Source organism: Halomonas sp. PR-M31 (assembly GCF_001039575.1).
Classification (GTDB): domain Bacteria; phylum Pseudomonadota; class Gammaproteobacteria; order Pseudomonadales; family Halomonadaceae; genus Modicisalibacter.
Window position 1 is genome coordinate 1 of record NZ_JIBT01000023.1, and the last position, 41,686, is coordinate 41,686.

The 41,686-nt window shown below is 58.2% G+C and carries 38 protein-coding genes and 4 pseudogenes; 27 read left to right on the plus strand and 15 right to left on the minus strand.

The genetic code is table 11. The features are described from left to right. Positions 1 to 54 precede the first annotated feature (54 nt). Positions 55 to 951 carry a polyprenyl synthetase family protein gene (locus tag CH74_RS06900; RefSeq protein ID WP_048306735.1) on the minus strand — a complete coding sequence of 299 codons (897 nt, stop codon included), beginning with the start codon at positions 949 to 951 and terminating at the stop codon, positions 55 to 57. Between the two features lie 92 nt (positions 952 to 1,043). On the opposite strand from CH74_RS06900, the gene fni reads away from it, so the two are divergent. Genes fni through crtB form a run of 6 tightly spaced genes read left to right on the plus strand, consistent with a single transcriptional unit; the run spans position 1,044 to position 5,778 of the window. Then, positions 1,044 to 2,129, plus strand: a complete 1,086-nt coding sequence (gene fni, locus CH74_RS06905; RefSeq protein ID WP_253272982.1) for a type 2 isopentenyl-diphosphate Delta-isomerase — start codon at positions 1,044 to 1,046, stop codon at positions 2,127 to 2,129. A 39-nt stretch (positions 2,130 to 2,168) separates the two neighbouring features. Then, entirely contained in the window at positions 2,169 to 2,534 is a 366-nt protein-coding gene (locus tag CH74_RS19445; protein WP_253272983.1) for a lycopene cyclase family protein, read from the plus strand. Continuing rightward, positions 2,492 to 3,367 (plus strand): lycopene beta-cyclase CrtY, encoded by an 876-nt coding sequence (crtY, locus tag CH74_RS06910; protein WP_253272984.1) that lies wholly within the window; start codon positions 2,492 to 2,494, stop codon positions 3,365 to 3,367. Before CH74_RS19445 ends, crtY begins: the two co-directional genes overlap by 43 nt. Positions 3,368 to 3,369: 2 nt before the next feature. Further along, the gene (locus tag CH74_RS06915; protein WP_253272985.1) at positions 3,370 to 4,617 is read left to right on the plus strand and encodes a phytoene desaturase; all 1,248 of its coding nucleotides are present in this window, start codon (positions 3,370 to 3,372) and stop codon (positions 4,615 to 4,617) included. After that, positions 4,614 to 4,856: an FAD-dependent oxidoreductase gene (locus CH74_RS19450; RefSeq protein ID WP_253272986.1), complete on the plus strand. Its 243-nt coding sequence runs from the start codon at positions 4,614 to 4,616 to the stop codon at positions 4,854 to 4,856. The genes CH74_RS06915 and CH74_RS19450 overlap by 4 nt, the downstream gene beginning before the upstream one ends. Continuing rightward, positions 4,849 to 5,778: a 15-cis-phytoene synthase CrtB gene (gene crtB, locus CH74_RS06920; protein ID WP_048306738.1), complete on the plus strand. Its 930-nt coding sequence runs from the start codon at positions 4,849 to 4,851 to the stop codon at positions 5,776 to 5,778. Before CH74_RS19450 ends, crtB begins: the two co-directional genes overlap by 8 nt. Here the strand turns inward: crtB and CH74_RS06925 are convergent. Beyond that, positions 5,744 to 6,277 (minus strand): sterol desaturase family protein, encoded by a 534-nt coding sequence (locus CH74_RS06925; RefSeq protein ID WP_048306739.1) that lies wholly within the window; start codon positions 6,275 to 6,277, stop codon positions 5,744 to 5,746. The two genes, crtB and CH74_RS06925, sit on opposite strands and share 35 nt — an antisense overlap. A 175-nt stretch (positions 6,278 to 6,452) precedes the next feature. Between CH74_RS06925 and CH74_RS06930 the strand changes: the two genes are divergently transcribed. Further along, positions 6,453 to 7,130 (plus strand): hypothetical protein, encoded by a 678-nt coding sequence (locus tag CH74_RS06930; RefSeq protein WP_048306740.1) that lies wholly within the window; start codon positions 6,453 to 6,455, stop codon positions 7,128 to 7,130. Here the strand turns inward: CH74_RS06930 and CH74_RS06935 are convergent. The 3 genes and pseudogenes from CH74_RS06935 to CH74_RS06945 all read right to left on the minus strand — a co-directional run bounded on the left by CH74_RS06935 (position 7,115) and on the right by CH74_RS06945 (position 10,095). Next, a complete protein-coding gene (locus tag CH74_RS06935) occupies positions 7,115 to 7,711 on the minus strand; it encodes a peroxidase-related enzyme (protein WP_048306741.1) in 597 nt (198 codons plus the stop codon). The genes CH74_RS06930 and CH74_RS06935 overlap by 16 nt on opposite strands. An 87-nt stretch (positions 7,712 to 7,798) precedes the next feature. Then, positions 7,799 to 9,290: pseudogene (locus CH74_RS06940) on the minus strand (CoA-acylating methylmalonate-semialdehyde dehydrogenase). Positions 9,291 to 9,378: 88 nt separating this feature from the next. Beyond that, positions 9,379 to 10,095, minus strand: a complete 717-nt coding sequence (locus CH74_RS06945) for a GntR family transcriptional regulator (RefSeq protein ID WP_048306742.1) — start codon at positions 10,093 to 10,095, stop codon at positions 9,379 to 9,381. A 174-nt stretch (positions 10,096 to 10,269) separates the two neighbouring features. Between CH74_RS06945 and dctP the strand changes: the two genes are divergently transcribed. Genes dctP through CH74_RS06975 form a run of 6 tightly spaced genes read left to right on the plus strand, consistent with a single transcriptional unit; the run spans position 10,270 to position 16,846 of the window. Next, positions 10,270 to 11,268: a TRAP transporter substrate-binding protein DctP gene (dctP, locus tag CH74_RS06950; protein ID WP_048306743.1), complete on the plus strand. Its 999-nt coding sequence runs from the start codon at positions 10,270 to 10,272 to the stop codon at positions 11,266 to 11,268. Positions 11,269 to 11,290: 22 nt separating this feature from the next. After that, entirely contained in the window at positions 11,291 to 11,812 is a 522-nt protein-coding gene (locus CH74_RS06955; protein WP_048306744.1) for a TRAP transporter small permease subunit, read from the plus strand. Positions 11,813 to 11,814: 2 nt separating this feature from the next. Then, positions 11,815 to 13,140: a TRAP transporter large permease gene (locus CH74_RS06960; protein WP_048306745.1), complete on the plus strand. Its 1,326-nt coding sequence runs from the start codon at positions 11,815 to 11,817 to the stop codon at positions 13,138 to 13,140. A gap of 37 nt (positions 13,141 to 13,177) precedes the next feature. Further along, entirely contained in the window at positions 13,178 to 14,539 is a 1,362-nt protein-coding gene (locus CH74_RS06965; RefSeq protein WP_048306746.1) for a malonyl-CoA decarboxylase, read from the plus strand. After that, a complete protein-coding gene (locus CH74_RS06970) occupies positions 14,536 to 16,059 on the plus strand; it encodes a malonyl-CoA synthase (protein WP_048306747.1) in 1,524 nt (507 codons plus the stop codon). Before CH74_RS06965 ends, CH74_RS06970 begins: the two co-directional genes overlap by 4 nt. 25 nt (positions 16,060 to 16,084) lie before the next feature. After that, positions 16,085 to 16,846 (plus strand): aspartate/glutamate racemase family protein, encoded by a 762-nt coding sequence (locus CH74_RS06975; RefSeq protein ID WP_048306748.1) that lies wholly within the window; start codon positions 16,085 to 16,087, stop codon positions 16,844 to 16,846. Between the two features lie 6 nt (positions 16,847 to 16,852). Here CH74_RS06975 and CH74_RS06980 read toward each other — a convergent pair whose 3' ends face one another. Beyond that, a complete protein-coding gene (locus CH74_RS06980; RefSeq protein WP_048306749.1) occupies positions 16,853 to 18,001 on the minus strand; it encodes an ADP-ribosylglycohydrolase family protein in 1,149 nt (382 codons plus the stop codon). Between the two features lie 379 nt (positions 18,002 to 18,380). On the opposite strand from CH74_RS06980, the gene recC reads away from it, so the two are divergent. From recC to CH74_RS07015, 8 genes are all read left to right on the plus strand, one after another. Beyond that, positions 18,381 to 22,010, plus strand: coding sequence for an exodeoxyribonuclease V subunit gamma (gene recC / locus CH74_RS06985; protein ID WP_048306750.1), 3,630 nt, complete (start codon positions 18,381 to 18,383; stop codon positions 22,008 to 22,010). Then, entirely contained in the window at positions 22,007 to 25,885 is a 3,879-nt protein-coding gene (gene recB / locus CH74_RS06990) for an exodeoxyribonuclease V subunit beta (protein WP_048306751.1), read from the plus strand. Before recC ends, recB begins: the two co-directional genes overlap by 4 nt. Then, entirely contained in the window at positions 25,882 to 27,627 is a 1,746-nt protein-coding gene (gene recD, locus CH74_RS06995) for an exodeoxyribonuclease V subunit alpha (RefSeq protein WP_367379102.1), read from the plus strand. The genes recB and recD overlap by 4 nt, the downstream gene beginning before the upstream one ends. Beyond that, complete coding sequence (locus tag CH74_RS19990) at positions 27,624 to 28,106, plus strand: ATP-binding domain-containing protein (protein WP_367379103.1); 483 nt, start codon at positions 27,624 to 27,626, stop codon at positions 28,104 to 28,106. Before recD ends, CH74_RS19990 begins: the two co-directional genes overlap by 4 nt. 275 nt (positions 28,107 to 28,381) lie before the next feature. Further along, positions 28,382 to 29,224, plus strand: a complete 843-nt coding sequence (locus CH74_RS07000) for an O-methyltransferase (RefSeq protein WP_048306752.1) — start codon at positions 28,382 to 28,384, stop codon at positions 29,222 to 29,224. Between the two features lie 54 nt (positions 29,225 to 29,278). Then, on the plus strand, positions 29,279 to 30,622 hold the full coding sequence (locus tag CH74_RS07005) for an ATP-grasp enzyme (RefSeq protein WP_048306753.1): 1,344 nt from the start codon (positions 29,279 to 29,281) through the stop codon (positions 30,620 to 30,622). 208 nt (positions 30,623 to 30,830) lie between these two features. Beyond that, a complete protein-coding gene (locus CH74_RS07010) occupies positions 30,831 to 32,540 on the plus strand; it encodes a sedoheptulose 7-phosphate cyclase (RefSeq protein ID WP_216594725.1) in 1,710 nt (569 codons plus the stop codon). Between the two features lie 118 nt (positions 32,541 to 32,658). Further along, on the plus strand, positions 32,659 to 33,105 hold the full coding sequence (locus CH74_RS07015; protein WP_053070661.1) for a GNAT family N-acetyltransferase: 447 nt from the start codon (positions 32,659 to 32,661) through the stop codon (positions 33,103 to 33,105). Between the two features lie 78 nt (positions 33,106 to 33,183). Here CH74_RS07015 and CH74_RS19995 read toward each other — a convergent pair whose 3' ends face one another. Further along, the gene (locus CH74_RS19995; RefSeq protein WP_156181418.1) at positions 33,184 to 33,537 is read right to left on the minus strand and encodes a transposase; all 354 of its coding nucleotides are present in this window, start codon (positions 33,535 to 33,537) and stop codon (positions 33,184 to 33,186) included. Between the two features lie 4 nt (positions 33,538 to 33,541). Beyond that, a pseudogene (locus tag CH74_RS07025) lies at positions 33,542 to 33,961 on the minus strand (winged helix-turn-helix domain-containing protein); the annotation flags it as partial. Between the two features lie 88 nt (positions 33,962 to 34,049). Here CH74_RS07025 and CH74_RS18625 point away from each other — a divergent pair. Further along, positions 34,050 to 34,469, plus strand: coding sequence for a hypothetical protein (locus tag CH74_RS18625; protein ID WP_156181414.1), 420 nt, complete (start codon positions 34,050 to 34,052; stop codon positions 34,467 to 34,469). A 194-nt stretch (positions 34,470 to 34,663) separates the two neighbouring features. Next, positions 34,664 to 35,059 carry a hypothetical protein gene (locus CH74_RS18190; RefSeq protein WP_082140326.1) on the plus strand — a complete coding sequence of 132 codons (396 nt, stop codon included), beginning with the start codon at positions 34,664 to 34,666 and terminating at the stop codon, positions 35,057 to 35,059. A 72-nt stretch (positions 35,060 to 35,131) separates the two neighbouring features. Here the strand turns inward: CH74_RS18190 and CH74_RS18195 are convergent. Further along, positions 35,132 to 35,937 (minus strand): annotated as a pseudogene (locus tag CH74_RS18195) (IS5 family transposase). Between the two features lie 98 nt (positions 35,938 to 36,035). Between CH74_RS18195 and CH74_RS07035 the strand changes: the two are divergent. After that, complete coding sequence (locus CH74_RS07035; RefSeq protein ID WP_156181416.1) at positions 36,036 to 36,797, plus strand: phospholipase D-like domain-containing protein; 762 nt, start codon at positions 36,036 to 36,038, stop codon at positions 36,795 to 36,797. Between the two features lie 164 nt (positions 36,798 to 36,961). On the opposite strand, the gene CH74_RS07040 is transcribed toward CH74_RS07035, so the two are convergent. The 3 genes from CH74_RS07040 to CH74_RS07050 are packed head-to-tail and all read right to left on the minus strand — an operon-like array spanning position 36,962 to position 38,827. Further along, entirely contained in the window at positions 36,962 to 37,315 is a 354-nt protein-coding gene (locus CH74_RS07040) for a hypothetical protein (protein ID WP_048306757.1), read from the minus strand. 50 nt (positions 37,316 to 37,365) lie between these two features. Then, entirely contained in the window at positions 37,366 to 37,980 is a 615-nt protein-coding gene (locus CH74_RS07045; protein WP_048306758.1) for a LysE family translocator, read from the minus strand. Positions 37,981 to 37,993: 13 nt separating this feature from the next. Beyond that, a complete protein-coding gene (locus CH74_RS07050; RefSeq protein ID WP_048306759.1) occupies positions 37,994 to 38,827 on the minus strand; it encodes an AraC family transcriptional regulator in 834 nt (277 codons plus the stop codon). A gap of 164 nt (positions 38,828 to 38,991) precedes the next feature. On the opposite strand from CH74_RS07050, the gene CH74_RS07055 reads away from it, so the two are divergent. Together CH74_RS07055 and CH74_RS07060 are read left to right on the plus strand one after the other, a co-directional pair. After that, the gene (locus CH74_RS07055) at positions 38,992 to 39,417 is read left to right on the plus strand and encodes an antitoxin Xre/MbcA/ParS toxin-binding domain-containing protein (RefSeq protein WP_048306760.1); all 426 of its coding nucleotides are present in this window, start codon (positions 38,992 to 38,994) and stop codon (positions 39,415 to 39,417) included. Beyond that, entirely contained in the window at positions 39,417 to 39,899 is a 483-nt protein-coding gene (locus CH74_RS07060; RefSeq protein WP_048306761.1) for an RES family NAD+ phosphorylase, read from the plus strand. The genes CH74_RS07055 and CH74_RS07060 overlap by 1 nt, the downstream gene beginning before the upstream one ends. Before the next feature lie 78 nt (positions 39,900 to 39,977). On the opposite strand, the gene CH74_RS07065 is transcribed toward CH74_RS07060, so the two are convergent. Next, positions 39,978 to 40,253: a type II toxin-antitoxin system RelE/ParE family toxin gene (locus tag CH74_RS07065; RefSeq protein WP_048306762.1), complete on the minus strand. Its 276-nt coding sequence runs from the start codon at positions 40,251 to 40,253 to the stop codon at positions 39,978 to 39,980. A gap of 3 nt (positions 40,254 to 40,256) precedes the next feature. Beyond that, entirely contained in the window at positions 40,257 to 40,478 is a 222-nt protein-coding gene (locus CH74_RS07070) for a hypothetical protein (RefSeq protein ID WP_048306763.1), read from the minus strand. Between the two features lie 219 nt (positions 40,479 to 40,697). On the opposite strand from CH74_RS07070, the gene CH74_RS07075 reads away from it, so the two are divergent. Continuing rightward, positions 40,698 to 41,465 (plus strand): DUF1499 domain-containing protein, encoded by a 768-nt coding sequence (locus CH74_RS07075; RefSeq protein ID WP_048306764.1) that lies wholly within the window; start codon positions 40,698 to 40,700, stop codon positions 41,463 to 41,465. Between the two features lie 8 nt (positions 41,466 to 41,473). On the opposite strand, the pseudogene CH74_RS07080 reads toward CH74_RS07075, so the two are convergent. After that, positions 41,474 to 41,686: pseudogene (locus tag CH74_RS07080) on the minus strand (DUF4172 domain-containing protein); the annotation flags it as partial.

Genomic DNA, 41,686 nt, shown 5'->3' on the forward strand with positions numbered 1-41,686 from the left:
TGACTGACACTTTTTGATGCAGCAACGCGGTTCGCGATGAAACGTCAACAGGCCCTAGGAAAGAGGAAAAAGCTTTTTCAGAAAACCGCTGAGAGCGGAGCGTTCGCCGTAGACGGCGCTTAGATGCCGGTCCGCTTCTTCCAACTGCTCGTTCAGCAGTCGGCGCACTTCTTGAGCGCCCAGCAGGTTGACCAGCGTGGCCTTGTCTTGGTCCTGATCGATATCCTTGCCTTGGGTCGCATCGCCATCACCCAGGTCGTCACACAGCTGATAGGCTTGGCCGAGCGCCAGGGCGAAACGCTCGAGTGACTCCGTTGCAGCCCGATCAATTCCGGTAACAACCGCCACCAACTGCATGCTGACCTGAAAGAGCACGCCAGTCTTGTGCCGGTTGGTAACCATCACATCCGCCACGGAGCGAGGCTTTTGCGCCTCATGCAGATCCTCATACTGCCCTTTGACCAGCCCTTGAGTCCCTACCGCCCGACTCAACTGACTGATCATCACCGCACGCTGCCCGGCGGGCAGCGCAGACAGGTCGGATACCACTCCGAGGGCACGGCTAAGCAAGGCCACCACCGCCAGCATGGCCACATCCTCTCCGTACTGGCGATGTATCGTCGGGCGCCCACGCCGCATACTGGCATTATCCATGCAGGGCAGATCGTCCAGGATCAGCGACGCAGTGTGTATCATTTCCACCGCGCTGCCCAGATCGAACAGCGCCGGCACCCGGCAACCCAACTCCCGGGCAGCAAGCACCAGCAACAGCGGGCGTATGCGCTTGCCCGGCACTAGCACGCTGCTACAGATAGCCTGACTCACCGGATCGTGGCTTTCCTGCGTATCGGAAAGCAGCTTCCCCAGACGCCTCTCGACAGCCTGACGAATTGCGTCAGGGCTATCGAATTCACCACTTTCAGGCGCAAGGCTGGTGAAGGATAAACCCATTGGGGAAAGCTCCCTTGATTCGTTCTAGATGATCGCTTCGTACAATTCTTGCACAACTTCCGACGCTGGCCTATACAATGGAGCTTCGGACCATGCTCTCTGACAAGGAAACCCACATGAAAGGCGAAGGCCTGGTCGAGCGCAAGAACGATCATCTGTCCATCGTACTGGACGCACAGGGTATCCCTGCGTCGACCCCATCGGGTCTTGCGGACTACCGATTCATGCATTGCGCCTTGCCGCAACTCAACCTCGACGATATCGATCTACGCGCGCAGTTTCTAGATAAATGGTTGAACGCGCCATTTTTGATCAGTTCCATGACCGGCGGTGCGGCAAGGGCTCGCTTGATCAACCAGCATCTGGCCCAGGCCGCCCAGGCCTTGGGTATCGCCTTGGCTGTCGGCTCTCAGCGGGTCGCCTTGCAGACCGACAACGATCATGGCCTGACCCGGGAGCTGCGCCGATTTGCACCGGACATTCCTCTGCTTGGCAATATCGGTGCCGGTCAGCTTCGAGAAGCCCAGGGCATCGATTGGGCACGTCGCGCGGTGGATATGATCGACGCGGACGCCCTCATCGTTCATCTCAATCCGCTGCAGGAAGCCGTGCAGTCCGGTGGCGATCGGGATTGGCGTAACGTTCGTCAGGCCATCGGCACACTGGTAAAAACGCTCGGGGTGCCGGTGGTGATAAAGGAAGTGGGCGCGGGCATTTCGCCTAACGTTGCCCGGGCGCTGATAGAAGAAGGCGTGACAGTGATCGACGTGGCAGGCGCCGGCGGTACCAGCTGGGCAGCGGTGGAAGCCGAACGCGCCGCAAGCGATGCCCAGAAGCGTATTGCCATGGCTTTCGCCGGCTGGGGCATTCCCACGGCCCAGGCCATTCAGGCGGTACGCCGTGAACTGCCGGATACGCCTTTGATTGCCTCCGGCGGCATTCGCGACGGTGTCGATGCGGCCAAGGCCATTCGCCTGGGTGCCGATCTCGTGGGCCAGGCCGCGGCGGTGCTTGCCAGTGCCACCCAGTCGAGCGAGGCTGTCATTGAGCATTTCGAGGTGCTTATCCAGCAACTGCGTATCGTCTGTTTTTGTACCGGTAGCGCCAATCTGAGCGCACTGCGCCAGGCAGCGCTGCTGGATGAACACGGCGTTGCGGTGAAGGGGCTTCATGGCTAGGCTCGGATACCGCTCCCCTACGCACAGGATGCGCCCTGCATGCCCCATCATTACGATCTAATTCTGGCCGGTGGCGGTCTGGCCAACGGGTTGATCGCCCTACGGCTGAAACATGATAGGCCCGAGCTTCGCCTGTTGATGCTGGAACAGGACGCTCGCCCCGGCGGCAATCATACCTGGTCGTTTCATGACAGCGATCTGAGCGATGAGCAACATGCCTGGTTGGCTCCCCTGATAGGATGCCATTGGCCACGCCATCGGGTGATTTTCCCCAACCGCGAGCGGCTGCTGAGGGGCGGTTACGCCAGCCTGTTCTCATCGACTTTCGCACAAGCGCTCGAGGACACGCTTGGCGATGCGCTGTGGGTCAATGCAACCATTGCCTCTCTCGCACCCGGCCGGTGACGCTTGAAGATGGCACCCAACTGACGGCGAACGCCGTGATCGACGGTCGCGGCCCGGCGCCGAGCCCGCATTTGTGCCTGGGCTATCAGGCTTTTCTGGGTCAGGAAATCAGGCTCGCAGCGCCCCATGGGCTGGAAGAACCCATCCTGATGGATGCAAGCCTCGCTCAGGGCGACGGCTATCGTTTTGTGTATGTGCTGCCCTTCACCCCGGACACGCTGCTGATCGAGGATACTCACTATGTCGATCAGCCCTTGGACGACGACGCCCAGCTGCGGGACAACATCCGCGCCTATGCCAAGGCCAAGAAGTGGCAGATCGATGAGGTGCTGCGGGAAGAGCACGGCGTGCTACCGATCACTTTGGCGGGTGATTTCGACGCCTTCTGGAGTGAAGCCGACGGACAGCCACGTAGTGGCCTGCGGGCCGGGCTTTTCCATCCCACCACGGGCTATTCGCTGCCCCATGCGGTGCGTCTGGCGCAGCGTATTGCCGCTCTTGATAACCTAAGCGCAGCGTCGCTATTTACCGCGATCCGTGACGAGGCAAAGCAGGAGTGGCGCCAGCAGGGTTATTTTCGTCTGCTCAATCGCATGCTGTTTCTGGCCGGCTCGCCTAGCCAGCGCTGGCAGGTCATGCAGCGCTTTTATGGGCTCTCTGAAAGCTTGATCGAAAGCTTCTATGCCGGACGCTTGAGCGCTGTGGACAAGGCACGCATTCTTGTCGGCAAGCCACCGGTGCCCCTGGGCGAGGCCATCCGCGCGGCGCACTGCTCTACTCCTTCTAGACTTCGTTCTTCTTATCGTCGCGACTCGACATTCTCTAGGAACTGACCATGACGCAACAACAAGCCCTGGTGATCGGCGCCGGCTTCGGCGGACTGGCCCTGGCCATTCGGCTGCAGGCCGGGGGCTATCACACCACCCTGCTGGAAAAACGCGACAAGCCCGGCGGCCGCGCCTATGTGTACGAAGATAAAGGCTTCATCTTCGATGCGGGCCCCACGGTCATCACCGACCCCTCGGCCCTTGAGGAACTCTTCACCCTGGCGGGCCGGCATCTATCCGACTATGTGAAGCTTCTGCCTGTCTCTCCTTTCTATCGGCTGTGCTGGGAAGACGCGCCGTCGTTTGATTACGTCAACGATCAGCAGGAGCTGGAACGTCAGATTGCTGAGCGCAACCCCAAGGATGTGGAGGGATACAAGCGCTTTCTCGACTACTCCAAGGCGGTGTACGAGGAAGGCTATATCAAGCTTGGCGCGGTGCCTTTCTTGTCCTTTCGCGACATGGTCAAGGCCGGGCCGCAACTGGCGCGACTACAGGCCTGGCGCAGCGTCTATGCCATGGTGTCGCGTTTCATTGAGGACGAACACCTGCGCCAGGTGTTCTCTTTTCACTCCCTGCTGGTGGGGGGCAATCCCTTCGTCACTTCCTCGATCTATACCCTCATCCACGCCCTTGAGCGTGAAGGTGGGGTGTGGTTTCCCCGGGGCGGCACCGGTGCGCTGATTCAAGGCATGGTCAAATTGTTCGAGGATCTGGGCGGCAAGCTCGAACTCGACGCGGAAGTGGCCAATATCGAGACTCAGAACGATCGCATCAGCGGTGTCACTCTTCAGGATGGCCGCCACTTCGCCACGGATATGCTGGCTTCCAACGCCGATGTGATTCACACCTACGCCCATCTATTGGGCAAACATCCTCGCGGGGTCAGTCACGGCAAGGCGCTCAAGAAAAAGCGCTACAGCATGTCGCTGTTCGTGATCTACTTCGGCCTCGACATGCCCTCGAATAACCTTCAGCACCACACCATCTGCCTGGGAGCACGCTACAAGGAGCTGATCGACGAGATCTTCAACGCCGATACTCTGGCGGAGGATTTCTCGCTCTATCTGCATTCGCCCTGCGTCACCGATCCCTCCCTGGCGCCACCCGGGTCCAGCGCCTACTATGTGCTGCGCCGGTGCCTCATCTGGGCACCGCACCCATTGACTGGGAAACCCAGGGGCCGGTCTATCGTGATCGCATCCTCGACTACCTGGAAAAGCATTATATTCCCGGGCTGCGAGAGCATCTGGTGACCTGCCGTCATTTCACGCCCCTGGATTTTCGTGACGAACTCAACGCCCATCTGGGCTCGGCATTTTCCCTGGAGCCAATTCTCACTCAAAGCGCCTGGTTCCGGCCCCATAACCGGGATCAAAAAATCGACAATCTCTATCTAGTCGGTGCCGGCACCCATCCAGGCGCAGGCGTACCTGGGGTGGTGGGTTCCGCCAAGGCCACGGCGAAGCTGATGCTGGAGCGTCTGGATGGCTGATGCGCTCGACCGCCACGCCGCCGAGACCATTCAGGCCGGATCGAAAAGTTTCGCCACAGCCGCCAAGCTGTTCGACCCGGCTACCCGGCGCAGCGTGATGATGCTGTATGCCTGGTGCCGGCATTGCGACGACGTGATCGACGAGCAGCATCTAGGCATGCCTTCTCATGGTGAAGGCTCGACGGACAGCAGCGAACAGCGCATGGCCGAGCTTCGTCGCATGACTCGGCAAGCCTATGCCGGCGAGCCAATGCAGAGCCCCCCTTTCGCCGCCTTTCAGCAGGTGGCGCTGCAGCACCGTCTTCCCGAATGCTACCCCTTGGCACATCTAGAAGGCTTCGCCATGGATGTTCAGGAGCGCCGCTACGACACCATCGATGACACCCTGAGCTACTGCTATCACGTAGCCGGAGTCGTCGGCATCATGATGGCCTGGATCATGGGCGTAGAAGATGATGCGACCCTGGATCGGGCCTGCGATCTGGGCCTGGCGTTTCAGTTGACCAATATCGCCCGAGACATTGTCGATGATGCAAAAGTCGGGCGCTGCTATCTGCCTCGAACATGGTTGAACGAGGCAGGCATACCGCCGAATGAGATCGCCGATCCACGCCATCGTGGTGCATTGGCCAATCTGGCGGCACGCTTGATCGATCTGGCAGAGCCCTATTATCAATCGGCTCGTGGTGGATTTGGCGCACTCCCGCCCCGCAGCGCCTGGGCGATCGCCACCGCTCATGGGGTTTATCGGGAAATTGGCATCGAGGTCGAGGCAAGAGGCGCCAAGGCCTGGGATCAGCGCGTGTCCACCAGCAAGGCGGACAAGCTGCGCTTATTGGTCAAGGGATTGGGCCAGACGGTGGCTTCTCGCTGGCAGACGCCGGCGTCTAGGCCCGAGTCTCTCTGGCAACGTCCCGACTAGAAGAATTCTGCAACGCCCCGCCGTGTTTTTCGCGCAGTTGGCGCTTCAAGGTGCTAACGGAGGGAGCAATCAGGAAGCCGAAGGAGACGCAGCCTTCCTTACTGTTCACCGCGTGATGCATGCGATGGGCTTGGTACAAGCGCTTGAGATAGCCGCGGCGTGGCACGTAGCGAAATGGCCAGCGCTGATGCACCAGGCCGTCGTGAGCCAGAAAGTACAGGAATCCGTAGGCGGTCACGCCGGCACCGATCCACTGAAGCGGGTACCAGCCCCAGGTTCCCAACGCAATCAGGGCGATCGCCACACCGGCAAATACCACCGCGTAGAGATCATTCGTCTCGAACCAGCCACGGGCCTGACGCACGCTCGCTGGCTCGTGATGAGAGCGATGCCAGCCCCAACCCCAGCCGTGCATGACGTACTTGTGCGCAAACCAGGCGAACACCTCCATGCCGACTATCGTCAGCAGGATGATCAATGCATTCGTAACCATGGACATGGCCAGCAGACCTCCGGGTTTGCGCGGGCTGGCAAAACAACATTTGCCACTCTCCCGATATTCTACCGGTAACAGTGCCTCAAGGAACCGCTGTTACTTGCCGATAACATAGTTAACCAAGCGTGACGTACCACGCAAGAATTCAAACGACTATAACAGCGCCGGGACCCAACCAATGCCATTCAATGAAGCCAAGGAGCATGCACTTGGGCGTCTGCATGCTATTTTCAGCGATCCTTATTCTGCCTTCGACAATTCGGTGACCGAGCGTCAGCTGCATTTGAACGTTGCCATTGAAGCACTGCTCGGCCAGGCAATGGCGGACAACCGAATGACCATCGACGTGATTCACGGCTGGGAAAACGGCGAGTGCGAGCCTGCTGAACTCCAGCACAGCAGCCACTCTTTTGCCTCTCTCGACGACCTGCGCCAGATCGCAAGGCACTACCGTAATGCAATCGAAGCGCAAGAACCGCTACCTCGTGATACCACCTCCTTGATCGCCGAACAATTGGCCGACGCCATTGCCGCGGCCCAGGCAGACGGTCAGGCGCTCGATGAGGAAACACGCACCATTCCTGCGCGCTGGCCGGCTTTCGTCAAAGGGCTCACCCTTTACACCTACTTCAAGATGTACCATCGCCTGACCTATGGCGAAGACGAGCCTTATCGCTCCATTCGCTGTGAAGCATCGGACGGCCTACGAGAGATACATGAATTCCACGTGGAAGAAGGTGAGTTTGCCGTCGTCCTGCCAGTCGAGGACGAGACCCTCGAGACTGTACTCACCCTACACGAGAGTCAGCTCGAGCCGGTATTGCAGATATTCGAGAAATTTCAGATAGGCGGTTGATATTTCGGCACCCGCCCCATCAAATAGAACTCATCGTTGGGCGGTGTGCCGGTAAGATTCACTAGCCGGTTGGACATGCCGAAGAAACCGGCCACTGCGCCAATGTCCCAAATATCCTCCAGGGTAAACCCCACTTCGAACAACCGACTCTGCCATTCATCGTTGAGCTCGCCCTGCTCGGTGCCGATATAAAGCGCGAAATCCAGCATGAGGCGATGGCGCTTGCTGATCGGGGCAGTGCGATGGTTGATCGCCACTTGGTCGGCCAGCAACGGATTCTTGCTGTAAATGCGCACCAAAGCGCCATGAGCAACCACGCAGTAGAGACAGCGATTGCGCGCGCTAGTGGCCACCACCACCATCTCCTTCTCTGCCCTGGTCAGGGTGTCGGATTCCCGCTCCATCAGCGCATCATGATAAGCAAAGAAAGCACGAAATTCCTCAGGGCGATGAGCGAGTGTGAGAAAGACGTTGGGCACGAAGCCAGCTTTATCCTGTACCGCCAGGATGACGCTGCGGATATCCTCGGGCAGCTCATCTAGGGTCTCGGGGACGGGAAAACGGCTGAGAGATGCACTCATGACTTGTTCCTTTTAATGTGACCTGAGCCAAGAAAACACCGCCAAAATTCTTGGCGGTGTTCAAGGGCTTGCCTATTTTTGCGCTGACTACATCGAGATCGTGCTGTTGATGCCGCCGGAAACGTTCTCCGGCTCGAACCAACGGGAGGTCACGGTCTTGGTCTGGGTCCAGAACTGGATCGCCTGCTTGCCGTTGGGGCCAAGATCACCAAGCTTGGAGGCCCGGGAACCGGTGAAGCTGAAGTAGGCCACCGGCACCGGAATCGGCACGTTGATACCCACCTGACCGACGTCGATATCGCTCTCAAAGCGTCGGGCTGCCCAGCCGGAATTGGTAAAGATCGAGGTGCCGTTGCCGTTGGGATTGGCATTGATGAAGGCGATGGCGTCATCCAATGTCTCGACCCCACCACGCACAGCACCGGCCCGAAGATCTCTTCCTTGTAAATGGTCATGTCCGCTGTCACGTCACTGAAGATGGTCGGCCCAACGAAGTTGCCCTCCGGGTAGCCCTCGACGTTGATGTTTCGGCCGTCCAATGCCAAGGTCGCTTCCGACTCGCCAGCATCGATCAGCTGTAAAACCCGATCCCGTGCCGTGGATGAGACAAGCGGGCCAAGATCCGCGTCGCGCTGGGAACCGGGGCCGACCTTCATCGCCTTGGACTTCTCGACGATCTCGTCCAGCCAATGACGTGCCTCGCCTACCAGCACCAGCACCGAGTTGGCCATGCAGCGCTGGCCGGCAGCGCCAAAGGCGGAGCCCAGCATGTTGTCGATTGCCTGGCTGCGATTGGCGTCCGGCATGATCACACAGTGATTCTTGGCGCCCATCATCGACTGCACCCGTTTGCCTGCCGCACCTGCCCGCTCGTAGATATGGGTGCCGATGGCCGTCGAGCCGATGAAGGAGAGCGCCTTGATGTCAGGATGGTCGCAGATGTGATTGGCAACGTCCGGCCCGCCGTGCACCACGTTGAGCACCCCGTTGGGCACGCCGGCCTGATGGGCCAGTTCGACCAGACGCATGGTGGAAGATGGGTCCTGCTCTGAAGGCTTCAGGACGAACGTATTGCCGGTGGCGATGGCCAGGGGGAACATGAAGCAAGGCAGCATGATGGGAAAATTGAAGGCAGTGATGCCGGCGCCGACCCCCAAGGCTGGTGCAGCGAGTAGACGTTGACATCACTTGCGACGTTCTCGGCAATCTCACCAAGCTGTAACGAAGTAATCGAGCAGGCATGCTCGATGACTTCCAGACCACGACCTACTTCGCCCTCCGCGTCCGGCAGCGTCTTGCCATGCTCTTCGGTGATCAGCGCCGCCAGCTCCTCGGTGTTGTCGCGCACCAGAGCCTGAAACTTGAGCATGATGCGCATGCGCTTGGCCAGGGATACCTTGCGCCAGCTGACAAAGGCTTGCTTGGCGCTGGCAACCGCTTGATCGACTTCATCGCGCGTCGCAAAAGGCACCCGGGCCACCACTTCCTGAGTGGCTGGATTGAGAACATCGCGCCACTGCTCGGCCTTCGAAGGGACGGGTTGACCGTCGATATAAAGAGCGATCTCGCGAACGGACATGGTGTTTTCTCCTTGGTGATTTGTCATCCTGTTTCAACGAGTCTAGTTGCAGACGCCACTGACGAACAATCATCGGGCCGATACTCACTCAATCGGTAGTCGCAGCACCCCTGTCTGCAGCAACACCCGTATTGGCACTGAACCGCCTGACGCTGGCCACGAAATCACCAAAGCGCTCACCTTGTATCAGGACATGGCCGCGCAGGCTCTGCTCGGCTTGAAGGGCGTCCCCCGCCTCGAGCGCCTTCACGATCTCTCGATGCTCTGCCAGTGAGGCAAGCATGCGATGTCGCACCTGTAACTGAAGACGCCGGTAGGGAGACAAACGCTGCTTGAGCTGGCGAGCCTCCGTGGCAAGAAAATCGTTATGACTCGCCGAATAGATGCACTGATGAAAGATCTCATTTTCGTGATAGTACTCGTCCGGATCGCCCGCCTGGGCCGCCGATTCGCAGCGCCCCAGCGCCTCTTGCAGTGCCGACAGTTCTTCGGGAAGAATGCGCCGCGCCGCCAGGCGGCCGCACATTCCTTCAAGCTCCGCCATCACCTCGAACATTTCGATCAACTGCTCGATGCTGACCTGGGTCACGAACGTGCCTTTCTTGGGTGAGACCGTCACGAGTCCGCTGGCAACCAGCTGCTGTATGGCCTCCCTGACTGGCGTGCGGGACACCTTGAATGCCCTGCCCAGCTCCTCGGGATCAAGACGCCCGCCGGGCGCTAAGCGGCCGTTGAGAATGTCATCCTCCAGCGACTCCTTGAGCTGCTGGGCATTGTATCGCTTCTCGTTTTCCTCGCTCTTCACACCGGTTTCCTATGCTGTCGCCCTGGGTCGATTGTCAGTCATCCACGACGTTTGTCTAGCGCCTTCATGTTTGACACAGAGGAGCCTTGAGGCTATTGATATATACATCACAGCTATTCATATATATTTCATAGTATCGCATATTCGACAAAAACAATGAACCCGGAGATCGCCATGCTACATCCATCATCCACATTGGCCGCCGCCACCGCTCTGTTGATCGCCCTTTTCAGCACCGCCAACGCCGAGACCACCCTTCGCGCCTCTCATCAGTTCCCCGGCGGCCAGGGGGACGTGCGCGACGAGATGGTCCAGTTGATGGCCAAGGAAGTCGAGGCTGCAGGTGTCGATCTGAAAATTCAGATCTACCCCGGCCAGTCTTTGTTCAAGGCCCAGGAACAGTGGCCCGCCCTGGTGCGGGGCCGCCTGGACATGACCGCCCTGCCACTGGATTACGCCAGCGGACGGCACCCTGAGTTCTCGGCCACGTTGATGCCCGGTCTGGTGCGCAGTCACGAACGGGCCCAGCGCCTCAACGACTCCGAGTTCATGGACATGATCAAGGAGGTCATCAACGACGCCGGCGTGCGGGTACTGGCGGATGCCTGGCTGGCGGGCGGTTTCGTTTCCAATGTTCGCTGTATTACTTCACCGGATACGGTCGAGGGCCAAACCCTGCGCGCCGCGGGTCCGGCTTTTGATGAGATGCTCGCCGAAGCCGGGGCCTCGATTGCCTCGATGCCTTCTTCGGAAATTTACACCGCCATGCAGACCGGCGTACTCGATGGCGCCAACACCTCATCGGGCTCTTTCGTTTCCTATCGTATCTACGAGCAGGCCAGTTGCCTCACCGCCCCTGGCGACAATGCCCTGTGGTTCATGTACGAACCGATCCTGATTTCTGAGCAAAGCTGGAGTCGTTTGAACGAGGAGCAGCAGAAAGCGCTGACCGAAGCAGGTGAGAAGGCCGAGGCGTATTTTGCCGGTGAGGCAGCATCGCTGGATCAGGAGCTGGTGGATGTCTACAAGGAGAACGGTGTCGAAGTGGTCACCATGACCCCGGAGAACTACCAGGCCTGGCTCGATATTGCCAAGCAAAGCTCTTATAAAACCTTCGCCGAGAATGTCCCCAATGGCCAAGCTTTGATCGACGCAGCACTTGCCGTTGAATGAAGGCACTCAAAGGAAGCTTTGCATGGCGCATAGTTCAAGCCACTCTCTGACGACGGGTCGCGGCATCATTGGTGGTTACATTCGCCTGATTGACATGCTTTCAGGCGTCTTTGCCTTCATTGCCGGTGCCTTGCTGCTGGCCGGCGTGCTGTCGGTCTGCCATATGATCTTCATGCGCTACGTGCTGGGACAAAGCACGATCTGGCAGACCGAGTTCACGATCTATGTCATTACCGGCGCGATGCTGCTCGGCGCGCCTTATGTATTGCGCAACGGCGGACATGTGGCGGTTACCGTGCTGCCGGATGCCCTAGATGGCTGGATCAAGAAGGCCATGTACGTTCTCTCCGCTTTGGTTGGTCTCGCCTTTTGTAGCGCCCTGGCCTATAGCGCCTGGCACTACTTCTACGAGGCTTACAGCATGAACTGGACCACCGGTACTGTGTGGAATCCGCCCCTATGGCCGGCACTGCTGCCCATGGCCGTCGGTATCACGCTGCTCTCATTGCAGTATGTCGCTCAGATCCTGCGCGGGGAGCACTAATCATGGACCCAATTACCAGCGGCATCCTCATCGTCGTGGCTCTACTCGTACTGATGGCCATCGGTACCCCCATCGCCTTTGCCTTGGGTGCGGTGGCTTTAGGAGGTCTAGTACTCGATCGCGGCATAGGTGAGCTGACCTATTTCGGCGAGACCTTCTTCGGCAACATCGCCTCTTTCGGCTTCGTCGCCATTCCCATGTTCATCCTGATGGGGGCGGCGGTGGCCTCATCGCCCACCGGGCGGGATTTGTACCGCTCCCTGGATCTATGGCTCGGCAGGATGCCCGGCGGATTGGCGATTTCCAACATCGGCGCCTGCTCGATCTTTGCGGCACTGTCCGGCTCCTCTCCCGCCACCAGCGCCGCCATCGGCAAGCTGGGTATTCCCGAGATGCGCAAGCGCGGCTACCCGGATGGGGTCGCCGCGGGCTGTATCGCCGCTGGCGGCACCCTGGGCATCCTCATTCCGCCCTCGGTCACCATGATCGTCTATGGCATCTCCACCGAGACCTCCATCGGTCGGCTGTTCATCGCCGGTGCCCTGCCCGGGCTGATGCTTGCCGGCTTGTTCATGGTCTGGACATTGATTGCCTGCAAGTTCTCCGGCGGCTACGGCAATCCGCTGGCGGATGCCGCCGCGAGCGCCAAGGAAAACGTCGAGGGGAATCTCAAGGCGCTGGTGCGGGTGTTGCCTTTCATTGTCGTGGTGTCGGCCATCCTGTTCGCACTCTACGGCGGTGTCGCCACCCCTTCCGAGGCGGCGGGCGCCGGCGCTTTCCTGTGCCTGGCACTGGCCATACTCGTCTACCGCATGTGGCAGGTGAAACCCCTCAAGACCATCATGCACGACGCCCTGAGTGAAAGCGTGATGATCATGCTGATCATCGCCACGGCGGAGGTATTCGCCTTCGCCCTCTCCTCGCTGTTCATCACCCAGACGGTAGCCGGTGCCATTGCGGATCTGGAAGTGAATCGCTGGGTGCTGATGGGCGTGATCAATGTGTTTCTCTTGGTGGCAGGCTTCTTTTTGCCGCCGGTCGCGGTGATCGTGATGACTGCCCCGATCCTGCTGCCGATCATCCTGGCGGCGAATTTCGATCCCTACTGGTTCGCGGTGGTGCTGACCATCAACTTGGAAATCGGCCTGATCACCCCGCCAGTGGGGTTGAACCTATTCATCATCAAGGGCATCGCGCCGGATATCGCGCTGCGGGACATCCTGCTGGGCAGCTTGCCCTATGCGCTGTGCATGGTGCTGGGCATCGTGATTCTGTGTTTTTTCCCGAGCATCGCGACCTGGCTACCCGATTTGATCATCAATAGCTGATCACCGACGACGGAACATCGACATCCAGGTCATCACCATGAACATGAGCTTTTTGCAGGAACTGTTCAGTACGATCACTCAGCGCGATGCGCTGCTCAGGCGCCGCTCCGGCGTCAGCAAGCATACCAGTCATCGTCATCTGATCGCCGCCTGTCAGGCATTGCTGGCAAGCGACGGCGAGGCCTCGAGCATCGCCCTTGCCAGCCGTGCACTGGAAATCTATGCGCGGCTGGCGCCGAAGGAAAAACAGCACTTCTTCGAACTGCTGGCAACGGATTTTTCCGCTGACCCGGAACGCATTGATCACGCCTACACGGCCTATCGCGAATCCCGGGACAATCAGGATCTCAACACCCTGTTCGAAGCCTGCGAACCCCGGCGTCAGGAGCTGCTGCGCCGCCTCAACCTGCCCAGCGGCGGCACCCATGATCTGGTCGATATGCGCGAAGACTTGCTGGCCTTGATGCGTGACAACGCATCACTCAAAGCCATTGATTCAGATTTCGCCCATCTGTTCGGCTCCTGGTTCAATCGCGGCTTCCTGGTCTTAAAGCGCATCGACTGGAATACCCCGGCGGTGATCTTGGAGAAGATCATTCGCTATGAGGCGGTACACGAGATCCGCGACTGGGCTGATCTACGCCGGCGGCTGGACGCGCGGGATCGGCGCTGTTTTGCCTTCTTTCACCCAGCGCTCGGCGACGAACCGTTGATCTTCGTCGAGGTCGCCCTGTGCCAGGGGCTGCCGGATCAAATTCAAGCCATCCTGTCGAGCGATCATTACGAGATCGACGATCCGGAGTCCGCAGATACCGCGGCTTTTTTCGGTATCAGCAACTGTCAGACCGGGCTACGGGGTATCTCCTTTGGCAACTTCTTGATCAAACAGGTCGTGCAGGAACTCAAGCAGGAACTTCCCAGTCTGCGCCACTTCGTCACCCTGTCGCCGGTTCCCGGCTTTCGCGACTGGCTCAAAACGCATTACCAGGATGGTGACAGCGTTCTGGAGGCGGATACTCTCAACACACTTGAACATCTCGAGACACCGGACTGGTCAGAAGACCCTGGGCGCATCGAAAAACTTAAAGACGTGATAAAGCCCCTCGCCGCGCATTACCTGCTCAAGGAAAAGAACGCTCAAGGGTTGCCACTGAACCCCGTGTCGCGCTTTCACCTTGGCAATGGCGCCGAGCTGCATCGCATCAACTGGCTGGGGGATGTCTCGGCCAAGGGCATGAGTCAGTCTACCGGGCTGATGGTCAACTATCTCTATGTGCTGGAAGACATCGAGCAAAATCACGAGCAATACACCACCAACGCCACCATTGCCTGCTCGTCGAATGTGCGTGATCTCGCCAAGCGCGCCCGCAAACTACTCAAAGGAGAGACCGCGAAATGAATCACAACCTGTTCGAGATCTTCGCTGCGCGCATGCGGGCGCGGGGGGATGCGGATTTCATCACGACCCGGGAAGGACAAGGTTATTCCTACGCCGAGGCCCTGGACACGAGTGCTTGTCTGGCAAGCGCTCTGCTCGATTTGGGGGTGGCGCCAGGCGACCGAGTCGCCGTGCAGGTCGACAAGAGCCCCGAGGCCATATTGCTCTATCTGGCCTGCCTGCGCATGGGGGGCGTCTATCTACCGCTCAACACCGGCTATACTGCCGAAGAGATTCACTATTTCCTCGACAATGCCGAACCGGCTCTATTCGTGTGTCGGCCCGCCAACCTGGAGGATGCTCAACGTACCGCCAGTCAGGCAGATTGCCCCCGGGTGACCACTCTGGGCGTCGACAGCGATGGCGAACTGATGGAGCTTGCTCGCAGCGCCACTCCCCAGGAATCCATCGAGCCTCGGGGGGCCGATGACCTGGCGGCCATTCTTTATACCTCTGGCACTACCGGGCGCTCCAAGGGGGCTATGCTCACTCACTGCAACCTGGCCTCCAATGCCGAGGCGCTGGTGAACGTGTGGCGTTTCACTGAGGCCGACCGGCTAATCCACGCCTTGCCGATCTTTCATACCCATGGCCTGTTCGTGGCCTGCAACGTCGTGCTGATGGCCGGCGCCAGCATGCTTTTTCTACCGCGTTTCAATATCGACATCATCATCGACGAATTGCCTCGCGGTACCACCATGATGGCGGTGCCTACGTTCTATACTCGCCTATTACAAGATGAACGGCTGACTACGGAGCTGACCGCCAATATGCGCCTGTTCACCTCTGGTTCCGCGCCGCTCACCGCCGAGACGCATGAGGCTTTTGCCCAGCGCACCGGCCACGCCATTCTCGAGCGCTACGGCATGACTGAAACCAACATGAATACCTCGAATCCTTATGAGGGCGAGCGTATCGCCGGCACCGTGGGCATGCCGCTGCCCGGGGTGGAGGCCCGTATCGTCGAGCGGGAAACCCGTGAAACCCTCTCTCAGGGTGAAATCGGCATTCTCGAGGTACGCGGCCCCAATGTGTTCATCGGCTATTGGCGAATGCCGGACAAGACCCGGGAAGAGCTGCTTGAGGATGGTTTTTTCATCACCGGCGATCTGGCCATGATCGATGAGAAGGGCTATATCCACATCGTCGGGCGCGACAAGGATCTGGTGATCTCCGGCGGCTACAACGTCTACCCCAAGGAGATCGAGCAGGTCATCGACGAGATGGACGAAGTGCTCGAATCCGCGGTGATCGGAGTTTCACATCCGGATTTCGGTGAGGGCGTGACCGCCGTGGTAGTGGCCCAGCCAGAAGCGCAGATCGATGAGGCCATGGTGCTCACGTTTCTTGATGGACGTCTGGCCCGCTACAAACAGCCCAAGCGGGTGGTCTTCGCCGACAGTCTGCCCCGCAACACCATGGGCAAGGTACAAAAGAATCAGCTGCGCGAACAATTCCAAGACCTTTACACCCCTGCCTGAGGGCATCACCACGAGACTGTTATCCATGACCCATAAAATTTATCGCATCGGTCAGATCGTTCCCAGTTCCAACACCACCATGGAGACCGAAATTCCAGCGTTACTGCGTGCACGAGAGAGCGTCGCTCCGGAGCGTTTCACCTTTCATTCCAGCCGGATGCGCATGAAGCAGGTGACCCAGCAAGAACTCGCCACCATGGACGAACAATCCGATCGCTGCGCATTGGAGCTTTCCGACGCCGAGGTCGACGTCATGGGCTATGCCTGCCTGGTCGCCATCATGAGCCGCGGGTCGGGCTATCATCGCGAGTCGCAGCAGCGCCTGCACGAGGTCACGCGCAGCAATGACTTCCCGGCACCGATCGTCAGCAGTGCCGGCGCCCTCGTGCAAGGGCTCGAGACGTTGGGCGCCCGGCGGGTCGCCATCATTACGCCCTATATGAAGCCCTTGACGCGGCTGGTGATCGACTATATCGAAGGGGAAGGAATTGAGGTTGCCGACAGCATTTCTCTGGAAATCGCCGACAATCTGGAGGTGGGGCGCCGCGACCCACTGGCCTTGGTGGAGATCGTCAAGCGTCTCGATTACCGGGACGCGGATGCCGTGGTGCTGTCGGCCTGTGTGCAGATGCCGTCCCTGGCCGCCATTCAGCCGGTGGAGGATGCCATTGGCCTGCCGGTGGTGTCCGCTGCGACCTGCACCGCCCATCAGATGCTCAAGGCGCTGAACCTGGCTCCGCAGGTACCCGATGCAGGGCGACTCTTGCAGAATTCTACAGGGGCTTGAGAGTCGTCAGTTATCCGGATAGCACTCGCGTAATTCCGCGTCGTGAGCGCCGTAGCCGCGGCCGAGATATACCTTGGGCAGCCACTGCAGATCGTGGCCCAGTCGGTAGAGCCAGTCGCGCAACTCGATATCTTCGACCCATTCGATTGGAATATCGGCCAGGCCAAAGCGTAGGCCCAATAGATTACCCGCCAGCAGTCCGATGCTATCGCTCTTGCCGCTGTGATTGACTGCCCATAGCACGCCCTGGCGATAGTCCTGGGCGGCAAGCGCACACCACACCGCGATGGCCAGCGCCTCTTCGGCGGATTCACCGTGACCCAGTGCATCGATGCCTTGTGGCGTGGGTGTGACGCCCTGGGCATGAAAGTCGAGTACGGTTTCGAGCAAGAATCGAATGTGCGCCTGACTACGAGGCACGGCCTCGCGCTCTTCGGCACATTCAATGAAGAAATCGAGCCAGGCGCCGCTGTCCATGAAATTCAAAGCGGCAGGAATCAATGATTCCAGAGAGCGCCCGTTGTCGATCATGCCGTTGATCACGTAAGCAAAAATACCGGCGCTGAGGTAGGCGCTGGGATGGCCATGGGTGCAACGGGTCAATTCGCAGGCAACGGAGAAGGCGCGATCGCGATGATGTAATAAAAAATCGCCCCAGGGGAACAGGCCAACGGGTGCCACGCGCACCAGTCCGTCGCACTGCTTGCTGGTATTGCGCGCCACCGAACCGAACGCCGGCGCCTGAGCCAGTGCTTCGAGACTGGTCGTGGCGGGAGAACGCCGGGCATGCAATCGAGGATCACTGATCAAACCGACTTTCGTGTCGATCTGAGCGATAGCCGGCTGCTCCCCTTGGGTGACCAACCACCGGATTAGCGCATGATGAAGCACCACGATGGGCGCATAGATCTCGCACTCCTGAATGCGTACGTAGGAGCGTAATGCCCCCTCCGCGACAAACAGCATCATCTGAGTGTCGTCTGTGATGCATCCTATACCGCCATGGGCAGGCGCATAGGTTTCAAGCCCATCATCGCCAAACTGTTCGCAAATGGCCTGCCAATCCAATGACGCCAAAGGCGCGCCTAGAGCATCGCCGATGGCGCCTCCGTAAAGGCAAGCTTGTGAACGTTCAATCCGTTGTACGTTTTTCATGCGCCCCCCTTGCCCAGGCCCCGCTTTCTGCTCCCGGGTAAGAAAGAGCATACGGCAATGTTGTCATCAGGCCATGCCTGACTATGAATTTTTTTATGCTGGCGGAATGGTTCTAACGACCACCTCACCGGAACAGGAAAAATCGGTAACGAGCGAAATTTGTTAACGAATTATATATTTTTATTTATTTATATCAACATTGTGTCACTTTTTGTTCTCAACGCTATAGCCGTACAGACATTATCTCATCTGAACAGCGCTAAGCGGTCGTTTTTGAAAGCCACCATTACGACCGCTCTTCCTGCTTTTCTACTGGCGATCACTCGGGCACCATAAGACATTTTTTGTTCCTGCATTGCCTGCAGTAAAAGGAATCATCATGCCGCCTGCCAGCACCGCCCACCTTCAGCCCGGCTTCATGGTCGTTCACGGCAATCGCCTGGAGGATCTGCGGGGCGTGGCGATGGAGTGGATGAAGCGCTACCCGCTTGCACCGCTGGAAAACGAAGTGATCCTGGTGCAGAGCAACGGCATCAGCCAGTGGATGAAGCTCGCCCTGGCCGCGGATGTGCGCGAGGACGGTAAAGGCGGCACCGGCATCGCCGCGGCACTGGACGTGACCCTGCCGGCACGTTTTCTGTGGCAGGCCTACCGGGCGGTGCTCACCCATTGCGAGAATGATCCACAAGCAGTACCGGCGACATCACCCTTCGACAAGTCACGCCTTATCTGGAGAATCCTGCGACTGCTGCCGGCACTGCTTGAAGAAGACGCCTTCGCCCCTCTCAAGCAGTTTCTCGACGGTGACAATGATCTGCGCAAACATCATCAGCTGGCGGAACGTCTGGCGGATCTGTTCGATCAGTACCAAGTTTACCGCGCCGACTGGCTGGCGGCCTGGGGGCGTGGCGAAAATGTTCTGATCGGCGGCCATGGTGAAATCACGCCAGTAAGCGCCGAGCAGTGCTGGCAGCCGGCCCTGTGGCGCGCCCTGCGCCAGGATATTGCTGAAAAGCGGCGCGCCCTAAGGACTGATGTTGGCAGCGACGGCATCGATTCCAGCCGCGCCATGGTGCATCAACGCTTTATCAGTGCCGCCCAGCAGCTGAGCGTGGATAATCGCCCCCCCGGCCTGCCACGCCGGATCATGGTCTTCGGCATCTCCTCACTACCTCAGCAGGCCCTAGAAGCCTTGGCAGCACTGGCCCGCTGCTGCCAGGTGGTGCTCTACGTGCACAATCCCTGTCAGTATTACTGGGCGGATATCATCGAACATCGCGACCTGCTGCGTGCCCAACGCTATCGCCAGGCACGCAAGGTCGGCATGCCGGAGCGCCTGGATGTACTGGGCGACGGCGATGGCGAAGCGGATCTTCACCTGCACGCCCAGCCGCTGCTTGCCGCCTGGGGCAAGCAGGGACGCGACTACCTGCGCCTGCTGGATGAACATGACGAGCGCCAGCAATATGAAAGCCTGTTCAGCGCCGAGTCCCTGCGCATCGATCTGTTTGAAACGAATGGCGAAGACTGCCTGCTGCATCAACTGCAGGACGACATTCGCGAGCTGCGCCCACTTTCTGAAACCCGGGAGTGCTGGCCGACGGTAGATAGCCGGGTCGATGACTCCATCGTCTTTCACGTCACCCACAGCCCTCAGCGCGAGGTCGAGATCCTTCACGATCAGCTGCTTGCCGCCTTCAGCGCGGACCCGCAACTGTGCCCCCGGGACATCATCGTCATGGTGCCGGACATCGACAATTACGCGCCGCATATCAAGGCAGTGTTTGGTCTGTTTGGACAGGGCCAGATCGATCGCGATGATCCGCGTCATATTCCCTACACCCTCTCGGATCAGGGCCAGCGCCATCGCCTGCCGCTATTGATCGCCTTGGAAAAGCTGCTGCGCCTGCCGGAACTGCGTTTGTCCGTCAGCGATCTGCTCGATCTGCTGGAGGTGCCCGCCCTGCGGGCGCGTTTTGGCATCGAGGAAGATCACCTGTCGACCCTGCGACGCTGGATCGAAGGTGCCGGCATTCGCTGGGGCCTGAACGGCGCTCAACGCCAGAGCCTTGATCTGCCCGGCGACATGGAACAGAACACCTGGACCTTCGGCCTGCGTCGGCTGCTGCTGGGCTATACCGTGGGCAGCGCCGCCGAGGGGGGCTGGCAAGGCATCGAGCCCTTCGATGATATTGGCGGCCTGGAGGCGCAACTCGCCGGCCCTTTGATGGCACTACTCGAAACCTTGGAGCAGCAATGGCGCATCCTGGGAGAGGAGACCGACCCCAACGGCTGGGCCAGACGGCTGCGGGAACTGCTCGAAGCGTGTTTTCTCGCGGAAGACGCCCAGGATAGCCTGGTGCTGTCCCAGCTCGAACTCGCCCTGCAGACCTGGCAGGAGAGCACCGACGAGGCCGGCCTGACCCGCGATCTGCCGCTATGCATCGTGCGGGAACACTGGCTGGCCCAGATCGATGAGCAGGGTCTGTCCCAGCGGTTTCTGGCCGGCGCGGTCAACTTCGCCACCCTAATGCCGATGCGGGCGATCCCCTTCAAGCGGGTCTGCCTGCTGGGCATGAACGACGGCGACTACCCGCGCAGCCATCCGCCGCTGGACTTCGATTTGATGGGCAGCGACTACCGCCCAGGGGATCGCTCCCGCCGGGAGGACGATCGCTACCTGTTCCTCGAAGCCCTGCTCTCCGCCCGGCAGCAGCTTTATATCAGCTGGATCGGTTACAGCATCATCGACAACACGGAGCGCCCGCCCTCGGTGCTGGTGGGTCAGCTTCGCGACCATCTCGAATCAGGTTGGCGACTGGCGATAAATGACAGCGATGAACAAGGCTCGGCCTTGCTCGATGAGCTTACCAGCGTGCATCCGCTACAGCCGTTCAGCCGGGTCTACTTTCCGACGCAAGCGCAGCTCGCTGCCCGATCCGTGCCCGACCGGCGGCTTATTACCTATGCCCATGAATGGCGCGAGGTGCATGGCCAAACGCCATCCAGCCAGGATGACGGTGAACTTGGCGAGTTCTTGCAGGAGTCACCGCTGACGCTTCATCAGCTGGGAAGCTTTCTGCGCGACCCGGCCAAGGCGTTCTTCAACGCCCGACTCAAGGTATTCCTCGAACAAGAGAACGTGACGAGTCTCGATCAAGAACCCTTCACCCTGAACGGCCTGGAAAACTGGCAGCTGCAAAATCTGTTGATCCAGGCCCAGCGGCGCGCCATCGACGATGGCGAACCCCGGGAACTTGCACTGCACGCGACGCTGGAACGGCTGCAAGGCCAGGGTTTACTTCCCTTTGGCGCCTTCGGCGAGCGCATGTGCGAAGCGCTGATCGAGCCCATGGGCAAATTGTTCGAGGCTTATCAGGAAGCGCTGACCCAGTGGCCTCACTCTATCGAGGAGCCGGAGCCGATACGCCTGGCGTTGCCCGGCCACCCGCCCTTGGAAGACTGGCTGGACAATCTGCGCGCCAACGAGACCGGCGAACGCTGTCGCTTGCTGCTGACCAGCAGCAGCCTGATCAAGGACAAGAAATATCACTGGCGCCATCTCTTGCTGCCTTGGGTCGCGCATCTGGCGGGGCAGCTTACGAGCCAACCGCTGACCACGCGACTGCTGTCCAAAGCCGGCCATGTGACACTACTGCCATTGGAACCTGAGATCGCCCGGGCGCAGCTGCGCAACCTCATCGTCGCCTGGCAGGCGGGCATGAACGCACCGCTGCCGTTGGCCATCGATACCGCTTTTGTCTGGCTTGGCAAGAAAGGCACGCCGGAAAGCGAGCCGGAAAGCGAGGCCTTCAAAGCTGCCGCCAGCACCTTTGAAGGCAACAGTTTTGGTGCCGGCGAGTGCGGTCGCAACCCTTACCTGGCGCACCGATGGCCGAGCTTTGCTGCGCTCATCGATGCTCAACGGGGAACGCCCCACAGCTTCGTCTCGTTGACCGATCGCCTGCTGGCGCCGGTGCATCACGTGGTGAAGGGAGGCGATAAATGAGCGATGTCACTCAACTCGACCCACTAGGCTTTCCATTACATGGCTCCCGTCTTATCGAGGCCAGCGCCGGCACCGGCAAGACCTTCACCATCGCCCTGCTCTATGTGCGTCTGGTGCTGGGACCGCGCTCAGCCGATGATGACGCAGCTTTCAGCCGCCCGTTGACGCCGCCGGAGATTCTGGTGGTCACCTTCACCAAGGCCGCTACTCAGGAACTGCGGGATCGGATTCGCAGACGGCTGGTCGAGGCCGCCGGCGTCTTTTTACAGGCGCCCGAAGCCGCACCTAACTTCTTACAGGCGCCCGAAGCCGCGCCTAGCTCCTTACAGTCCCCCGAAGATGTGACCAGGAACGCAGTTGACAGGCTCGACCCGCTGCTACTTCAACTTCGCGACGACTATCCCGAAGCCAGCTGGCCCGCCTGCGCGCGTCGCCTGCAGCTTGCTGCGGAATGGATGGATGAGGCCGCCGTCTCGACCATCCATGCCTGGTGCTACCGCATGCTGCGGGAGCATGCCTTTGACAGCGGCAGTTTGTTCTCGCTGAATCTGGAAACCGACCAGACCGAACTCGAAAGCGAAGTGGCGCGGGACTACTGGCGCAGCTTCTACTACGCCATGAATGCGAACGAGCTGGCCATCGTCACTCGTCACTGGAAATCGCCGGAAGACCTGCACGCTCAGGTCCGGCGCCTGCTGCCGGAATGCTCGGCATTGAACCGAAACGTCCCGCCGCCAAAAGAAACCCTGCAACACACCCAAGCCGCCATCGAGGCGCGGCTGGAAGAACTCAAGGCGCCTTGGCCGCAATGGGTGGAGGAATTGCAGACGCTGTTCGAAGAGGCCGCCAGGCAAAAAGCCTTCAAGGGCCAGAGCTTCAACAGCAAGAGCCGGGCAAACTGGCTGGGTGCACTGCGGGACTGGTGTCAGAGCGATGCGATTCGTCCGGCCCTGACCCCCGCCGCCTGGAAGCGCCTGACCCCGGACGGCATGGCGGAGATCTGGCAAAAGGGCGATCCGCCGAATCACCCGGCGCTGACGGCTATTGCGGAACTACAAGACGAACTCGACGCCCTGCCCGACCCCCAGGCCGACCTGCTCACCCACGCCGTTCACTGGTGCCGCTTCCGCCTGGATAGTGAACTGGAACGCCGGGCCGAGATGGGCCCCAACGAACTATTGACCCACCTCGACCGGGCCCTTGCCGGCGCCAACTGCGAGGCGCTGGGGGCCCAGATTCGCCGCCAGTTTCCCGTCGCGATGGTGGATGAATTTCAGGACACCGACCCGGTACAGTACCGCATCTTCGACTGCGTCTATCGCATCCGGGAAAACCGACCCGACACCGGGCTATTCCTGATCGGCGACCCGAAGCAGGCGATCTACGCCTTTCGTGGCGCCGATATTTATACCTATCTGCAGGCGCGCCAGGCCACCGAAGGGCGGCATGTCACCCTGGGCACCAACTTCCGCTCTACCGAGCCCATGGTTGCAGCGGTCAATCGCCTATTCGAATTTGCCGAGGCGCACCCGCCCGGCGCGTTTTTATTCAAGGAAGACGATGGCTCGAATCCAGTGCCTTTCCAGGCAGTTAGGGCCAAGGGCCGGAAAGATACACTGATTCTGAACGGCCAGCCGCTGCCGGCAATGACCCTCTGGCAACTCCACGCCGACGAGCCCCTTTCCAAAAGCGCCTACCACACGGAAATGGCCGAACGCTGCGCCTCCGCCATGGTCGAGCTGCTGGAACAGGGACAATGCGGCCGCGCCGGGTTTATGGATAGCGGCCTCGCAGGGTTGGTAGACAGTGACGATGCCCTCGACCCGGTGTCGCCCTCAGATATGGCGGTGCTGGTCAACGGCCTGGGAGAAGCGCGAGCCATCCGCCAAGCCCTGGCCCGACGCGGCGTAAAGAGCGTCTATCTTTCCGACAAGGACAAGGTGTTCGCCTCCCCCATGGCTGGCCAGCTCGAAGCCTGGCTGCACGCCTGCGCCAACCCGAACGACGATCGCGTGCTGCGCACCGCCCTGGCCACGCCGGCGCTGGGGCTGGATATCGCCGCGCTGGATGATTTGAACGAGAACGAACTGGCCTGGGAAGACCGGGTCATGCAGTTTCGCGACTACCATCGCCTATGGCAGAGCCAGGGCGTATTGCCACTGGTTCGCCGGCTGATGAACGACTTCGCGGTGCCCGCCCGGCTGCTGGCCGGCGGCCCGGCAAGTGATGGTGAAAGATGGTTGACGGATTTATTACATCTCGGCGAATTGCTCCAGCAAGCCAGCCAGGAACTCGACGGCGAACATGCGCTGATCCGCTTTCTCGCCGAGTCACGCGACAACCCCGACGACCAGAGCGACGCCCATAAGCTGCGTCTGGAAAGCGACGCGGATCTGGTGCAGGTGATCACCATCCACAAGTCCAAGGGACTGGAATATCCGCTGGTGTTCCTGCCCTTCATCTGTAGCCATCGCCCGCAAAAGAAAAGCGATTCGCCCCTGCGCTGGCACGACGACCAGGGTCGGCTCCACATCAGCCTGGAAGCGGACGATGCGACACTGGCCATCGCCGACCGAGAGCGCCTGGGTGAAGACCTGCGCAAGCTCTACGTCGCCCTGACCCGCGCCCGTCACGCCACCTGGCTCGGCATGGCGCCGCTCAAGGATGGCGAGAACAGCGCCATCGGCCAGTTGCTGGCCAACGGCCAGCGCCTCGATCCAGATGCCTTCGCTGCGGCGCTGGCCGCGCTCAAGGGCGATTGCCAGGCGATCACCCTTGTCCCGGCGCCGCCTATCGATTCGCGCACGATCGTTTTGACCGAACACGACGCCACCCTCGGCGAGGCGCAAACGCCTGTCCGCTCGGCTCGGGAGCATTGGTGGATCGCCAGCTACTCCGCCTTGAGCTTCTCCGGGGAAGCGCTTGCTCCAGATCCCGATTCCACTTTCGGCGCGATATCCAACTCTACAGTCGGGATGGCAACCGCACCGCCAATCCTGGAACCGCATGAAGCACCGCCATTGCCCGAACCGGCAACGCCGCTTGAAGCCACCACCTTCGAGACGCTCACGGAACCGCGAGACAGCGCCTTACCCAACCAGCCGTCGCCATCGCTGCATCGTTTTCCGCGGGGCCCCGGCCCCGGCACTTTCCTGCACGGACTGCTGGAATGGGTCGGCCAGCAAGGCTTTGCCAGCGTGCTCGAGTCTCCGGCAGCGCTGGAAGACACCCTGGCGCGGCGCTGCAATCTGCGCGGCTGGACCCAGTGGATTCCCGCGCTGCAGGCGTGGCTCACCTCGCTTCTACGCACGCCGCTGCCCTTGCCCGAGGCCGCGCCATCCGCCGCGGTGCGTCTGGATGGGCTTTCGGTCTATCAAGTTGAATTGGAATTCTGGTTCGCCGCCCACCAGGTCGATACGCAAGCGTTAGACGATCTGGTCAGTCGGCATTCCCTGGGCAACACCCCACGCCCCCGCGCCGATCGCGATCGACTCAACGGCATGCTCAAGGGCTTCATCGATCTGGTGTTCGAGTTCGAGGGGCGCTATTACGTCGCCGACTGGAAATCCAACCATCTCGGGCCGGATGACGACGCCTACACCTTGGAGGCCATGCGCCTGGCGGTGGCGGAAAAACGCTACGACCTGCAATACGCGCTCTATCTGCTGGCATTGCATCGCTTGCTCAAGTCACGATTGCCGGACTACGACTATGACCGCCATATCGGCGGCTCCCTGACCGTCTTCTTGCGCGGCGCGAATGCCGCAAGCCGTGGCGTGCATGCCGAACGCCCACCCCGGGAACTGATCGAAGGGCTGGATGCGCTATTCCAGGGCGTCGGCGCCGCTAGCCCTGCCACGGAGACTGCCCTATGAGAGACCTGTTCTCGGATCTTGAAGACGCCGCCGTCACCAGTGACGCTCCAACCCCATTCGACGACGTTCTGGGCAGCGTTGAGGCATTGCTTACGCTACTCGAGCGCTGGGTGGAGCGCGGCTGGCTGCGTGCCCTGGATCGCGCGCTGGTGGTATTCCTGCATCGCGAGGTGCCGGATGCACCGCCACTGTTACTGCTGGCTGCCGCCTTGGCCAGCCATCAGCTTGGCCGTGGGCATGTATGTCTTGATCTGAACATGACGCTGAAAGCCCCGGACCTGGCGCTTTCACTCCCCCCGGAAGGCGACGACTTGAATGACCCGCCGCCGCTGCCCAGCCAAGTGCTTACCGATGTGACCCTCGCGGGTTGGCGGGCCGCTCTGGATCATCCTGATTTGGTCAGTGGTGGCTGCGGCAGCACGCCCTTGGTGAAGTCCGAGACCGACGACGATATCCGCCTGTATCTACGCCGCTATTGGCAGTATGAACAGGATATTCGCCAAGCGCTTGCCGCCCGCCTGGCAGCCACGGAGATTGATGCGCCCGCGATCGAACTATTGCGCCATGCCCTCGAAGCGCTATTCGGCCCGGCGGACGGCAATGTGGCATCCCTGGACTGGCAGAAGCTCGCCTGCGCCCTTGCCGCCCGTTCGCGCTTTGCGGTGATTACCGGCGGCCCCGGCACCGGCAAGACCACCACCGTGGTCAAGTTGCTGGCGTTGCTTCAGGCGCTGCAATTGGGTCAACCCGACAGTAGAGCGCTGCGCATTCGCCTCGCTGCACCCACCGGCAAGGCCGCCGCACGCCTGAATGAATCCATCGCCAAGCAGGTCGAGAATCTCTCGCTGGTCGAACTGGCCGGCATCGGCAGCGATAACAGTAATGGCATCGACCTCACCACCCTGCGCGACGCCATTCCTACCGAGGTCACCACGCTGCATCGGCTGCTCGGCTCGCGACCGGATACCCGGCATTTCCGCCACCATGCGGACAACCGCCTGGCCCTGGATGTGCTGGTGGTCGATGAAGCCTCCATGGTGGATATCGAAATGATGGCTAGCCTGCTCGCCGCCCTACCGCCCCGCGCCCGATTGATCCTGCTGGGTGACAAGGATCAGCTTGCCTCGGTGGAGGCCGGCGCCGTACTCGGCGATTTGTGCCAACGCGCGGAAGGCGCCCACTACACCCCAGCAACCACTGCACAGCTAAACGATGCTACCGGCGATACCTTGCCCGAGCGCTATATCGACACCGACGGCCAACCGCTGGACCAAGCCATCGCCATGCTGCGGGTGAGCCACCGTTTTGACGCCGCCAGCGGCATCGGCCAGCTTGCCCAGGCGGTGAATGCCCCCCTTGGCAACCGCCTGCAACCCAAGGACAAACGCCGGGCCGTGCGCCAGATATTCGATCAAGGGTATGCGGACATCAGCCGACTGAAACTGGACGACAGCGACGACCCGGCACTGGACCGGCTCGTGATCGACGGCAACCCGGCAGGCTTTTGCGATGAAGGGCGCGGCCGCCGATCTCGCAATAATGAGCTGCCACCGCCCACCGGCTACCGGTATTATCTTGAGGTGCTCGCCAAGAAGCGTCCCTCCCCTGGTGACTTGGTCAAGGCGTCGGTTGACCGACAAAAAAGATTTTTGATAACTGGGCCCACGCCGTGCTCGGCGCTCACGGCCGTTTTCAAGTCCTGTGCGCCCTGCGCAAAGGGCCCTGGGGTGTGGAAGGTTTGAACCAACGCATTGCCAGTGCCCTCAAACGTCACAAGCTAATTCCTTTCGACTATGGCTGGTATATCGGCCGACCGGTGCTCGTCACCCGCAACGACTACGGCCTCGGCTTGATGAACGGTGACATCGGCATCACCCTCGCCATGCCCAACGCCCGGGAACCCGATAAACCCTGGCTGCCCCGGGTCGCCTTTCCCGCGGGCGATGGCAGCGGCCGCATCAAATGGGTACTCCCCAGCCGCCTGCAAGCGGTGGAAACCGTGTTTGCCATGACTGTGCATAAATCTCAGGGTTCGGAGTTCACTCACACCGCCTTGGTACTACCGGACGCCCCCAATCCGATCCTGACGAGGGAATTGATCTACACAGGGATCACCCGGGCCAGGGACTGGTTTACCTTGGTGGAAAGCGGACGCGGAATACTGGACGAAGCGGTACTGCGGGAAGTGACGCGAGTGAGTGGGTTAGGAGTTATTGAATGACTGAAACGCCCCAAAGCGGACGTTTTGATACATGCTGCTTGTGCGTTTACCTATGGGGTGAACTATGGATTTCAATCAGACCCTTAGGGCCAGATCTTGCCTTTTGTATGGACCATCAAACTCAGCAGTGAACTTCTTCTATCCTCGGCGTTCTCACAAATATGCCTTAGGCCGACATACCACGCGACACTCTATGCTAACAAGCTGAATACAGCGCTACTGCCTTGATGTACTGAAATTTCTAGTCGACGTTTACTTTGGGTTTCATAAGGAACATGACCTCAATGATACAGCGCAATACATCACTCAACTCTGCACGACCGGTCACCCCGCTTAGCTTGATTGTCGCCCAGCTCGTTGATTTGACTGAGCGTGCTGAAGAACTTTCATACAATGATCCAGATTTCGTTCGCATGCTACACAAGGTGTCGGCGCTTGCAGAAGGCCTGGACCCCTATATTGCTGCCTGCAGTACGCCTGAATCAGAAGCGCTTGAGGCACTGGCCACACGTACGCAACAAGAGGACTGGGCCGGTCGTCTTGCCCAGGGTGAAACGACGCTAGCGCTGGAGCAGGAAATGCTTTCCGGACACGTCGAAGGGCAGTTTCTGAAAATGCTGGTGCACGCAGCCCAGGCACGGAAGGTACTGGAGATTGGTCTTTTCACCGGCTATTCGGCACTGGCAATGGCAGAAGCGCTGCCCGAGGACGGTTCGGTTCTGGCGTTCGAGATGGATGCTTTTGCTGCGGGTTTTGCTCAAGAGCAGTTCGCCCAATCGCCCCATGGCAAAAAAATTCGCGTTGAAGTAGGCCCGGCGATGGAATCGCTAAAGCGCCTGACATCCGATGAAGGGCCGTTCGATCTGATCTTTATCGATGCGGACAAAGGCAACTATAGCGCCTATTTACAGACCATTATCGAGCGTTCTTTGCTGTCACCGCATGGGCTGATTTGCGTTGATAACACCCTCATGCAAGGGCAGCCTTATCTTGACCAGGAAAGGAGTGCCAATGGCGAGGCAATCGCCAGGTTCAACGAGACCGTCATGAATAACCCTAACGTCGAGCAAGTACTTCTTCCCTTGCGCGACGGGCTGACGTTGATACGTCAGGTATAGGTATCGAGCGAAAGATAGCTTATTTCCTGACTCTATCACGTGAGCCAACTGCACATGACAGAACAGTATTTTGGCAAGACACCCCTGACGCTGATCGCCCTTTTCTTGCTGCTGCCATTCAATGCGCTGATATGCCTGACGGCTTTAATTGCTTGCATGATAGCTCGTGCAAGGGGCTCAAAACTGGGCCGGGTCGAGGCAGAGAACCCCAAGACCGTGCTGGTCAGTGGCGGCAAGATGACCAAGGCACTGCAGCTGGCACGCTCATTTCATCAGGCCGGTCATCGCGTTATTCTTATCGAGAGCCCGCGCTACTGGCTCACCGGCCATCGATTCTCGACGGCAGTAGACCGGTTTTATACGGTTCCGGCACCGGACAGCCCTAATTATGCAAAGGCGCTTTTGGATATCGTTCAGCGCGAGAACGTCGATACCTACGTGCCGGTATGCAGCCCGGTGGCCAGCCTGTTTGATTCCAAGGCCATCACCACCCTCGCTCCTCATTGTGACGTTGTCCACGTAAGCCCGGACGTCATCGAAAAACTAGACGACAAACACCAATTTGCCGAAATATCTCAATCGTTGGATTTATTGGCGCCGAAATCCTTTCGTATCACCCATGCGGAACAGGTCACTCAATTCGACTTCTCCCAATATAACCGCCAGTTCATCCTGAAAAGCATTCGCTACGATTCCGTGCGTCGCCTGGACCTGACCAAATTACCCATGCCAACGCCAGCAGAAACTGCAGCATTTGTCGCGACGTTGCCAATCTCGGAAGAGAACCCTTGGGTGATGCAGGAGTTTATCCCAGGTACGGAATATTGCACCCACGGCACGCTGCGCGACGGCGAACTGAGAGTGCATTGCTGCTGCCTGTCATCGGCATTTCAAATCAACTACGCCTCCGTCGACGCACCTGAGATCGAAAACTGGATTCGCCATTACGGCAAAGCCCTTGCCCTGACCGGGCAGGCATCATTTGATTTCATTCAGGCCGACGATGACGGCAAATACTACGCAATCGAGTGCAACCCTCGTACTCACTCGGCTATCACCATGTTCTACAACCACCCGGGTGTGGCGGCTGCCTATCTTGAACGTAATACGCTTCCTGAACCCATTCGCCCGCTGTCATCTAGCCGCCCGACGTACTGGCTGTATCACGAATTATGGCGGCTACTCACGCACTTGAACTCGCCTTCATACGCTTTAGAACGGCTCAAGGTAATCGCCCGTGGCAAGGACGCCGTGTTTGATTGGCGCGATCCACTACCTTTTCTGATGCTGCACCACTGGCATGTACCACTTTTGCTATTGCGCGACCTGCGTGAGCGACGCGGATGGCTGCGCATTGATTTCAATATCGGAAAACTCGTGCAGCTGGGCGGCGATTAACGAATGCCGCTTTGCTGCAACGCGTAACCGTTGAGATAACCGGTAGCGCGGTTGTCTTTTTCATGAACCTACCAGGGAGGACCAGTCGCTATGCAACGCTTGTGTGCCAACACATATAGGTTTTCATTTCCCCTTTTGCATAACCAGAGCCCTGCTCTTCACAGGACATGGACGTATGACGCCTATTACAGACAGACTTATAGAGTTAATGAACAGTCAAGCGCTTACTGGCCCTGCATCATCAGACCTAAAGGCGACTCTCAAGACGCTTGGCGAGAGTGAATCCTTCGAGCAGCTACTACGCACCCTGATCGAAGCGCCAGCGTTTTCTGACGAGTTGGGTGCCGACTTCGCGGCAGCCCAGGCGGTTGAAGGCATTTCAGCTTGCCGCATGCTGCGAGGCGCGCTCAATCTACCGTTGGGGCAATTCTTCGTACTCTTGGGGCGGCTTTTTGAAGCGCTCGATTCAACTGAAGGCAAGCAAAAAGCCCGCTCGCCGTGGTCGGAGTTTGCCAACCAGATAATGCACTCGACACCCCTGGCTCAGACCAAGTTGCTGACCTATCTGACCACCGTGACCGACGACTCGGTGCGGCATCGGTTTACCGATATGGCAGCACGACTTGGTGAGTCCGATCCCCACGCCATTTATCCGACATCGGTCTATCGTGAGTGTGGCGGGAGCGTACAGTGCACGTCCGACCAGCAAACGGTGGAAGCCTTGATGAGCTTCAGCACCTTTGCCTCCATACGCACGATCGATCATGCCCTCGACGTAAAGCAACCGGCGCTGCGGGATATCTACAAGCCACTGGGTCGCTGTATTTGCCTGATCGATGAAACCGTCGAAAAACTGCATGGCGCGGCATTCGAGGCGTATTTCGACAGCCATGAAATCGTGCTGGAAAAGCGTGTGTACCGGGCAATGGAAGCCGACAAGGGGCTCTCCACGGTAGAGCGCATGCTGGGTGATTTCAAACATCTTGGCGTATCGCGCAACGAGCCGGTGCTTATCGCCGGCGGTGGTGTGCTGGCGGATACCGGGGGGCTTGCCTGCGCGCTATACGGGCGCAACACGCCCTACGTGATGCTGTCCACGTCGATCGTGACCGGCATCGACGCCGGCCCTTCGCCGCGCACCTGCTGCGATGGCTTTGGCTACAAGAACCTGATGGGCGCCTATCACCCGCCGATAGTGTCGATCACCGACCGGTTCTTCTTCGAGACATTGCACGAAGGCTGGCTGCGTCACGGCATTGCCGAGATCATCAAGATGGCCGTGGTCAAGAATCTCGAGCTGTTCAATGACCTCGAGGCAGCGCAATCCCGCTTGATCGATACCCGGTTCGGCACCATCGACTGCGCGCCAGACGATGACATCAACGACCTGTCCCAGCGTATCTTGGGCGGTGCTCTGAAGTCCTATATCGAAGCGGAATACGGCAATCTTTTTGAGACTCATCAATGTCGTCCCCATGCCTATGGGCACACCTGGTCACCAGGATTCGAGATCGAGGCAGGGCTGTTGCATGGCCACGCCGTGGCGATTGGCATGGGGTATGGCGCTTTTTTAAGCGCTCGTGCCGGCTGGATCACGGATGAAGAACTGCACCGCATTCTGCGTTTGATGAGCGGTTACGGGTTGAGTCTGACCCACGACATCCTCAACAACCGCCCCGTCATGCTGGAAAGCCATCGCAAGATTCTGCAAAAACGCGGCGGCAATCTGGTGGCGCCCATCCCCAAAGGAGGCATCGGCGAGTGTGGCTACCTCAATTCACTCTCGGAAGAGGAGCTTTTCGAGACCTTGAATGACTATCAGACGCTATGCGCCGACTATCCGCGGGGTGGCCTGGGGATCGATGCGCACTGTCGCGACGTAGGGTTGGAAGATCCTTCGGCGGCAGAAATACGTTAAACGAAAGCGTGGCACACTATTCCATTCGGCAACGGATGGAATAGTTTGCAGTCATTATCAGAAATAGCTAAGTAATAGGCGTCATTGCTGACGAACCGCAGCCAGGATGACTCAAGTGATGCAGACAGCACCAAGAATCGAAACGCCACGACTTCTATTGCGAGCACCGGTCATTGAAGACGCCGATGCCATCTTCGAGGAGTACGCCGCCGACCCAACGGTTACGCACTATCTGACCTGGCTTGCCCACGAATCCAAAGAAACAACGGCCGGTTTTCTGCGTGCACGAATTAACGTATCAAAGACCGGGAAAGAGTTTTCCTGGGCGATCACCTTGCAAGGCAACGACAGAGTGATTGGCATGATCGACGCCCGCTTCCAAGGCCATAGGGTGGAAATCGGCTTTGTATTAGGTCAAAAGCACTGGGGCCAAGGCTATATGACAGAAGCCACCACGGCGCTTGCAAAGTGGAGCCTTGGCCAGCATGGAATCTTTCGTGTATGGGCGGTGTGCGGTGAGGAGCGGTCGGCACCTCTAATACTGATCTTCCATAAAAAAACCTAATGAATGGGCGAGGCACGCAAAAATTGCTTGGCCTGCCCACGGTTCCGCTTCAGCCAATGCGTATCATAACGCAGCCACTCACCCAAAGCCGTCGGAAATGCCCGGTTGGTACAGCGCCGCTTTAACCAACTTCATATCACCTCGGCCGGGTTCAACTCGGGCGCATAAGGCGGCGGAGCTTCCAGGCGCAACCGGCCTTGTACCTCCGGGCAGCGTAGCAGCGTCTATTAAAAAACCCACGATGCTGGCGCCGGTGACCGTATCCGAGGTCCAGTGAAAATAGCTACGCCCTTTGTCCGAGAAGGCGCCGATGGCCATATGGCGCTGCGACTTTCCTCGCTTGCCCTTGAAGACCGGCGTTTGCCTTACAGGCGCAAAAGTCTTCTGATAATGCGAGCAGAGATGGAAGCTCGACTCATCGACGAAGATCAGCGTTTTATTTTGCGCCTCGGCTTCTTTTTTTTAACTCTGGACAGAGCTGCTCTCGCCAGTAGTCGATAGAGGCCTCATCACGCCGGCTATCCTGACGCTTGGCCGTTTGCCAGGACCAGCCCCATTGTCTGAGTAAATCACTGATCGATGAGGTGCTGTAGTGAATATCGGTCAGCCGGGCGATGGCATCGGCAATACGCTGCGTCGTCCAGCGCTGGTCTTCATAGCCGAAGTCTTCCGGCCCCCGGGCTTCGAGTGCCACCAGCACCTTGGCCATCTTGTCGGGAGAAAGACGCGGCGGCCGACCGGATCGTGGCTGTGTCTTGAGCGCTTCTTCACCGTTTTCTCGGTCCCGGACGACCCATTGGCTAATAGCCCCTTGAGTGACCTCCAGGCGGCGAGCAGCTTCCAATTGACTCATGCCGTCCTTGACCCATTAAACGGTGAGCGAACGACAATAGGCGTGAGCGGAATTCAGTAACATAAAGATATCATGTCAACGATCAGAGGATGTGCTCGGTCGACAGGCTATCCATTACGAAGCTCCTGTATTGTCTAAAGTCTCGTCTCTAATGGCCGATAAAAAGAATAACGCTATTCTCGCGATTGAAGGCCTCAAGGCACGTAACTTTCACTCGACAACAAATTTACTAAAAAAAGAAATCATTCAGATGAAACTAAAAATTTTTGTCTTTTTAGTCGCCACATTCGGTTTAATTTTTGGCGTTCACGCGCATGCATCATGTACTTCAAACACAATTGGGGACACTAAGCTTCATAACTGCTCGGACGGTACAAGTGGTACGTCACAGACAATTGGCGGAACAACCTTCCATAATTTCAACAACGGTGCCACTGGGACTTCCCAATCAGTTGGGGCAACGACTTTTATAACACTGATAATGGCGTATCAGGAAGCTCTCAAAGCATAGGGGGTACTACCTTTCATAACTACAATGATGGAACGTCCGGGACATCACAAAGCATTGGTGATACTACTTTCCACAATTACAACAATGAAATATCAGGGACGACCCAAAACATCGTCGGGACTGGTTTTTACAGCCACAACAGGTAATTCAGGCGCCTAACTTTGGCGTTAGGTACATAAAAGGAGAACATCATAATGAATATTAAAAAACTCGTAGCTGCCCTAACACTTTCTATAGGATTTTCTTCATTATCATTTGCGGCTTGCCCATATGACCAAAATTGCCTCAACAATCCGTATGGTGCAGGCAGTCGATATAAAGCTGATGGCCTTAATAATCCGTATAGCCAATATGGAAGTTCATATAGCAATAAGTCTCATACCAACCCTTACGCAACAGACGCACCAAAGCTCTATGACAGTCAAGGCAACTATCGCGGCAAATTAAGCAACAACCCATATGACCCAGATTCAACGTCAAACCCCTACGGTCGGTATGGCAGCAAATACTCACCAGACAGCATCAATAATCCGTATGGTGCAGGCAATCCGTACTCAAATGAACCAATTTATGTCATTCCGTCACGGTAGTGTATCTACGGGCAGCAGAACGCAGCTAAGCTGCGCCTCTGCTAGCGGCGTTACGTTCAATAAGAGTGCCTTTCAAAACCTGTCTTGGAGCTTGTTCAGACAGATCAGGAAACAGCCCAGTAGCGTAAAGGCGTAATGAATATCGACTCGCTGTTCATAACGCGTGGTGAGTCGCCTCATCCGAAGCAGCCAGGCAAAGGTTCGCTCGACAACCCAACGATGGCGCCCAAGCCGCTGACTGTCTTCTACGCTCCGACGAGCGATACGAAGCTGAATGCCGCAGGCCCGACATGACCGGCGACAGCGTCGATAATCATAAGCCTTATCTGCATGAAACTTTCGAGGACGCTGACGAGGGCGCCCTGGTCGGCCTGACAGCACTAGCTGCACGCTATCGAGCAAAACCGCCAAAGGGACACTGTCGTGCATACTGGCACCCGACAGCAGGATAGCCAACGAGACGCCTTGGCGATCCGTCAGCATGTGGCGCTTGGTGCCGGGTCTGCCCCGGTCCGTCGGGTTGGGGCCGAGGGCCGAGCCCCCTTCTTTGTCTGTACGGATACGCTATCCATACAGGCTCGCTCCCAGTTGAGCTGGTCGGCATGATAGAAATGTACCAATAACGTCTAGTGTAGATGTTCCCAGGCACCCGCCTGCTGCCAGTCGCACAAGCGACGCCAACAGGTGACGCCTGAGCTGCAGCCCATTTTCTGAGGCAACATTTTCCAGGGGATGCCTAAGCGCAGAACGAACAGGATGCCTGTCAAGGCTTTGCGGTTAGAGACAGGTGGGCGTCCACCACGCGCCTTGGGCGTCGGCGGTGGTAGCAATGGATCGACAATGGACCAGAGTTCATCGGATACGATCTTTTTAGCCATACCGAAAATCTAGGCATGGCCGAGGCTTTTTTCAAGGTTTTGAAAGGCACTCTATAACAGAAAATTCAATTACCAGATTACGATAAAGAGGAATAAAATTGGAAGTACTCTACTGGCAAGCATTTGTCGCTGGATCGACAATTATTGCGTACCTTTTTAAGTCACGCAATTGGGGGGCATCCGTCGCTGGCCTTTGGTCTTTATGGACGCTTGCAATGCTAGGGTACGCGCCGCTGATAACCACCCAACTAATTTCCGCATGGGGAGCATTCTTCGTAGTTGATTCCTTTACAAAGAAGTCACGTCAAATAAAAAAATTTGAAGCTACTCTTACCGGTTATCACAAGGAGGATCAGAAAGCCCTGATTACAGCTCGAAAAGAGAATCATTTTATCTTACTAACTGACTCAAGCCATTATGAATATATGTTAGCTGAAATAGATCGCTCGAAATCTACAATAATGATTCTTTCAGGTTGGATATCTGATAAAGTTATCGATGAGCGCTTCATATCTATAGTGAAAAAAGCGCTTCAAAGAGGAGTACAAGTATATCTGGGGTTTGGATTCGAGAATTCACAGGGAAGACATGAAATCACTCGACCAGCGAAGCGCGCACTTTTGAGCCTGCAAAAACTTAGTAAAACTCAGCAGCAACTGCACGTTGGGAAATTCAATAATCATCAAAAAGCGCTGGTAATTGACCAAAAGCGAGTCGTTTGCGGCAGTCATAATTGGCTGTCGAATAAAGCATTTAAGAATCGTGAGCAGAGCTTTATTATTGATGATCAAACCGCTGCTAAGGCGGTATTCGAGCACTCAATGCCGTTAATTCTTGAAAATCCCGCGTTCGACACCTAATATTAGCATAAACAATTAGCTGACCCGCTCAAGCCGACCGACTACTCCACCTGATGCACTAGATCGATCATAACGGCCTGAGCCCGCTGCTCGATCCGCTGCGGCAGAAGCAGCCTGAGTGACACCGCCCTTCTCACTATGAAGTGGATTCGGCAACAGCTTCGTTAATCACGCTGCGCCATAACTTGCCGGAGTTCTTCCCAATAAGCCTCGGTCTGCTGCGCCGGGTCGGTGGGAAAGCAACCCAGCTCCACTGCAAGATCAAAGAAGCCTTGAGCGGGTAATTCCTCTCCTCGCTGGCTGACGTCCAGGGCGGCAATAAAGGGCCGGCCCTGCGCGGCGTCCTCGCGCATCAGGGTTTCCAGTGCCTGGGCTACGCGCTGGATGGTGCGTGGCGGGCGCAGCGCAAGCGCCTCTGCGAGTTGCTGATAGGTCATCGGCAGCGCCTCGCGGGGCGCCGTTTCGAGAATATGGCGAGCCTGGGCGGCCTGGGCGGCAAGCGGTTGGCTGTCTGTCATGATTTTGGTCGGGCACTCTGCCTGCTTGGGAATGGGTGGGTTATGGCTCCTTAAATTACCCTCGACGAGAGAGGCAGCCACACGTGCTCATAACCAATCGACAAGGAAACGCCCGCCAGTAATACCGCCATCGTCAGACTAACCCCCTTCAGGATTTTTGGGTTCTCGATGCGTTTACCTAACAAGGCGCCGATCAGCGCGTAGCTGCCGGGTGCGCCGGCCGCCAACACCGCCAAGCCGATTGACCAGAGCATCAAGCTAATACCGTGAATCCCTACGGCGGGAAATTGGATCGTGGCGATCGGCAGTGTCGCGACAATGCCTTTGGGATTGCACAGTTGCATGATCAGGCCGTCACGAAAGCGCATTAAACGCGGTGTTTGTCGCACACCGCCCAGGTCGATGCTCGATCTGGCGATCTTGATGGCGAGGTAGAAGATATAGCCGCACCCCAGCGCAGCCAACACGACAAGCACATCGCCTTGCACCCAGGCGGCGCCGGCCCAGCCGAACAACAAGAACAAAGTCAGCATGGCGAGCCCTACCCCGAGATAGAACCCAAGCGAAGCTTTGGCCTGCCCATTTAGCCCCGCATTCAGGCCGAGCAGATTCACTGGCCCAGGCGAGTACATTACGCCCAAGGCATAGACGATGATGGCTAACATGATGGGTTCTCGGTTAGAGGATGCTGCGCTGATATTGGTAAGGCGTCATGGCGTAGATGCGCTTGAAGCGGCGATTGAAGTGGCTGAGATCGGCAAAGCCGTAGCGAAAGGCGACCTCGTTGGGCAGCGCACCATCATCCAGCGCATGGCGGGCGGCATTGATGCGACAATTGAGGACGTATTGGTGCGGCGTCATGGCGAACTGCTGTCGGAACAGGCGCAGAAAGTGGTATTTCGAGAGATGGGCGGCCTGACTGAGATCGTCCAAGGACACATCCTCCTCCAGATGCGCAAGGATGTAGTCCTTGGCGCGGCTTAGTAGTGCATCCGGGCGACTGACGCTGGCAGTGTTTGATTGAAACCTTCCCTCGCGCCGAACTAGCCGAGTGGCGATCCGATGGAGAGCATGTTCCTGATCGATGCGACTGCCGACCTGATGCGTCACTAGCCGAGCCAGTTCCAGGATGGCGCCGCGTAGCGCATGGTCCTGAATCAGGGTATCGGCGCTTCTGAAATGGCCAACGCCCTCACGCCCCACCGCATTGGCAAACGCTGCTTCGAGCTGAGCCGGCGGCACGTAGACCATCACGTACCCCAGCGTGCTATCGCCACCGGAGTGCCCATCGTGCACTTCTTCCGGGTTGAACTGTACGACGTTGCCGGGGGTGCTGCGGTGAAACTGCCCACCGCTGAAGAAGTCCTGGCGTCCGGCGAGGGTGACGCCAAAGGCGTATTCTTCATGGGCGTGTCGGTCGTAGTGGAAGTCATCCATAGCCGCATGCAGCACCGTGACCTCGGACACATGCCGACTCTTCAAGAACCGAAATTGGCTAGGCTGCTTTGACATGCCACACCTCCCTGAACGCTGATTCACCTAGCGTAGAGGGGTCATCATACTGGCGGCTTGGACGTTATTGCTCAAAAAGAATGCTCGTCAAAATGATGACTACGTATTGTCAAATAGACGTTACCACCCTATGCTGGGTTATCCATCTGCTTCAGGAGGCCCATATGGAGACTCAGGCTATCGGCATCGAGGGGGTCAGCGTTCCCGCCAAGGTGTTTACTGACCAGGCTGCCTATCTGGATACCGTCTATAAGGGTATTTCCGGCGATGTCATCCGACAGGCGATAAAGGCGATGGGCAACAATCGCGCGCTATTTCTGCGCCTGTTGGAGGTCGATTCCGCCAATCTCAGTCGGGTCTTCAAGAAAAAGCATTTAGGACGCACCGATACCGAAGAAGTGCTCGATACGCTGCGGATCTACCGTGAGGCGGTACGCATCTTCGAAAGTCATGAAGTGGCCCGGGATTGGCTCAGCTCCCCTATCCGCGCACTCTCGGACCGTGCGCCTGAGGAACTCTGCGATACCTTCGAGGGCCGCTCCCTGGTACGCGCCACGCTGCGCAAGATCGAGCAAGGTGACTTTTCCTGATGTACTTGTACCGCGTCGGCCCCAAGGCGTTTCTGGAAACCTTCAATGGCTTGGGTGGGAGCTACCAGTATGGGGGGCGCTGGAATGAAATCGGATCACCGGTGATCTACTTCGCCAGCTCCCCCGCTATCGCTCTGCTGGAGATGGCCAATTACCTGCACTCCCCCCGGCACGTACCGCCAAGCTACAGGATGGGCGTCTACGAGCTACCGGATGCCGTCACCGTCGAGACGTTGCCTGTGGACTCACTCCCCAAGGATTGGGACGATTTTCCTTACCCTGCTTCAACTCAGGCCATCGGATCTGAGTGGTTGATGTCCATGTCGGCGCTGTGTCTGCTGATGCCGAGCTGCACGGTCCCCATCGTTAAGGCAGGTGAAGGGGTCATTGTCGTCAATCCTCGCCATCTTAATATTTCCAAGATCAAGCTGGTCGATGCGACCGAAAAGCTCTACAGCAAACGCCTGTTCTCCGGAAAGTAAGCAAATCAGATTCATGACCTTGGCGATTTTGACGCGCAGAATCGGGCCTGGCGCTTAATCGTGCCAGCGGCTTGGGCATTATTGCTTCTTCACATCGCGATAGAAGTTCTCATGCGAGCCGAGCGCCATCAGCGTTAGCACGATTTTGCCGTCGTCGTAATGGTAACCGAGCAGGGTCAGTTGCTTGGTCATCTTGAATTTGTAGACACGCAGAAACGCTAGATCCCCCTTCTTCTGTTCGCCAAGATGAGGGTCCTTGATCAAGGCTCGAATAGCCTTGTCCAGATCGCCCTTCTGGTTGGCGTGAAGCTTCTTGACTGCTTTCTTAAAGGTTGGGGTTTGAAGAACCTGCATGGCTCAGTCGAACTCGTAGGGTTCGAGCTTGCCAGCGTCCAGTTCAGCCTTGGCGATAATGGCTTGCCTGACGAACTCATAGGGCAAATCGGGATTGTCTTCCATCATCTCGCCGATCTTCGCCCAATGCTCGATCTGCTTGGGCGTGGAGCGATTCATGGCCTTGGCCATGATGGTCGCCTTTTCAACCAGTTCCTGATCCAAGCGAACGCTTGCTGTACTCACTGTTATTTCTCCTAGTTACCTACTTGATGGCTGTGGCGAATTGCATCGTTTGATGCATCTTGCCTCACCTCGTTCCAAAATTGAAAGATGCGATGTACAGAAACTTTTGCCTTTGTGGATTACCAGCTAACGACCTTAGCGATCTCCACCCCGCTATGGATGTTCCTTAAATGATCGGTATGCTGAATCAATAGCCTGTTAAACGGAGCGCATGTACCCATGACGAAATCTTCACGAACGCAACGACTGCGGGGCGGACGCTGGCCACGGCTATTGGCTTGGCTAAGCGTACTGGTGGTAATCGCGTCAGCATTATTGATGGCCGGTTCAGGACTGGCCCATCGCCTGGAAATGACGGACCTGGGCACAGCCTTCACCTGGTTGCGCCAAGGGGCCTATCTAGCCATCGGCGCGGCAGTTCTTGGATTGATCACGCTTATCGTGGCGAGCCTGTGCAAACGCTTGAAGCCGGCGTTGGTGGGCGCTGTAGTAGTTGTCGTGGTCGCGGCGATGATGATCGTCCCCTGGCAGATGCAGCAGCGCGCCCAAGAGGTGCCGGCGATTCACGACATCACAACCGACATGCAGGATCCGCCGGCGTTCGTTGCGCTGGCATCCGCTCGGGAGGCCGCGCCCAACGAGGTAGCCTACCCCGGCGAGAGCACCGCGCAGCAGCAGCGCGAGGCCTATCCGGATATTCAGCCGATCATTCTGAAGCAGCCGCTGATTGATGCGATGGATGCCGTCGAGGCAACCGCGCAAGATCAAGGCTGGGAGATAGCCGACGTCGGCGACACAAAGCTTGAAGCCACGGCCACCACCCTCTGGTTCGGCTTCAAGGACGATGTGGTGATTCGCCTGAGCGAAGTGGAAGAAGGTGTACGGGTGGACATGCGCTCGGCATCGCGACTTGGGGCCAGCGATGTGGGCACCAACGCCGAACGGATTCGCAACTATCTGCAAGCGCTGCGTGAGCGAGCGGAATAAACCAAACTTTATACAGTCACAACCTGGTAACGCGTACTGCGCCCGCCTCCCGGCAGTTTCTCGATACAGCCCTTGCACAGCAAATCGGCCAGATGGCGGGTGGCAGTCGCTTTGCTCACCTTGGCAACTTTCTGATACTGCGCAGCACTGATACCGCCCTCGAAGCCCCGCTCCCCCCCATCCAGTAACTCGATTGAGCACTTTAGCTTGCGGGGGTAGTG

What these genes read in the sequence shown, in the direction of transcription:
- CH74_RS06900 (WP_048306735.1), bottom strand. Translation starts at nt 951, where the DNA reads ATGGGTTTATCCTTCACCAGCCTTGCGCCTGAAAGTGGTGAATTCGAT.
- fni (WP_253272982.1), top strand. Translation starts at nt 1,044, where the DNA reads ATGCTCTCTGACAAGGAAACCCACATGAAAGGCGAAGGCCTGGTCGAG.
- CH74_RS19445 (WP_253272983.1), top strand. Translation starts at nt 2,169, where the DNA reads ATGCCCCATCATTACGATCTAATTCTGGCCGGTGGCGGTCTGGCCAAC.
- CH74_RS06915 (WP_253272985.1), top strand. Translation starts at nt 3,370, where the DNA reads ATGACGCAACAACAAGCCCTGGTGATCGGCGCCGGCTTCGGCGGACTG.
- crtB (WP_048306738.1), top strand. Translation starts at nt 4,849, where the DNA reads ATGGCTGATGCGCTCGACCGCCACGCCGCCGAGACCATTCAGGCCGGA.
- CH74_RS06925 (WP_048306739.1), bottom strand. Translation starts at nt 6,277, where the DNA reads ATGTCCATGGTTACGAATGCATTGATCATCCTGCTGACGATAGTCGGC.
- CH74_RS06930 (WP_048306740.1), top strand. Translation starts at nt 6,453, where the DNA reads ATGCCATTCAATGAAGCCAAGGAGCATGCACTTGGGCGTCTGCATGCT.
- CH74_RS06935 (WP_048306741.1), bottom strand. Translation starts at nt 7,711, where the DNA reads ATGAGTGCATCTCTCAGCCGTTTTCCCGTCCCCGAGACCCTAGATGAG.
- dctP (WP_048306743.1), top strand. Translation starts at nt 10,270, where the DNA reads ATGCTACATCCATCATCCACATTGGCCGCCGCCACCGCTCTGTTGATC.
- CH74_RS06955 (WP_048306744.1), top strand. Translation starts at nt 11,291, where the DNA reads ATGGCGCATAGTTCAAGCCACTCTCTGACGACGGGTCGCGGCATCATT.
- CH74_RS06960 (WP_048306745.1), top strand. Translation starts at nt 11,815, where the DNA reads ATGGACCCAATTACCAGCGGCATCCTCATCGTCGTGGCTCTACTCGTA.
- CH74_RS06965 (WP_048306746.1), top strand. Translation starts at nt 13,178, where the DNA reads ATGAACATGAGCTTTTTGCAGGAACTGTTCAGTACGATCACTCAGCGC.
- CH74_RS06970 (WP_048306747.1), top strand. Translation starts at nt 14,536, where the DNA reads ATGAATCACAACCTGTTCGAGATCTTCGCTGCGCGCATGCGGGCGCGG.
- CH74_RS06975 (WP_048306748.1), top strand. Translation starts at nt 16,085, where the DNA reads ATGACCCATAAAATTTATCGCATCGGTCAGATCGTTCCCAGTTCCAAC.
- CH74_RS06980 (WP_048306749.1), bottom strand. Translation starts at nt 18,001, where the DNA reads ATGAAAAACGTACAACGGATTGAACGTTCACAAGCTTGCCTTTACGGA.
- recC (WP_048306750.1), top strand. Translation starts at nt 18,381, where the DNA reads ATGCCGCCTGCCAGCACCGCCCACCTTCAGCCCGGCTTCATGGTCGTT.
- recB (WP_048306751.1), top strand. Translation starts at nt 22,007, where the DNA reads ATGAGCGATGTCACTCAACTCGACCCACTAGGCTTTCCATTACATGGC.
- recD (WP_367379102.1), top strand. Translation starts at nt 25,882, where the DNA reads ATGAGAGACCTGTTCTCGGATCTTGAAGACGCCGCCGTCACCAGTGAC.
- CH74_RS07000 (WP_048306752.1), top strand. Translation starts at nt 28,382, where the DNA reads ATGACCTCAATGATACAGCGCAATACATCACTCAACTCTGCACGACCG.
- CH74_RS07005 (WP_048306753.1), top strand. Translation starts at nt 29,279, where the DNA reads ATGACAGAACAGTATTTTGGCAAGACACCCCTGACGCTGATCGCCCTT.
- CH74_RS07010 (WP_216594725.1), top strand. Translation starts at nt 30,831, where the DNA reads ATGAACAGTCAAGCGCTTACTGGCCCTGCATCATCAGACCTAAAGGCG.
- CH74_RS07015 (WP_053070661.1), top strand. Translation starts at nt 32,659, where the DNA reads ATGCAGACAGCACCAAGAATCGAAACGCCACGACTTCTATTGCGAGCA.
- CH74_RS18190 (WP_082140326.1), top strand. Translation starts at nt 34,664, where the DNA reads ATGAATATTAAAAAACTCGTAGCTGCCCTAACACTTTCTATAGGATTT.
- CH74_RS07040 (WP_048306757.1), bottom strand. Translation starts at nt 37,315, where the DNA reads ATGACAGACAGCCAACCGCTTGCCGCCCAGGCCGCCCAGGCTCGCCAT.
- CH74_RS07045 (WP_048306758.1), bottom strand. Translation starts at nt 37,980, where the DNA reads ATGTTAGCCATCATCGTCTATGCCTTGGGCGTAATGTACTCGCCTGGG.
- CH74_RS07050 (WP_048306759.1), bottom strand. Translation starts at nt 38,827, where the DNA reads ATGTCAAAGCAGCCTAGCCAATTTCGGTTCTTGAAGAGTCGGCATGTG.
- CH74_RS07055 (WP_048306760.1), top strand. Translation starts at nt 38,992, where the DNA reads ATGGAGACTCAGGCTATCGGCATCGAGGGGGTCAGCGTTCCCGCCAAG.
- CH74_RS07060 (WP_048306761.1), top strand. Translation starts at nt 39,417, where the DNA reads ATGTACTTGTACCGCGTCGGCCCCAAGGCGTTTCTGGAAACCTTCAAT.
- CH74_RS07065 (WP_048306762.1), bottom strand. Translation starts at nt 40,253, where the DNA reads ATGCAGGTTCTTCAAACCCCAACCTTTAAGAAAGCAGTCAAGAAGCTT.
- CH74_RS07075 (WP_048306764.1), top strand. Translation starts at nt 40,698, where the DNA reads ATGACGAAATCTTCACGAACGCAACGACTGCGGGGCGGACGCTGGCCA.